Here is a 57671-nt window from a genome sequence, read left to right as displayed (position 1 = left end):
CTCGGTGGCGGTGACGTGCACCTTGGTCTGGGGCGGCGAGTAGCGCGTCGCGTTGTCGAGCAGTTCGGCGGCGGCGTGGATGATCGGCTCGACCGAGATGCCCTTGATGTTGACCTTGGCGATGGAGTGCAGCTCGATGCGGCGGTACTCCAGGATGCGGGACATGGCGCCGCGCAGCACGCTGTACAGCGGGACGGGCTGGGGCCACTGGCGCCCGGGACGGCCGCCGCCGAGGACGGCGATGGAGTCGGCGAGGCGGCCGATCAGCGCGGTGCCGTGGTCGATGCGCAACAGGTCGTCGAAGACCTCGGGGTTGCGGCCGTGGTCCTCCTCCATCTCCCTGAGTTCCTTGGCCTGCTGATGGACGATGGCCTGGACGCGGCGGGCGATGTTGACGAAGGCGCGCTGCGAGGAGTCGCGCAGCGCGATCTCGCGGTCGACGATCTGGAGCAGGGTCCGCAGAAGCTGCCGCTGCGGCTGGGGAAGGCCGCGGAACTGCGGACTGCGGTCGACGACCGTGCGGATCACCTCGGCGGGAGAGACGCCCCCGCGCAGGGTGTCGAGGGCCCGGACCAGGATCTCGCTGCGGAAGTACTCGATGTCGTCGTCCTGGGAGGCGATGCGCTGTTCTAGGTAGGCGGTGCGCTGCGCGAAGTCGGCGCGCAGGGCGCGGACGGTGCGGCCGCGGCGTGCCGCCAGCGCCGCGACGGCCGTCACCAGGACCGTGGCGACGGCTCCGCACCAGCCGACCGGGGCCCGGGCCTGATCCGGGACCACCGCGGCGGCGGCCCCCGTCGCCGCCGCCATCAGTATGGCGGGCACCAATAACTCGCGCGCGTAGGGAAGTTCACGGCCACCGGTGGGAGGCGATGGGACACTCACCATGTATGCCCTCTGAGACGAATCGGCTGGTTCGGGAGGCTTGCAGCGGGAAAGCGAGGGTATATTCCGGATCAGACGTGGGGGATGAAACGGAACTCTCGGTATATTTATCAACAGACGCTCGATTTCACCTCAACTCGGTGCGTCGCGGGCGAGCTTAGTCCGGCCGGATCATCGCCGTGTCATATTCAGCAAGCACCTGAAATGCCCTCAGGGGCGGGAGTAATCTCAGCCTATTTGCACGCTGCGGCATTATTTGAACACGCAACGTCACGGCGTACTGGTATGCGAGTCAGGCCGCTCGCCGAACGAACGCCCGCTTCGCAGGGGTGAGTTGAGGGAGTGTCAAGCCCCGGCGACGCGCAGTGCGGCGTCCGCCGTCGCCGGCTTCCTGTGCGAGCCGAGCGCCCTCGCGGACGCCGAGAACATGACGCGGTACGGGGGCTGGCGGGCCTGTCTGAACCGCCGCGCTGGCCGGCGCCCCTGAGGGGCCCTGGAGCGGCAGGCGGCTCCGCCGCGTGGGCGCGATCGACCGAACACGGTCCGCAAGCCGCAGAGCCGCCTGCCGCTCCGAAATCCCAGGCGCGGGCGACCGTCACCCCACCGAGGAGTACGCCACCACACCGCGCAGCAACGCGTCGACCGCCTTGCGCGCGTTCTTCGCCACGGTCGAGCCCTCCATGGGCGCGGCGGCCGAGATCTGGCCGAGGACGTCGATGACCTGCTTGCACCAGCGCACGAAGTCGCCGGCCGGCATCTCGGCCTCGCGCAGCACCTCGTCGAGGCCCTTGCCGCTCGCCCACATGTAGGCGGCCCAGGCGAAACCGAGGTCAGGCTCGCGCTGGCCGACACCCTCGGTCTGGTTGATCCGGAACTCCTCCTCGAGGCCGTCGAGCCGGCCCCAGATGCGCACCATCTCGCCGAGCGCGGCCTTGGCCTTGCCCGACGGCAGCTTCGGCGCCATCGCGTCGTCACCCACCCGGGCCTCGTACACCAACGCCGAGACGCACGCGGCCAGTTCGGGCGGGGCGAGGCCCTCCCAGACACCCTCGCGCAGGCATTCACTGGCGAGCAGGTCCAGTTCGCCGTACAGCCGCGCGAGGCGCTTTCCGTTCGCGGTCACCTCGTTGGCGCGCAGGTAGTCCAGTTCCGTGAGCAGGGCGACGATGCGGTCGAAGGTGCGGGCGATGGTGTTCGTCCGGCCCTCGATACGGCGCTCCAGCTGCGAGGTGTCGCGCGACAGGCGGTGGTAGCGCTCGGCCCAACGAGCGTGGTCCTCACGGTCGTTGCACCCATGGCAGGGGTGGGCGCGCAGGGCCGTGCGCAGCCGGGCGATCTCACGGTCGTCGGCGGCCGCGGACCGCTTCTTGCGGTGCCGCTCCGCCGGGATGTGGCCGGCCTTGGTGCGCAGCGCGGAGGCGAGGTCCCGACGGGACTGCGGTGAGCGGGGGTTGAACGACTTCGGGATGCGCATCCGCTCCAGCGGCTCGACCGGCACCGGGAAGTCCATGGACGCGAGCCGTTTCACCTGCCGCTCGGCGGTCAGCACCAGGGGGCGCGGGCCGTCCTGGTGCTCGAAGCCGCGATGGCCGTTGGAACGGCCGGCCGGCAGCCCGGGGTCGAGCACCAGGGCGAGGCCCGCGTACTTGCCGGTGGGGACGTGGATGACGTCGCCGGGCTTGAGCTTCTCCAGGGCGACCGCCGCCTCGGCGCGGCGCTGTGCGACGCCCTGCCGGGCCAGCTCCGTCTCACGGTCCTTCAGTTCGCGGCGCAGCCGGGCGTATTCCTCGAAGTCGCCGAGGTGGCAGGTCATGGACTCCTTGTAGCCCTCGAGCCCCTCTTCGTTGCGCTGGACCTGGCGCGAGATCCCGACGACCGACTTGTCGGCCTGGAACTGCGCGAAGGACGTCTCGAGGAGTTCGCGCGAGCGGTGCCGGCCGAACTGCTCGACCAGGTTGACGGCCATGTTGTACGACGGCCGGAAGCTGGAGCGCAGCGGATAGGTACGCGTGCCAGCGAGGCCCGCGAGGTGCTCGGGGCTCATCCCTCGCTGCCACAACACGACCGCGTGGCCCTCGACATCGATGCCGCGGCGGCCGGCGCGGCCGGTCAGCTGGGTGTACTCGCCGGGCGTGATGTCCGCGTGCTGCTCGCCGTTCCACTTGACGAGCTTCTCCAGCACCACCGAGCGGGCGGGCATGTTGATGCCGAGCGCCAGGGTCTCGGTGGCGAACACGGCCTTGACCAGGCCGCGTACGAAGAGCTCCTCGACAACCTCCTTGAACGTCGGCAGCATGCCCGCGTGGTGGGCGGCGATACCGCGCTCGAGGCCCTCCAGCCACTCGTAGTAGCCGAGGACGTGCAGGTCCTCGGGCGGGATCGAGGCGGTGCGCTCCTCGACGAGGGCGCGCACCTGCTCGCGCTCCTCCTCGCTGTTGAGCCGCAGCCCGGCGTACAGGCACTGCTCGACGGCGGCCTCGCAGGCGGCCCTGCTGAAGATGAACGTGATGGCGGGCAGCAGGCTTTCGGCGTCGAGCCGTTCGATGACCTCCGGTCTGCTGGGCGTCCACACCCGGGCGCGCTGTCTGCGCTCCCGCTCGCGGTCGGCCTCGCGCATGGCGCGACCGCGCCGGCGGTCCGTGTAGGAGGGGCGGCTCGCCTCCATCCGGGCCAGACGGGTCAGGTCGGGGTTGACGGCCTTCCGGTGGCCCTCACCCTCCTCGAACAGGTCGTACATCCGGCGCCCGGCCAGCACGTGCTGGAACAGCGGCACGGGCCGGTGCTCGGAGACGATCACCTCGGTGTCGCCGCGGACGGCGTCGAGCCAGTCGCCGAACTCCTCGGCGTTCGATACGGTCGCCGACAGTGACACCAGCGTCACCGACTCGGGCAGATGGATGATGACCTCCTCCCACACGGCGCCGCGGAAGCGGTCGGAGAGGTAGTGCACCTCGTCCATGACCACGTAGCCGAGGCCGAGGAGGCTCTGCGAACCCGCGTAGAGCATGTTCCGCAGGACCTCGGTGGTCATCACGACGATCGGGGCGTCCGAGTTGACGCTGTTGTCGCCGGTGAGGAGGCCGACCTTGTCCGCGCCGTAGCGGCGGCACAGGTCCGAGTACTTCTGGTTCGACAGCGCCTTGATGGGTGTCGTGTAGAAGCATTTCTTGCCCTGCCGCAGGGCGAGGTGGACGGCGAACTCGCCCACGATCGTCTTGCCGGAGCCGGTGGGCGCGGCCACCAGTACGCCCTTCCCCGCCTCGAGCGCCTCGCAGGCCTCGATCTGGAAGGGGTCGAGGCCGAAGTCGTACATCTCGCGGAAGGAGGCGAGCGCGGTGGCCTGCTCGGCAGCGCGCCTGCGGGCTGCCGCGTACCGCTCGGCCGGTGAGAGGTCCTGTGTCATCGTACTTTCGAGCGTACCGGCCTCACTGACAACGGGACGATCATTATCTGGATCGGGCCCGTGACCGGCGCGGGAACGACAAGGGCCCCGACCGGTACACCGGTGGGGCCCGCTGACTGCGACGGTCGCGGAACGCTCCGCGACCCTGCCGGTCAGGTCACGTCGTCGTAGCCGTTGACCCGGTCCGTGCCGGAGGCTTCGGCCGGGGCACCGCCCGCTGAGACCGACTCGACCTCGCCGATATCCTCGGGCGTGAGGTCCAGGTCGGAGGCCTCGTCGTCGCCCGGTCCTCCGGCGTCGCGGATCCGCTTGCGCCGGTCGTTGAGCAGCGAGAAGGCGACCGCGCCGAAGTAGAGCACCCAGATCGGCCCGGCCAGCGCCAGCATGGAGATCGGGTCGGTGCTCGGGGTCGCCACGGCCGCGAAGACCGTGATGCCGAGGATCATGGCCCGCCACCAGCCGAGCATCCGCCGGCCGGTGAGCACCCCGGTGAGGTTGAGCATGATCAGCAGCAGGGGCAGCTCGAAGGAGAGCCCGAAGACGACGACCATGCGCGTGACGAGCTGGAGCAGGTCGTCGAGCGGCAGCAGGTTGTCCACACCGGTCGGCGTGAAGTCGATGAGCACCTTCGCGGTGGTGGGCAGCACCCGGTAGGCGAAGAACGCGCCGCCGAGGAAGAGCGGAACGCCGGTGCCCACGAACGCGTAGGCGTACTTCCGCTCGTGCCGGTGCAGGCCCGGAGCGACGAACGCCCACAGCTGGTACAGCCAGACCGGCGAGGCGAATACGACACCGGCCATGAGAGAGACCTGCAGCGCCAGGGTGAAGGGGGCGAGCAGGCCGTTGATCGTGATCCGCGCACACTGGGTGTGGTCGGTCGACTTCGCGAGTTCCGCGAAGGTCTTCCCGCAGCCGACCGAGTCGAGGATCGGCTTGGTGAGGAAGTTGATGACGTCGTTGTAGAAGAAGGCAGCGACGATGGTGACCAGGATGATGGCCAACATCGCCTTCGCGAGCCGGTTGCGGAGCTCACGAAGGTGGTCCGCAAGGGGCATCCGCCCCTCGGGGTCCTTCTCCTTGCGGGCAGGCTTGGGCAACCCACGTCCTCATCTCATGCGGCGGGCCGATGGATCCGGCCCTGCGTCAGCGCTGGGTGGTGTCCGTGGGCTCGTTGACCGGGCGGGAGCTGGTCACGTCACCGGGGGCCGCCTGGATGGTGCGCTGCGCGGACGCCTCGTCGTTCGGCGGGCCGGCGGGGGCGGACGGCTTGCCGTCGTCCTTCATCGCCTTGGCCTCGCTCTTCAGGATGCGCGCGGACTTGCCGAGGGAGCGCGCCATGTCCGGAAGCTTCTTCGCGCCGAACAGCAGGATGATGACGACGAGGATGAGAATGATCTCGGGAGCTCCGAGCCTTCCGAACATAAGTTTTTACCTTCTCACCGAGGCGGCATGGGTGGGCGTGCTGTCCGAACAGTCGGACATGTGTCCGACGCCCGTTCAGCGATCGTAACGCCCAGGGGTGAACGCGGGGCAATCCCTGTGCGTACTCCCGGTCTGCGGTCCGAGCCTCGATCTGCGGGCCGCGATCAGAGCGTACCTGTCCACGTACGGAAGAAGACAGGCTGTGGCAATCCGTCCCCTGTCGGCGGGCGGCAAATGTGCGGCACACGGAGACCCCGTTGAACTGGGTGCGCGTCGGCGGAAACGTTCCCGCACGGGGTGTCGTCCGAACCGGTGCCCGCTGCGGACTCACACCCTGTTCATATCCGTTCCGCGGCACGGGCGGCGCCGACGGACACCCGCTCCAGGTCCTCCGCGGCGCGGTTGATCCGGCGCGTCGAGTCCGCGACCTGCCGTCCGAGGCGCTCCGCCTCCACGAACACGCGGACGGCGAGCACACCCAGAACGGCGAGCCCCAGGAACCCGAGGGCGATCGCGAGCATCGGCCAGAACATGACGTCGAGCCTAGAGGGTGGAGTGCAGCCGCAGGGTCCGCACCCCGCCCCCGGTGAGCAGTTCGACGATGCGGTCCCCCGCCGGCTTGCGGACCGAGGCGCCGCACTCGGGGCAGGTGAACGAGTAGAAGGTGGTCTTGCTGGAGGCACCGATGGCCAGCCGCAGCGCGCTCGCCCCCAGCTCGAAGCGGGCCCGGCAGTCCGGGCAGCCGGCCCTGAAGACCACGTCCGCCACCCTTCTCATACCGGCGAACGCCGTCCGCACCGACACCTCCGCGGCCTCGGCCGCCTGCGCCGCCGCATCGGCCGGAGCCTCGGGCCGCTCGGGAGTTCCAGACTTCGCCGACGTGCTCACAGCCCCTGCTCCTGCCTGTCGTACAGCCCGTCCTGAACCCCGTCCGGCCTGTCGTACGCCTCGAGCGCCTCGGCCGCCGCCCGGCGGGCGCTGTCCGTGAGGTCCTGCGGCGACACGATCCGTCCGTCGCGCCCGAGCCGCAGTGCCAGCCGGCGCAGCGACGCAGGATCCGGGGTCCGCAAGGTGATACGCAGCCCGCCGTCCGGCAACTCATCCGCGCTGTCGTGCGGGTAGTACTCGGCGACCCAGCGACCACCCGGACCGACCTCGACGACCACCTCGGGGTCCTCGGCGGCGGGCTGGACGAGTCCCTCGGAGAGGTCGCGCAGCTCGACCTCCGGAGGCGCCGAGGGTTCGTCCAGAATCCTGATCTCGGCGACCCGGTCCAGCCGGAAGGTGCGCCGCGCCTCCGAGCGGCGGCACCACGCCTCCACATAGGTGTGGCCCACACTGACCAGGCGGATCGGGTCGATCTCGCGCTCGGTGACCTCGTCCCGGGCCGGCGAGTAGTAGCGGATCCACAGGCGGCGGCGCTCGGAGATGGCCCGGTCGACGTCCGCGAAGACCCCGCCCTCGGACTCGAAGGTCACCGAGAGCCGCGAGCTGGCACCCGCCGCCTCACCGGCCGCGGTCTCCACCTTGGCGGTGGCCCGCAGCAGCGCCTGCCGGTCGCTCTCCCGCAGACCCGGCAGGGTGGCCACGGCCCGCGCGGCCACCAGCAGCGCGGTCGCCTCGTCGGCCGCCAGGCGCAGCGGCTCGGCGGCCTCCGCGCCGAGCGCGGCCGGGTTGTGCCACCAGATGCGCTCGCCGTCGGTGTCGATGTCCAGCAGATCGCCGCCCCGGAAGCTGGTGCCGCACATCGGCAGCACATCGAGGTCCGAGACCAGCTCGTCCTCGGTGATCCCGAAGGCCCGGGCGACGTCCTCGATCCGGGCGCCGGGGCGCTCGCGCAGATAGGTCACCAGGGAGAGCATCCGCCGGGTCTGGTCGATGGCGTTGGCCGGTCTGGCCGGTTTGGCTGCCACTGTCGTACCTCTCCCCCTCAGCCCTTGGCCACGGCGCGCAGCCGGTCCACGACGTCGGAACGGAGCTCCGCCGGCTCCAGGACGACGACGTCCGGCCCGAACTCGACCAGCCAGGCGTCCAGGCCGTGCCCGTACGGAATCTCCAACTCGTCCCAGCCGTCGCCGAGTTCCCGCACGGCGGTGGCCTTCGCACGAAGGGGGTACCCCGCGTCCGTGCGCAGCCGGATCCGGGCCGTGCGGTCGGCCGTCTCCCCCGCCCAGCTCGCCACGGTCTCGCGGACGGTGACCACGTCGGGCACCTGCGCGGTGAAGCCGCCGCCGCGGCTGCGCACCTTGCCGGTGATCCGGGAGAGCCGGAAGACGCGCTCGGCACCCCGGTCGCGGTCCCAGCCGGCCAGATACCAGTGGCCGCGCCAGCACTCGAGCGCCCAGGGCTCGACCTGCCGGGTCTCGGGGCGGGCGGCGTTGGCCTTGCGGTAGTCGAAGGCGACCGGGCGGCGGTCGCGGCAGGCGAGCATCAGCGGCTCGAACGCGGCCTCGTGCACCGGGATGCGCGGCTCCAGGGCCCCGTGGGCCTCGTAGGGGTCGACGTCCTCGGGAAGTCCGGCCGCGCGGAGCTTCTGCAGCGCGCCGCTCGCGGCTCCGGCGAGGCGGGCCTGCTGCCAGACCTTGGCGGCCAGACCGAGCGCGGCGGCCTCCTCGGCGTCCAGCGTGATCGGCGGGAGGCGGTTGCTGTCACGGCGGGCGAGATAGCCGACCTCGCCGTCCAGGTTCTCCACGGTCTCGATGACCAGGCCCAGCTCGCGCAGGTCGTCCTTGTCGCGCTCGAACATGCGGTTGAAGGAGTCGTCGGACCCGCCCGTGCCCTTCTCCGGCCCGAACGCCTCGACATACGCCTCGATGGACTCGCGCAGCTCCCGCTTGCTGAGCGGCCGCCGCGTCCCCAGCAGACACAGCGCCAGGTTCATCAGCCGCTCGGCCTTGGCAATGGCCATCGACGCCCTTCGCCTCCCCATGATGCTTACGATCGACGACCGTACCGCTCGCGGGTGTCCCGGCAAAAGCCGAAGGCCCATGCCCGCACAGGCATGGGCCTCAGATGATCGTTTCCGGTCGGGCACCCTGCCGCCGTCGTACGGCGACCGGCCCCGGTCCGACGACGCCCGCCCGGCCGGATCCGGGGCATCGGCCGCACCCTGACCACCGGCGCGCGGCGACCGGTCCGCGCCCGACGCGACACGTCCGACGCGGTGGCGGGCGCACCCGGCAGGGCGGCGGTCACCAGCCCCCGGATCACCGCTCAGGCGATCCGGGAGGAGAGTGACCGCAGGAAGGTGACCGGACCCCCGGATCAGACCGCGACCAGGTCGCAGACGAAGATCAGAGTCTCACCGGGCTTGATCCGGCCGCCCGCGCCACGGTCGCCGTAGGCGAGGTGTGCCGGAATGGTCAGCTGGCGGCGGCCGCCGACCTTCATGCCCTGCACGCCCTGGTCCCAGCCCTTGATGACCTGACCCACACCGAGCTGGAACTTCAGCGGCGTGCCGCGGTTCCAGGACGCGTCGAACTCCTCGCCAGTGGAGAAGGCCACGCCCACGTAGTGGACGGAGACGGTGTCGCCCGCCTTGGCCTCCGGGCCGTCACCCTCCCAGATGTCCTTGATCTCGAGGTCGGCCGGGGGCTCGCCGCCCGGGAAGTCGATCTCGGGCTTGTCGATGCTCACGTCAATAGCTCCTGCTAGTTCGTGTTGAGGCCATTGCGGCACCTCCGACACTCTCACATCCCTGAAGGCGTTACATCTTCGCCAGGATGTCGACCGAGAAGACGAGGGTGGAGTCCTTCTTGATGCTGCTGCCGGGGGGCGGGTTGTCGCCGTACCCCAGCTTCGGCGGGACGACGATGAGGACACGGCTGCCCACCTTCTTGCCGGTCAGCCCCTCGGCCCAGCCCTTGACGACCTGCTGCAGCGAGAACGACGCGAGCTGGCCGCGGCTGTACGTGGAGTCGAACTCCTTTCCGGTGTCCCACAGCACGCCCTTGTACTGCACCAGCACCGTGCTGTCCGCCGTGACCGCCGGGCCGTCGCCCTCCAGCACGTAGTTCGACACGAGGCCCGTCGGGGCCTTCGTCTTCGGCACATCGATGGAGGGGGCCTTGCCGTCGGTGTTCGTGCCCACCTTCGGCAGGTCCGCCCTGTTCTGCGGGACCGCCGTGCCCTTCGCGGAGCTCTTCCCGTTGAAGGCGTTCTCGATGTCCACCACGAAGACCAGCGTGTCGGTGCCCTTGATACCCGCCTGGGTATTGCCCTGCGCGCCGTACCCCCAGGTCGGGGGCACGGCCATCACCACCCGGCTGCCGACCTTCTTGCCCGGCAGTGCATACCGCCAGCCGTCGATGATGCCGCCCGGGGCCAGCTGGATCACCAGCGGCGTCTTGCGGTCGTAGGAGTTGTCGAAGACCTTGGCCGTGCTCCAGATCTGGCCCAGGTAGTTCGCCTGGATGTAGTCGTTCTCCGCGACCGGCTGGCCGGTGCCCGGGATCACCGTCCTGACCGCCAGGTCCTGCGGCGGGGCGCCGGGCCCCTTGGCGATGATCGGTTTCTCGCCGAACTTGGTACCCGAGGTGATGGCCGGCAGCGGCCCCTCGACGATCTTCGGCGAGGGAGCGGCGGAGGTGGCGGGCGCCGTGGGGGACGGGCTTGCGCTGGCCTTGCTCTTGCCGGACCCGCCGCCGCATCCGGCAAGCGTGACCAGTCCGGCGGGCAGGGCGGCAAGGAGGAGTGAACGTCGGCGCACGGTGGGGCCTCGTAATCGGTCGATCTTGATTGATGGCGTGCGCGCAACTCTACGGCGTGATGAGGGCGCCGCACGGCAAACGTGCGACGCCCGCGTTGCGTTCCGGCGATTTCCGGGGAACGCCTCCTCACATTCCGGCGATCAGCTTCTCCACCCGGTCGTCCACCGACCGGAACGGGTCCTTGCACAACACGGTGCGCTGTGCCTGGTCGTTGAGCTTCAGATGCACCCAGTCCACCGTGAAGTCACGGCGCTGTTCCTGCGCCCGGCGGATGAAGTCGCCGCGCAGCCGGGCCCGAGTGGTCTGCGGAGGAACCGACTTGCCCTCGAAGATCTTCAAGTCGTTGCAGATCCGGGTGGCTTGGCCCTTCTTCTCCAGCAGGTAGTACAGGCCGCGGCGACGGTGGATGTCGTGGTAGGCGAGGTCTATCTGAGCGACCCGCGGATGCGACATCGTCATGTTGTGCTTGGCCCGGTACCGCTCGATGAGCTTGTACTTCATCACCCAGTCGATCTCGGTGCCGATCCGGTCCAGGTCCTCCGCCTCGATGGCGTCCAGCGTGCGGCCCCACAGCTCCAGGACCTGCTCCACGATGCCCGTACGGATCCCGCGGCGCTCGCAGAAGTCCACGGCCTTCTCGTAGTACTCGCGCTGCACCTCCAGGGCGGAGGCCTCACGACCGCTCGCCAGGCGCACCTTGCGGCGGCCCGTGATGTCGTGGCTGACCTCGCGGATCGCCCGGATCGGGTTCTCCAGGGTGAGATCCCGCATCACCGTGCCCGCCTCGATCATGCGCAGCACCAGGTCGGTCGCGCCGACCTTGAGCAGCATGGTCGTCTCGGACATGTTCGAGTCGCCCACGATGACATGCAGGCGGCGGTAGCGCTCGGCGTCCGCGTGCGGCTCGTCACGCGTGTTGATGATGGGCCGGGAACGCGTCGTCGCCGAGCTGACGCCCTCCCAGATGTGCTCGGCGCGCTGGCTCACGCAGTACACGGCACCCCGCGGCGTCTGCAGCACCTTGCCGGCGCCGCACAGCAGCTGCCGCGTGACCAGGAACGGGATCAGGATGTCCGCCAGCCGCGAGAACTCGCCGTGCCGCGCCACCAGGTAGTTCTCGTGGCAGCCGTAGGAGTTGCCCGCCGAGTCGGTGTTGTTCTTGAAGAGATAGACGTCGCCCGCGATTCCCTCCTCGTGCAGGCGGCGTTCGGCATCGACCAGGAGCCCTTCGAGAATGCGCTCGCCGGCCTTGTCGTGAGTGACCAGTTCGATCACGTTGTCACATTCGGGTGTCGCGTATTCCGGATGTGAGCCCACGTCGAGATACAGGCGGGCACCATTCCGCAGAAACACATTGCTGCTGCGGCCCCATGACACGACACGGCGGAAGAGGTACCGCGCCACCTCGTCAGGCGACAGGCGGCGCTGTCCCCTGAACGTGCACGTGACGCCGTACTCGTTCTCCAGCCCGAAAATGCGGCGGTCCATGAGTGAACATTACGCCCGATCCCCCGAGCTGAAACGAGGTTCGACAGCACGGTTTGGATCATTTTCCGGTGAAGCTGCAACCACCGCACCCCCAGCGGGAGCTGCGAGGACCCGCCCCGTTGCCAGCAGCACCAGCAAGGACACCGCCCCGGCGGCACCCGGCAGCGCGAACCCCCACAGCGCGCCGCCCGCCTGCACGACCGGCCCCGCAAGCCCCGTACCGACCGACGCCCCCACTGTGAACGTCGTCACGAGCCACGAGAACGCCTCGGTGACCGTCCCGCTCGGCGCATGCCGGTCCACGATGATGAACGCACAGGCGATACAAGGTGCCAGGAACACCCCCGCGAGCGCCGTGAGCAGCACCATCGCCACCACACCCGGCATCAGCATCAGCGGCAGATAACACACCGCCAGAAGCCCCACGAGCACGCGCAGTCGCCGCTCCGGCGCACCCGACCACCGCCGCGCCCCGTACGCGGTGCCTCCGACCAGGGCCCCGAGCCCCAGAGCGGCCATCAGCCAGCCGTACACCCCGTCGCCGCCGTGACCGTCGGCGTACGAGACGGCCGCCACCGTGATGGAGCCCAGCGCGATCCCCACGAACAGGAACGCGCCGAGCAGCGCCAGCAGCCCCCGCGAACGCAGGGCACCGAGCCAGTGCGCCTCACGGGGCGCCGAGCGCCACCCGCGCGACGGCGGCGAGACGACGACCGACAGCGCCCCCAGGACACCGATGACATTGAGTACGACCAAAGCCACCCGGGCGGACCACACGGCCGCGCACACGGTCACCAGCAGCGGGCCGACGGTGAACATCACCTCCTGGGCGACGGCGTCCATCGCGTACGCCGTGGGCACCTGCTCCTTGCGGCGCAGCACGACCGGCCACAGAGCACGCAGACCGCCCTCCAGAGGCGGCGTGAACAGCCCGGCGACCGCCACGGCGGCATACGCCCATCCGGGTGGCTCGACGCCCGTCAGGGCGAACCCGGTCATCGCGAGGGCGGAGACCACTGCGGCCGGGAGCTGCACCCGCGGCTGCCCGCGCAGATCCACAAGACGGCCGAGCAGGGGCTGACCCACCGCGTTCGCCACCCCGTACACCGCGGCGAGCGCACCGGCGAGGCTGTAGGTGCCGCCCTCGGCCCGCACGAACAGCACCACCGCGATCGCCGCGGTCGCGTTCGGCAACCGGCCCACCAGCGTCCCGACCAGCAGGCGCGCGGCATGCCTCTCCCGGAGGATCTCGAGGTAACCCGCGGTCATGCCCGCCCCTTCTCCTGCTCCATCGCCTGCCGTCCCCGGACTTCCGCGAGCTCCGCCGTGCCGGTGACCCGAGACGTTGTACGTATAACGTCCCCCGCCATACGTACCATGTGCGCTGTCCAGGAGTCCAGACGAAAGAGCAGGCCCACGGTGGCACCAGGTAGCACGCGACCCACCAGCCGCGATGTCGCCCAGGCCGCCGGCGTCTCCCAGGCCGCCGTCTCCCTCGTCCTCGGCGACAAATGGCGCGGCCGCGTCTCCGAGACCACCGCCGAACGAGTACGCGAAGCCGCACGCGAACTCGGCTACCGCCCCAATCTCGCCGCCCGGAACCTGCGCCTCGGCCGCACCCGCACCGTCCTCCTCGTCGTCCCCGCCCTCACCACCGAATTCTTCGCCGGCGTCTACACCGGCGCCGCCCGCGTCGCCGCCGAACACGGATTCGGCGTCGTCCTCTACCCCTCGCCCGAGGGCGTCGGCCCCGCCAAAGACCCCTTCCACTCCGCACAAGCCGCACTGGACGGCGTCATCGCCTCCTCCATGGCCGCCGACGCCCTCACCGTCATCCGCGGCGACCAGCTCCCCCTCGTCATGCTCGACAGCGATCCCCGGGGCAGCCTGGGAGCCGCCACCGTCAACCTCGACATCGCCGACGGCATACGCCAGGTCGCCGACCACCTGCTCGCCCTCGGCCACCGGCGATTCCTCCACCTCGCCGCCGACATCCCCTCCTGGACCTTCGACGTACGAGCCCGCGAACTGGCCGCACGCCTCGCAAAGGTCCCCGGCACCAGCCTGGCCGCCGCCCGCGCACCCATCTCCATCGACGACGCCCTCGCCGCCGCCGAAGCCGTCCTCGCCACCCCCGGCCCCCGCCCCACCGCGCTCGTCTGCGACGACGACAAACTGGCAGCCGGCGCCTACAAGGCCGCCCGCCGCCTCGGCCTGCGCATCCCCGACGACCTCTCCGTCACCGGCCTCGACGACCTCGCCCTCGCCACCGCCCTCGACCCCGAACTCACCACCGTCCGCCTCGACGCGGAACTCTTCGGGGAACGCGGCATGCAAGCCCTCCTCGCCGTCCTCGAAGGCCGTACACCGGAACAGGGCGACATCCCCGTCCAACTCGTCGTACGGGGCTCCACCGCCCCTCCACGCCCCTGACACACAGCAGTGCGCCCCGGCCGTTCCCGGCCGGGGCGCACTGCATGGCTCACCACGCCGTGCCGCACCCTCACAGTGCGGCGCCGGCGATCACTCCTCGTCCTCGGAGGACTCCTCCTCCGCTTCGGCAGCCGTCGCCACACCGTCCGCCGCCAGCAGACGCGAGAGCTGACGGCCCACGATCCGCTTGAACTTGCGCGCCTGCGGCCGCATACGGTCCAGCACCGCGACCTCCAGGCGCTCCGCGGGAATCTCCCGCTCGCTGCCGTTCGTGTCACGGGACAGAGCCTGAACGGCCAGCTTCAACGCCTCCGCCAGCGTCATACCGTCCCGATGACGCTGATCCAAGAAGCTGCTGATCTGCTCCGCATTGCCACCGACCGCCACCGAACCGTGCTCGTCCACGATCGACCCGTCATGCGGCAGACGGTAGATCTGATCGCCCTCCGGGGTCTCCCCCACCTCGGCGACCACCAGCTCCACCTCGTACGGCTTCTCCGCCGCACTCGAGAAGATCGTGCCCAGCGTTTGGGCATACACGTTGGCGAGGCCCCGAGCGGTCACATCGTCACGGTCGTAGGTGTAGCCCCGCAGATCGGCATACCGGACACCGCCGATCCGCAGATTCTCGTACTCGTTGTACTTACCGGCCGCCGCAAAACCGATCCGGTCATAGATCTCACTGAACTTGTGCAGCGCACGGGACGGGTTCTCACCGACGAACACGATGCCGTCGGCGTACTGCATCACGACCAGACTGCGGCCCCGCGCGATGCCCTTGCGGGCGTACTCCGCCCGGTCGGCCATGGCCTGCTGGGGGGAGACATAGAACGGCGTCGACACCGGTTACCCGTCCCTTTCTGTCGAAGTCACACGATCACCTTCACCACAACCAGGGCCGGCGTCAGAGCAAGGCGGCCTTCGGGCCGTCCGGCTCCTCCAGACGACGCTGCAGAACCGCACGGGCGAGGTCACCCGCCTCGTCCTCGGTGAGCCGGCGGAAACCGTCCTCGGTGATCACGGTGATAACCGGATAGATCCGGCGGGCGACATCGGGACCACCCGTCGCCGAGTCGTCGTCCGCCGCGTCGTACAAGGCCTGGACCACCAAAGTGGCGGCCTGCTCCTCGGTCAGATCGTCACGGAAAAGCTTCTTCATGGCGCCGCGCGCGAAGATCGACCCGGAGCCCGTGGCCGCGAATCCGTGCTCCTCGGAGCGGCCGCCCGTCACGTCGTACGAGAAAATACGGCCCTTCTCCCGGTCCACGTCGTAACCGGCGAAGAGCGGCACCACGGCCAGGCCCTGCATGGCCATACCGAGGTTGGAACGGATCATGGTCGACAGGCGGTTCGCCTTGCCCTCCAGGGACAGCTGCGCACCCTCGACCTTCTCGAAGTGCTCCAGCTCCAACTGGAACAGCTTCACCATCTCCACGGCCAGACCCGCCGTGCCGGCGATCCCGACCGCCGAGTACTCGTCCGCGGGGAACACCTTTTCGATGTCGCGCTGCGCGATCACATTGCCCATGGTCGCCCTGCGGTCACCGGCGAGCACCACACCGCCGGGGAACGTCACGGAGACGATGGTCGTGCCGTGCGGGGCCTCGATCACGCCCTGAGTCGGTGGCAGCTGCCGGTTGCCGGGCAGCAGCGTGGGCTGGTGCTCGGACAGGAAGTCCATGAAGGACGACGACCCAGGCGTCAGGAAGGCAGCTGGTAGACGCCCGGTGCTACGAGGATTGGCTTCCACGCGTTTCCTTCCAGGTATGTCGCAGCCCGCCGTGTGACGTCGGGCCGACCCTTGAACTGCCCCAGTGCGGCATTGCAGCTGAAGCACAGTACGCCACGGACCCTACCCGTGTTGTGACGGTGATCCACATGCGTTGCCGGGGCCGTTGGACATGTGCAGCAGACGCCTCTGCGGGAGGCGATCAACTCGTCGCGTCCGGCTTCGGTGATGCCGTACTGACGCTTCGAACGGTCGGAGCGCCGCGTCGCGGCCCTGAACACCTGGCAGCGCATGGACAACGGCGGTTGCGTTCCGATGCCACTCGCTCCCTGGCTTGACCTCGTCACACCCCAGGCGGTGCTTGTGCCTTGCGGGAACGCCCGAACCACGCGCCGTCCTGCCCTGAGCCACACGACGGCGCCTGCACGCCGCTGCCCCGCATTCGCGGCAACGGTCCTCAAGCCCGTCGAGCTTCGACGTGTTCGCCGCGAATGCGCTGGTGGGGAGAATCCGCTTGCATGCCGGGCAGTTCTCCCCGGCATCCAAATCGGACACGTGGTGCTATTCCCCACCCTTTTGGACAAATGACCGAACGAAGTCCTCTGCGTTCTCCTCGAGCACATCATCGATTTCGTCGAGGACAGAGTCCACGTCGTCACTCAGCTTCTCGTGCCGCTCCTTGAGGTCCTCCGAGGCCTGCGCGTCCTGCGCCTGCTCCTCGACCTCCTCCGTGGAGCGCGTCGCCTTCTGCTGTCCGCCGCCGGTGTCCTTGGTCGCCATAACCGTCACCCCGCTCAGTTCGCCCGACATGGTCGGCATTCCTGCCGATCGGTGATGATCAGACCCTACAATCCCGGTCCGACATCGGCCCCGCAGTTACTCCAACGTACGGGGGCCACCTCGATGATTCCCGGCCGCCGGGATTTACACCCCGGTCGGCCGGGACGGCCCGTGCGGGCCGGTCAGCCGCCTGACAGGACCCTGACCAGGTCCTCCGCCGTGCGGCAGCGGTCGAGGAGCTCCTTGACGTGATTACGCGTTCCGCGAAGCGGTTCCAGGGTTGGCACCCGCTGCAGGGAGTCACGGCCGGGCAGGTCGAAGATGACCGAGTCCCAGGAGGCCGCCGCGACGTCGTCCGCGTACTGCTCGAGGCAGCGTCCGCGGAAGTAGGCCCGGGTGTCCTCCGGGGGCTTCGTACGGGCCCGCTCGACGTCGTCCTCGGACAGCAGCCGCTTCATCTTGCCGCGGGCCGCCAGACGGTTGTAGAGGCCCTTCTCGGGGCGTACATCGGCGTACTGGAGGTCGACCAGGTGGAGCCGGGCGGCGTCCCAGTCGAGGCCGTCACGGCGCCGGTAGCCCTCCATGAGTTCCCGTTTGGCGACCCAGTCGAGTTCGCCGGCGAGGCTCATGGGGTCCCGCTCCAGGCGGTTGAGGGTGTCCTCCCAGCGGGTGAGGACGTCCTTCGTCTGCTCGTCGGCGTCCCCGCCGAAGCGCTCCTCGACGTATTTGCGCGAGAGCTCGTAGTACTCCATCTGGAGCTGGACGGCGGTGAGCGTCCGGCCGCTGCGGAGGGTGACGAGGTGCTTGAGGGTGGGGTCGTGCGAGACCTGGTGCAGGGTGCGTACGGGCTGGTCGACGGCCAGGTCGACCGCGATGAAGCCGTCCTCGATCATGGACAGGACCAGGGCGGTGGTGCCCAGCTTCAGGTAGGTCGAGATCTCGGAGAGGTTGGCGTCTCCGATGATGACGTGCAGGCGGCGGTACTTCTCGGCGTCCGCGTGCGGTTCGTCGCGGGTGTTGATGATCGGGCGCTTGAGGGTCGTCTCGAGGCCCACTTCGACTTCGAAGTAGTCGGCGCGCTGGCTGAGCTGGAACCCGTGTTCGTGTCCGTCCTGGCCGATGCCGACGCGGCCGGCGCCGGCGAAGACCTGGCGGGAGACGAAGAACGGGGTGAGGTGGCGCACGATGTCCGAGAAGGGGGTTTCCCGCTTCATCAGGTAGTTCTCGTGCGTGCCGTAGGAGGCGCCCTTGTTGTCGGTGTTGTTCTTGTAGAGGTGGATCGGCTGGGCGCCGGGAAGCTGGGCGGCCCGTTCCGCGGCTTCGGCCATGATCCGCTCGCCGGCCTTGTCCCAGAGGACGGCGTCGCGGGGGTTGGTCACCTCGGGGGCGCTGTATTCGGGGTGCGCGTGGTCGACGTAGAGCCGTGCCCCGTTGGTGAGGATCACGTTGGCGAGGCCGATGTCCTCGTCGGTGAGCTGGCTGGCGTCGGCGGCCTCGCGTGCGAGGTCGAAGCCTCGCGCGTCCCGCAGCGGGTTCTCCTCCTCGAAGTCCCAGCGGGCCCGGCGGGCCCGGTGCATCGCCGCCGCGTAGGCGTTGACGATCTGGGACGAGGTGAGCATGGCATTGGCGTTGGGGTGCCCGGGGACGGAGATGCCGTACTCCGTCTCGATGCCCATTACTCGCCGTACGGTCATGCGGCCCTCCTTGCCCGGCGGCGCCCTCGGTCGGGGGCGGCGCTCAGATACCGCTGGTGCTCCGGTGCGCGTGCGGTGCCCGTCCCCGCACGGCGCGACGCGGCGGTACGAAGAGCCTAGAACGCCTTTGCGCTGGTGGGGAGATCATTTGCGTCATTGCCTTGCTCCAGCCGTGCCCGAAAAGCGGTCGGCTGCGGGTACCCGGTGAGGGCACCCGCAGCCGCCCCAGCTGTTACAGGTACTGACCGGTGTTGGCCACCGTGTCGATGGAGCGTCCTGTGTCTGCGCCCTGCTTTCCGGTGATGAGGGTACGGATGTAGACGATCCGTTCGCCCTTCTTTCCGGAGATCCGGGCCCAGTCGTCGGGGTTGGTGGTGTTGGGCAGGTCCTCGTTCTCCTTGAACTCGTCCACGCACGCCTGGAGGAGGTGGGAGACCCTGAGGCCCTTCTGGTTGTGTTCGAGGAAGTCCTTGATCGCCATCTTCTTGGCGCGTCCGACGATGTTCTCGATCATGGCGCCGGAGTTGAAGTCCTTGAAGTAGAGGACTTCCTTGTCGCCGTTGGCGTAGGTCACCTCGAGGAAGCGGTTCTCGTCCGATTCGGCGTACATCTGTTCCACGGCGGTCTGGATCATGCCGTGGACAGTGGCCGACTTGTCGCCTCCGTGCTCGCCGACGTCCTCGGCGTGCAGCGGGAGCCTCTCGGTGAGGTACTTCCCGAAGATGTCCTTGGCCGCTTCGGCGTCCGGACGTTCGATCTTGATCTTCACATCGAGCCGGCCGGGCCGCAGGATGGCGGGGTCGATCATGTCCTCGCGGTTGGAGGCGCCGATGACCACCACGTTCTGCAGGCCTTCCACACCGTCGATCTCGGCGAGCAGCTGGGGGACGATGGTGTTCTCCACGTCCGAGCTGACACCGGAGCCGCGGGTGCGGAAGAGGGACTCCATCTCGTCGAAGAAGACGATGACGGGGGTGCCCTCGCTGGCCTTCTCACGGGCGCGCTGGAAGACGAGGCGGATCTGCCGCTCGGTCTCACCGACGTACTTGTTCAGCAGCTCGGGGCCCTTGATGTTGAGGAAGAAGCTCTTGCCCGCGGCCTGGCCGGTCACCTCGGCGACCTTCTTGGCCAGCGAGTTCGCGACGGCCTTGGCGATGAGCGTCTTTCCGCATCCGGGGGGCCCGTACAGCAGGACGCCCTTGGGCGGCCGCAGTTCGTGCTCCTTGAACAGGTCGGGGTAGAGATACGGGAGCTCGACCGCGTCCCGGATGGCTTCGATCTGACCGGCGAGGCCGCCGATCTGCTCGTAACCGATGTCGGGCACTTCTTCGAGGACGAGTTCCTCGACCTCGCTCTTCGGAACGACCTCGTAGACGTAGCCGGAGCGGGGTTCGAGCAGGAGGGCGTCGCCGGGACGGATGGTGACGTCCAGCAGCGGCTCGGCGAGCCGTACCACCCGTTCCTCGTCGGTGTGCCCGAGCACCAGGGCGCGCTCGCCGTCCTCGAGGACTTCCTTGAGGGTGACGATGTCCCCGACCCGCTCGAACTCCATGGCCTCGACCACGTTGAGCGCTTCGTTGAGCATCACTTCCTGGCCGCGGCGGAGCTCGTCGAGCTCCACGCTGGGGCTGACGTTCACCCGGAGCTTGCGGCCGCCGGTGAAGATGTCGGCCGTGCCGTCCTCGATCGCCTGCAGGAACACACCGAAGCCGGCCGGCGGCTGTGCGAGCCGGTCGACCTCCTCCTTGAGGGCCACGATCTGGTCGCGGGCCTCACGGAGCGTGTTGGCGAGTCGTTCGTTCTGTGCGGACACGCCGGCCAGGTTGGTCTGCAGCTCGACGATCCGCTCTTCGAGAATCCTCGTGTGTCGCGGAGAGTCGGCGAGCTTGCGTCGCAGGACGGCGATCTCCTGCTCAAGGTAGGCGATCTGCCCGGCAGGGTCGTCGGACCCTCGCCCCGGGCGGATGCCGCGGTTCATGTCGTCGTCGTGGGCTGCCACGGTCCTCACCTCCTCCAAGGGGAGCTGGACGCTTCCAGACCCTACCTGGGTGGGTGTCGATTGAAACCCCTAGATCACAAAGACTGTCGAGGTGTGTCCGATCTTCACCCTTGCGCTCTCCCTCACGCCAGGGGAATACCCACCGAACATGATTGGGAAGCCGCCGCAGGTAGGCTCACGGTGTTCAACACCCGTCAGAGCTGGCCGGATTCCCGGGGACGGCTCTGCGCAGGAAATCGGCAGGGGAGATGATCGTGCAGCAGGCCGGAGTCGAGGGCGAGGCGCTGGAGGTCTGGATCGATCAGGATCTGTGCACCGGTGACGGGATCTGCGCCCAGTACGCGCCTGAGGTCTTCGAGCTGGACATCGACGGTCTGGCCTACGTGAAGGGCGCTGACGAGGAGCTTTTGCAGGCCAGGGGGGCTGCAACGCCCGTGCCGCTGCCCCTTCTCACCGACGTGGTGGACTCGGCGCGGGAGTGTCCGGGCGAGTGCATTCACGTACGTCGAATTTCGGACAAGGCGGAGATCTACGGGCCTGACGCGGAGTGATCCCATGAGGACGTAGCGTCATTCATGTCTTTCTTCTCACATCGGGTTCGCCGTCCCGTCGCGTGCCCGCCTCCTGGCGGTCACGCGACGGTGTGTGTCGGCGGCCGGGAGTGCGACGTCACACGTTGCGTGCGCCGGAGGGCGTGGAGCGGACGAACGCGCCGCCCTTCCACTGCCACTTGGCGGGGGTCTTCACGTCGGGGCAGCAACTGGGTATGTCGGCCGAGGAGTAGCCGAGGAGCGTGGCGGTGACGGCGGCGTCGCGGACGGCGAAGTCGGTGACCGTGAAGCGGTCCTTGGGGTCGACGAGAGTCGCGACGATGCGGGGGCTGGTGGCGTCGGCGGCCTGGGTGAGGACGTAGACGCCGTCGGGCGGGGTCCCCATGGCGGCGTCGCAGTGAACGACGGCGACGGTTTCCGGGCGGCCGTCGCCGTCGAGGTCGCCAGTGGCCTTCTTGTGGACGAGGAGTCTGGCGGGGCCGCAGTCGAGCGGGAAGTCGGCTTTGGCCGGGTCGGGTGCCGCGATACCGGCCGAGGCCGTCGTGCTCCCGGGGTGAGGCGGAGTCGCCGTCGCGGAGCTGGGCTGCAGCACCGGGGACAGGACGATGACACCGGATATCGCGGTGGCCGTGGCGACCCAGTGGATGGGGCGCGGCGAGGTGTGAGCGAGTTCCGGAACGACGGAGTGCTGCACGCGAGACGTGTCTCCTGTGAGAGCTGTGCCGGTGGGGGTGTCCCGCATAGTGCCACACGTCACAGTGCGGGGGAACGGCGGGGGGAGCACTTCCGTCGGGGGCTCTGGCCGGGGCGTGAGCGGCGCTGGGGCCTCAACGGACGAGCGCCGTGGCCGAGTTCCGGGGGTTTTCCGGTAACTCGGCCACGGCGCTCGTCCGTTGGCCTGGGCAAAGGCCGGGTCAGCGGCCGTCGCCTCCGTCGGCGTTGGGGCCCGCGTAGTCCTCGCCGTAGGCGCCCTTGGCGGGCCGGCGGCGGCGCATGGGCGGCTCGACGCCGTCGGCGAGGCGGCGGGCGGTGAGGAGGAAGCCGGTGTGGCCGATCATGCGGTGGTCGGGGCGGACGGCCAGGCCCTCGATGTGCCAGTTGCGGATCATCGTCTCCCATGAGGTCGGCTCGTTGAAGGAGCCGATCTCGCGGATGGACTCGACGGTCCTGGCGAGCTGGGTGGTGGTGGCCACGTAGCAGCAGAGGATGCCGCCCGGTACCAGTGCCTTGGAGACGGCCTCCAGGCATTCCCAGGGGGCGAGCATGTCGAGGATGACGCGGTCGACGTCGGTGTCGCTCAGGTTGTCCTGGAGGTCGCCGACGGTGAGCTGCCAGGCGGGGTGGGGGCCGCCGAAGTAGCGCTCGACGTTCTGCTGGGCGATCTCGGCGAAGTCCGCTCGGCGCTCGTAGCTGTGCAGCATGCCCTGGTCGCCCACGGCGCGCAGCAGGAAGCTGCTGAGCGAGCCGGAGCCGACGCCGGCCTCCACGACGCGTGCGCCGGGGAAGATGTCGGCGAAGGCGAGGATCTGCCCCGCGTCCTTCGGGTAGACGACGGCCGCCCCGCGGGGCATGGACAGGACGTAGTCGGGGAGCAGGGGGCGCAGCGCGAGGTAGGCGACGTTCCCGGTGGTGCGGACAACGCTGCCCTCGGGAGCACCGATCAGCTCGTCGTGCGGGAAGGAACCCTTGTGGGTGTGGAAGTTCTTCCCGGCTTCGAGCGTGAACGTGTAGTGGCGGCCCTTGGGGTCGGTCAGCTGTACCTGGTCCCCGACCTTGAAGGGCCCGCGACGGCGGGCGGCACCGGTCGGTTCGGACATGTGACCAGCCTACCGGTCCGTGGAGGGGCGGCCGACCACGAGCGGCTGCGCCCGGGCGGTGGGGCCGCTGGGGTGCGGTGGCCTGGAACGGGGCCCGGAATGGGGACCCTTAGTTGGGGCGGGCCATCGCCTTGACGAAGGCTCGCTCGACGTCGGCGGCGGACAGGACGCCGTAGATCTCGCCGGTCTCCTCGACGACGAGGTACTCGGTGGCGGGGGCCGCGCGCAGGGCGTCGAGGAGGTCTTCACCGGCGAGGTCCGCGGAGACGCGCATGCCGTCGGTGAGCTCCTGGGCGAGGCCGCTGACGGGGACCCAGGGGCGGCGGTGCTCGGGTACACCGACGATGGCGGCCTCCCGCACGAGGGAGAGCGGTTCGCCGTAGGCGTCCACGACGACGAGGGCGCGGGCACCGACGGCGTTGGCGCGGCGCAGGGCCTCGGACAGAGGGGTGTCGCTCTGGACGGGGACCGCGCGGCGGGTGAGGGTGCGGGCGCGCAGTTCGGGGAGGTGTTCGCGCAGGCGGGCCATGCGGAGGCTGTTGCCGGCGCCGGTCCAGATGATGGCGGCCAGGATGGCGGCGAGCAGGGCGTCGGTGACGGTGTCCATGCCGACGTTGTCCTCGGCGGTGGAGCCGAGGGCGCCGGACTGGGTGAGCAGGGGCAGTCCGATGAGGACGGAGATCGCGAGGGCACGGCCGACCCAGGCGGCCGCGACGGTGCCGCTCATCGGCCTGCCGGTGATCTTCCAGACGACGGCACGCAGCATGCGGCCACCGTCGAGAGGCAGGCCGGGAAGCAGGTTGAAGACGGCCACGATGAGGTTGGAGATCATCAGGCCGGCCAGCAGGACTCCGGGGACGGTGCCGGGCCGGACGGGCTGCATGGCGAGGTAGAAGATCCCCGCGAGGACGAGGGAGAGCAGGGGGCCGACGAAGGCGAGGACGAATTCGCGGCCGGGGCTGTCTGCCTCCTTCTCGATCTCGGAGACGCCGCCGAAGAACTGGAGCTGGATACGGCGCACCGGCAGCCGGAAGCGGAGGGCCGCGACGGTGTGGGCCAGTTCGTGGACGAGGACGGAGGCGTAGAAGGCGACGGCGAAGAAGAGGGAGACGAGGTAGCGGGCGGCGCCGAGTTCGGGCAGCACGCGGTCCAGCTGGCCGCCGAACACCCAGGTGATCAGGGCCGCGACGAGGAACCAGCTGGGGGCGACGTAGACGGGGACGCCGAAGGGCCGGCCCATGAGGATGCCGCCGCCGGGTTCCCTGGGCCGCTGTGGCGGGCGGGCCTTGCCGGGGCCGCCGGTGTGCGCCTCGCTGCGGGCCGGGAAAGGCGCGGCGGGGTTTCCGGTGGGCGGGGTCTCGGAGGAGTCGTGGGGTTGCGGTGTCGCGGAGGGCTGGTCGTCCGCCGGCGGTGTGTCGGCGTGGGCGTCGGGTGGCTCGGGGGCGGTTCGCCCCTCGGAGTGGTCCGCTGCCGGGGCCGGGCTCGCGCCGGGGTCCCGGTCCTGCTCGGGGCGTGCGGGACCGGCGGTGTGCGCCGTGGGGCTCGACTCGGGTTCGGTCGCCCTGTCGTTGCCGGGGCGCGGCTGTCCGCTCCCGCCGGTCTCGTCCACGATGTCCCCTCGATCGAATCGTCTCCCCGGCCCCGGTCGTGCCGGGTGAGAGGGTCTGTGGTCGATGGTATGCGGCCGTCGCTTCGTGTTCCGCCCCGGCACCCTCTCTGTTGTCCCCCTGGCCGCATGGTCGAACCGCCCCAGCCAAAAGGTGCCTGGGGCGATGTGGCCGGTTGCCGGCCGGAGCGGCCGGACCGCCCCGCATCGGCCAGCACGGGCTGGGTCACTGTCAGTGGCGGGCCGTATGGTCTGTGGTCATGGAAACCAGCACCGACGGCACCGCCGGGCCGTCCGCCGTGGCCGCCGTGCCCCCGGAGTCGCTGTCGCCGTCCCGTGCCAGTGATTTCATGCAGTGCCCCCTGCTCTACCGGTTCCGGGTGATCGACAAGCTGCCCGAGAAGCCGAGTGAGGCGGCCACCCGGGGAACGTTGGTGCACGCAGTGCTTGAGCGGCTGTTCGATGTGCCGGCCGCCGAGCGGACCGCCCCGCGCGCCAAGGCGCTGGTCCCCGGTCAGTGGGACCGGTTGCGGGAGAGCAGGCCGCAGCTCGAGGAGCTGTTCGTGGACGATCCGGACGGCGAGCGGCTGGCGCGCTGGCTGACCGAGGCGGAGCGGCTCGTGGACCGCTGGTTCGCGCTGGAGGACCCGACGCGGCTCGAGCCCGCCGAGCGCGAGCTGTTCGTGGAGGCGGAGCTGGAGTCGGGGCTGAAGCTGCGCGGGATCATCGACCGCGTCGATGTGGCGCCCACCGGTGAGGTGCGGATCGTCGACTACAAGACGGGCAAGGCGCCCCGGCCCGAGTATGCCGAGGGTGCGCTGTTCCAGATGAAGTTCTACGCCCTGGTGGTGTGGCGCCTGAAGCGGGTCGTCCCGCGTCGGCTTCAGCTCGTGTATCTGGGCAGCGGTGACGTGCTGACGTACGACCCGGTGCTCGCCGACCTCGAACGTGTGGAGCGCAAGCTGCTCGCGCTGTGGGAGGCGATCCGGCTCGCGACGGAGACGGGCGACTGGCGCCCGCGGCCGACCAAGTTGTGCGGCTGGTGCGACCACCAGGCCTTCTGTCCGGAGTTCGGTGGTACTCCCCCGCCCTATCCGCTGCCGGTTTCACGGGCCGGCGAGCAGCCGGCCGGGGAGCCTGCCCCCGCCGGGTCGCAGCCGCCGGTCAGGGTGGCCGAATCGGGCGAGACCGAGCAGGGCAGAATGGGGCCGGACTAGCGAAGGAGACTCACGTGGCCATCCGCGTCCTACTGGTCGACGACCAGCCGCTGCTGCGTACGGGCTTCCGGATGATCCTGGAGGCGGAGCAGGACATCGCGGTCGTCGGCGAGGCCGGAGACGGCCTCCAGGCGCTCGACCAGGTGCGTGCCCTGCAGCCCGATGTGGTTCTGATGGACATCCGGATGCCCCGGATGGACGGGGTGGAGGCGACCCGGCAGATCACCGGGCCGGGGCGGGACGGCCCGGCGAAGGTGCTGGTGCTGACCACTTTCGATCTGGACGAGTACGTGGTGGAGGCGCTGCGCGCCGGTGCCAGTGGATTCCTCCTCAAGGACGCTCCGGCCCATGAGCTGGTGCAGGCGATCCGGGTGGTGGCGGCCGGCGAGGCGATGCTGGCTCCGAGCATCACGCGCCGGCTGCTCGACAAGTACGCGGGGCATCTCCCGTCCGGCGACGAGCCGGTCCCGGACACGCTGCACACCCTCACCGAACGCGAGGTGGAGGTGCTGAAGCTGGTGGCGCGCGGGCTGTCCAATGCCGAGATCGCGGCCGATCTGTTCGTCAGCGAGACCACGGTCAAGACGCACGTGGGTCATGTGCTGACCAAGCTGGGTCTGCGGGACCGGGTGCAGGCGGCGGTGTACGCGTACGAGAGCGGACTGGTGCGCCCCGGCGCGCAGTAGCCGCCCGGACTTCCCGGAGCGGCTGCGGACGTCCGGCGACAACTGCCGGACGTCGTGCGTCGGCTGCCGGGACTTCAGCTGCACACTGAGGGCGCCCCTTGCGCGGCAAGGGGCGCCCTCAGTGCTTCCCGTCCTCCTGTGGCGGCCTCCGGACACGGCGAGGGCCTCCGGACACAGTGAAGGCCCCCGGGCAGATGCCTGGGGGCCTTCACATGAGCAGGTCAGCTGCCGGAGCCGCGGGAGAGCTCCCACAGCTGCAGGGTGGAGGAGGAGTTCATCGCGTACTCGCTGCCCGAGATGTCGTCACGGGTGGCGACGTACTGCTTGCCCTGCCACAGCGGGAGGATCGGCACGTCGTTGGCGACGATGTCCTGGATCTCGGTGAAGCTCTTCGACGCGCTCAGCCGGTCGGCCTGGCGGCGGGACGCCGGGATCAGGTTGTTGCGGATCAAGCCGTTGTCGTAGGGCAGGTTGAGGAAGTTGTCCTTGTCGAGGAACGGCGCGAGGTAGTTGTCGGCGTCCGCGAAGTCGGGGAACCAGCCCATGCCCCAGACGTCGTAGGCGAGCTTGCGCTGGGCCGGCACGAAGTGCTCCCAGTCCGCGCCCTGGACGCTGACGTCGAACAGCCCGCTGGCGTTGAGCTGCTCCTTGAGCACCTCGAACTCCTTGACGGTGGCCGGGCCGTAGTGGTCGGTCGTGTAGTGCAGCGTCAGCTTCACCGGGGTGGTGATGTTCGCCTTGGTCAGCAGGGCACGGGCATTGGCCACACTCGGGTCGCCGTACTTGTTGAAGAAGGCGTTGGAGTGGCCGGTGATGGTGGCCGGGACGAGCGAGTACAGGGGCTGCGCCTCGGTGCCGTACACCTTGGACACCAGCGCGCCGCGGTCGATGACCTGCGCCATGGCCTGGCGGACGGCCGTGCTCTTGACCGAGGGGGCATTGGTGTTGAAGGCCAGGTAGCGGATTTCCAGGCCCGGCATCTCGACCAGGTTGACGTTGCCCGCCGTGTCGTTCTGCAGCTTGCGGATCTGGTCCGGCGCCATGGTGCGGGTCATGACGTCGATGTCGCCCTTGGCAAGGGCGTTGCCCATGCTGTCGGCGTCCTTGAAGGTCTGCAGCACGACCTTGTCGTTCTTCGGGGTGAGCAGGCCCTTGTAGTTGGGGTTCTTGGTGAAGGTGGCCTTCACCATCTCGTTGTTCTGGACCTCGGACTGCAGCGTGTACGGGCCGGAGCCGTCGACGGAGAACCCGTTGCGCAGCTTGTTCTTCTCGTAGTCCTTGGGGTTGACGATGCCCGCGACCGGCGTCGACAGCTTGAACGGGAAGGTGGCGTCCGCGACCTTGAGGTGGAAGATGACGTCCCTGTCGCCCTGCGTCTCGACGGTGTCGATGGTGGACAGCAGCGCGAAGACGCCACTGTCGGCCTTGATGGCGCGGGCACGGTCGATGGAGAACTTCACATCGGCCGCGGTCACCGGGTCACCGTTGGAGAACTTCAGGTCCTTGCGCAGCTTGCAGGCGTAGCGCTCGTTCCCGGTGTCGGTGAAGCCGCAGCTCTCGGCGGCCTCGGGCTCGGGCTCACCGTCGCCGCGGGGCTGCACCATCAGCGTCTGCACGGTCTGCCGGAGAACGTTCCAGGTGCCCACGTCGTACGCGTACGCCGGGTCGATGGGCGCAGGGGCGTCGCTGGCGGCGGTGAACCGGTCGGTGGTACCGACGACGATGGCGTCACCGCTGTTGCCCCCGCTGCTGGACCCGCCGCAGGCGGCGAGGACAGGGGTGAGCAGACCAGCGACCGCCGGCAGCACCAAAGTCTTACGGTTCATGCTCGTGTTTCTCCAGAGCTGTCGAGTCCGTGTACCCGGCAAGCAAGGGTGGCGCTACGGATCACGGGGGTTGTGGCATGTTCTCGCGATGAGATTAGTCCGCACACGCACGAGCGCTGACAGCTACCGGAGTTGAGGCCTCATCACGCTGCGAAACCGGCTGTGGACGCACCGGAAAACCGGTCACGGAAGGATTAGTGCAGCGTCTCATCAATCGGGACACATGGGCGCGTCACGGGGGCGCGAATGGGATGGAACAGCATACGCCGGGCCCTCTGTCGACCCCCGCGCACGTGGTGAACGTCACACCTCCCGACTCGGGCGGTGTGCGGCCGAATTCGGGCGCGCGACCGGGTATTAATTCATTCTGCTGGACGGTCCCCGGTATTCCGTCCATTCGTGGTGCACGCTGCGTGAACGGTCAGCGCATTTCCGTCATCAAACCGCGCAGGAATGTCAGGTCGACCTCTTCGAGCGAGGTCACGACGGTGCGGCCCGCGGCAGGGGCGATGGGGGCGACCGACGGGACGGCGACGACCCGGCAGCCGGCGGCCTCGGCGGCCGCCACCCCGGTCGCCGTGTCCTCGATGACCGCGCAGCGCGCGGGCTCCGCCCCGAGGCCCTTGGCGGCCAGCAGATACGGGTCCGGGAACGGCTTGGTCCGCTCCACCTCGTCGCCCGCCACGGTCAGCGCGAAGTACTGGGGGCCGAGGGAGGCCAGGATGCGGTCGATGATGCGCCGGTGGGACGCGGAGACCAGGGCGGTGGGGATCTCGTGGGCCGCCAGTTCGGCCAACAGCCGGGCGGCCCCGGGCATCAGCGGCAGCCTGTGGTCGATGCGGTTCTCGAACCCGTCGTTGAGCAGCACGGTGAGCTCGTCGAGGGTGATGTTCGCGCCCGTGGCCTCGATCAGGAAGCCCGCGCTGCGGGTCATGGGGCCGCCCACGACGACGTGGCGCCATGCCTCGTCGAGCGTGTGTCCGAGGGTGGCGAAGACGTCGACCTCGACCTCCCACCAGAAACCCTCGGTGTCCACCAGGGTTCCGTCCATGTCGAGGAGCACGGCCTGCAGTGCGGAGCCTTCGGCCGTACGGGTTCCGAGGGCGGGGACCGTGGTGGTCATCCGGCGTACCTCCTTCAAGGGACGACCAGGCCGGTTCCCACGGAGGGAACCGGCCTGCGGTGGACCTGCCAGTCTACGACGGCCGTGAGAAAAGTGCCGATCGACATGGGAGCGGCCCCGTGTGTGGTCACACACACGGGCAAGAGGAGCGGCCCGCGCGTGCCGCGGAAGCCCGGGGACCGCGGTCCCGTACACGGGTGTGCGGGACCGCGGGGCCCCGCGGTAGTCCTGGGGCGAAGGCGCAGGCCGCGCCTGTGTCGGCCCGGACGCCGCGGGGTCCGAGGGCACGCCCTGCGGATGCGGTTCCGCGCGGGTCGTCACCGCGCGTTGAAGTACTTCGCCTCCGGGTGGTGGATCACGATCGCGTCCGTGGACTGCTCCGGGTGGAGCTGGAACTCCTCGGAGAGCTGGACGCCGATCCGCTCCGGCTCGAGCAGCTCGGCGATCTTGGCGCGGTCCTCCAGGTCGGGACAGGCTCCGTAGCCCAGCGAGAAACGGGCACCGCGGTACTTGAGGGCGAACATGTCCTCCATCTCGTCCGGGTCCTCACCCGCGAAGCCCAGCTCGGAGCGCACCCGCGCGTGCCAGTACTCCGCGAGCGCCTCCGCCAACTGCACGGACAAACCGTGCAGTTCCAGATAGTCACGGTAGGAGTTCGCCTCGAAGAGCCGCGCGGTCTCCTCGCCGATCCGGGAACCGACGGTGACGACCTGGAGCCCGACGACGTCCGTCTCGCCCGACTCCTCAGGACGGAAGAAGTCGGCCAGGCACAGCCGCCGGCCGCGACGCTGGCGCGGGAAGGTGAACCGGGTGCGCTCATTGCCCTGTTCGTCGAGGATGATCAGGTCGTCGTCCTTGGACACGCAGGGGAAGTAGCCGTAGACGACGGCCGCTTCGAGGAGGTTGTCCGTCTGCAGCCGGTCGAGCAGGCCGCGCAGCCGGGGCCGGCCCTCGGTATCGACTAGCTCCTCGTAGGTCGGTCCCTCGCCGGTGCGGGCCTGCTTCAGGCCCCACTGGCCCTTGAACAGCGCGCCCTCGTCCAGCCAGGAGGAGTACTCCTTGAGCGGGATGCCCTTGATGACGCGGGTCCCCCAGAAGGGCGGCGCGGGGACGCGGTTGTCGGTCGCGACGTCGGAGCGCACGTGGCCTTCCTCGGGCCGCTCCTCGATCTCCACCGTGGCGGCCCGCACCCGGCGCTGCCTCAGCTCGGGCAGTTTCGCCCCCGGCACGCCCCGCTTGACCCCGATCAGCGCGTCCATCAGGCGCAGGCCCTCGAACGCGTCGCGGGCGTAGCGGACCTCGCCCTCGTACAGCTCGTACAGGTCCTGCTCGACGTACGCGCGGGTGAGCGCCGCGCCGCCGAGGATGACCGGGTAGGCGGCGGCGAGCCCGCGCTGGTTGAGCTCCTCCAGGTTCTCCTTCATGATCACCGTGGACTTGACCAGGAGCCCGGACATGCCGATGACGTCGGCCCGGTGTTCTTCTGCGGCCTCCAGGATCGCGGAGACCGGCTGCTTGATGCCGAGGTTGACGACGTTGTAGCCGTTGTTGGACAGGATGATGTCGACGAGGTTCTTGCCGATGTCGTGGACGTCGCCGCGCACGGTGGCCAGCACGATGGTGCCCTTGCCGGCCTCGTCGGTCTTCTCCATGTGGGGTTCGAGGTAGGCGACCGCGGACTTCATGACCTCAGCGGACTGCAGCACGAACGGCAGCTGCATCTGGCCGGAGCCGAACAGCTCGCCCACGACCTTCATGCCGTCCAGGAGTGTCTCATTGACGATGTCGAGGGCGGACCGGCCGGTCAGGGCCTCGTCCAGGTCGGCCTCCAGACCGTTCTTGTCGCCGTCGATGATCCGCCGCTTGAGGCGCTCCTCCAGCGGCAGCGCGGCCAGTTCCTCGGCCTTGCCGGCCTTGAGCGACTTGGCGGTGGCGCCCTCGAACAGCGCCATCAGCTTCTGCAGCGGGTCGTAGCCGTCGGCGCGGCGGTCGTAGATCAGGTCGAGGGCGGTGGTGACCTGCTCCTCGTCGAAGCGCGCGATGGGCAGGATCTTCGAGGCGTGCACGATGGCCGAGTCGAGCCCCGCCTTGACGCATTCGTCGAGGAAGACGGAGTTGAGCAGGATGCGCGCGGCCGGGTTGAGGCCGAAGGAGATGTTCGACAGACCGAGCGTGGTCTGCACGTCCGGGTGGCGCTTCTTCAGCTCGCGGATGGCCTCGATGGTGGCGATGCCGTCCTTGCGGGACTCCTCCTGGCCGGTGCAGATGGTGAAGGTCAGGGTGTCGACGAGGATGTCCTCCTCACGGATGCCCCAGTTCCCGGTGAGGTCGGCGATCAGCCGTTGGGCGATCTCGACCTTCTTCTCGGGGGTACGGGCCTGGCCCTCCTCGTCGATGGTCAGGGCGATGAGCGCGGCGCCGTGTTCCCGGGCGAGCCGGGTGACCTTCGCGAAGCGCGACTCAGGCCCGTCGCCGTCCTCGTAGTTGACCGAGTTGATGACGGCGCGGCCGCCGAGCTTCTCCAGACCCGCCTCGAGGACGTCCACTTCGGTGGAGTCGAGGACGATCGGCAGGGTGGAGGCGGTGGCGAAGCGGCCGGCCAGCTCCTCCATGTCGGCGACGCCGTCGCGGCCCACGTAGTCGACGCAGAGGTCGAGCATGTGGGCGCCCTCGCGGATCTGCTCGCGGGCCATCTCGACGCAGTCGTCCCAGCGGCCGTCCAGCATGGCCTCGCGGAACTTCTTGGAGCCGTTGGCGTTCGTCCGCTCGCCGATGGCCAGATACGAGGTGTCCTGACGGAACGGCACGCTCTGGTAGAGGGAGGCGGCGCCCGGCTCGGGCTGCGGGGCGCGCTCGACCGGGGCGAGGTCGCGGACGCGTTCGACGACCTGGCGCAGGTGCTCGGGGGTGGTGCCGCAGCAGCCGCCGATCAGGGAGAGGCCGTAGTCGCGGACGAAGTTCTCCTGGGCGTCGGCCAGACCCTCGGGACCGAGCGGGAAGTGCGCGCCGTCCTTGGTGAGCACCGGCAGGCCAGCGTTCGGCATGCACAGCAGCGGGATACGGGAGTGGCGCGTCAGATAGCGCAGGTGCTCGCTCATCTCGGCGGGACCGGTCGAGCAGTTCAGGCCGATCATGTCGATGCCGAGCGGCTCGAGCGCGGTCAGCGCGGCGCCGATCTCCGAACCCAGCAGCATGGTGCCGGTGGTCTCGAACGCCATGGAGCACAGCAGGGGCACCTCGATGCCGGTCGCCTCCATCGCGCGCCGGGCGCCCAGGACCGATGCCTTGGTCTGCAGCAGGTCCTGGGTGGTCTCGACGATGAGGGCGTCCGCGCCGCCGGCGAGCAGGCCCTCCGCGTTGGCCTGGAAGCCGTCGCGGAGGGTGGTGTAGGCGACGTGGCCGAGGGTGGGCAGCTTGGTGCCGGGACCGATCGAGCCGAGGACCCAGCGGGCGCGGCCGTCGTCGGCGGCGAAGCCGTCCGCGACCTCCCGGGCGATCCGGGCGCCGGCCTCGGACAGCTCGTACACGCGGTCGGCGATCTCGTACTCGGCCATGGCGGCGTGGTTGGCCCCGAAGGTGTTCGTCTCGACGCAGTCGACGCCCACCGCGAAGTACGCCTCGTGGACGGAGCGGACGATGTCGGGGCGGGTCAGGTTGAGGATCTCGTTGCAGCCCTCGAGACCCTGGAAGTCCTCCAGGGTGGGGTCCTGGGCCTGGAGCATCGTGCCCATCGCTCCGTCGGCCACCACCACACGGGTGGCGAGGGCTTCCCGGAGGGCTTCGGTTCGGGTCCGGCTGTCGGTGGAGGCGGACGAAAGGGACGGGTTCGGCAACGAGGCCATGGAAGATGCTCCCTGGAATGCGACGGCTGTCGGCTTTGCGCTTCACATGGGACGCGCACGCCGCCAGGGTAGCCCGCGGCACGCCATACGGTCAGGGGCGTCCAGCGGGCGGACGGGCGTGCTGGACGTGACCCGTGGGGGGGATTGCGCCCGAACGGATGACGACCGCCTATTAGCGAGAGGAAGTCCCCGACCGGTAATGTTCGGCATTGCCGAACGGTGGTAAACGAATGACGGTCGGCGGTTGAAGGTGACGGAGGGCAGAACGGCGATGGCACGGAACATCCAGTCGCTCGAACGGGCGGCCGCGATGCTGCGGCTGCTCGCGGGCGGTGAACGGCGGCTCGGCCTGTCCGACATCGCCTCCTCGCTCGGCCTGGCCAAGGGCACCGCCCACGGCATACTCCGCACGCTCCAGCAGGAGGGTTTCGTCGAACAGGAAGCGGCCTCGGGCCGCTACCAGCTGGGGGCCGAGCTGCTGCGCCTCGGCACCACCTACCTCGACGTCCATGAACTGCGAGCGCGCGCCCTGGTGTGGACCGACGACCTGGCCCGCTCCAGCGGGGAGAGCGTCTATCTGGGGGTGCTGCACCAGCAGGGCGTGCTGATCGTGCACCACGTGTTCAGGCCCGACGACAGCCGGCAGGTCCTGGAGATCGGGGCCATGCAGCCGCTGCACTCCACGGCCCTCGGCAAGGTGCTGTCGGCGTACGACCCGGTCGCGCACACCGAGGCGGTGGAGGCGGACCGGAAGGCGTTCACCGACCGCACCGTGTGCGAGCTCGACGCATTCGAGCACGTCCTCGACCTCGCACGGGCGCGCGGCTACGCGGCCGACGTGGAGGAGACCTGGACCGGCGTCGCCTCGATCGCCGCACCCATCCACGACCGCAGGCGCATGCCCGTCGGCGCGGTCGGCATCACGGGCGCGGTGGAGCGTGTGTGCCCGGACGGGGAGGTGCGCCCCGAGCTGATCGCGGCGGTCCGTGACTGCAGCCGCGCGGTGTCGCGGGATCTGGGTGCCGGGAGGTTCTGAACCTCGTGTTCCCGGGCCGTCACGGCGACGCCGTGACGGCCCTTCGGCGTGCCCGCGCACCGTGGGGCACCTCCCTGGCGAGGCCCCGCGGGGGTCGTGCGCGACCACTCCACGTGCCCGTGCGTCAGCGGTGCGCAGCCACGCCGGAACTGATCACTGCAGGCGATCAATAACGATCCTGTTTTCGATTACCGAACTCTTGACGCTCGGCGAACCGGAGACAAGACTCCCGTCCACCGGTCGGCATTGTCGAACACCAAACGGCAATACGCGCTAGGGTGTGACAACGCCAAGGGCCGGCATCGCTCTCACCCCCGAGGGCGCGGACCACCGGAGGGACCCGGGGTTCGCCTTCCCCTGGACGAAGGACAAAGGAGTCGCGGGTGTCCAGCTCCGACATCTTCATCGGCGAGACCATCGGTACCGCCATACTCATCCTGCTCGGCGGTGGCGTCTGCGCCGCAGTGACGCTGAAGGCCTCCAAGGCCCGTAACGCCGGCTGGCTCGCCATCGCATTCGGGTGGGGCTTCGCCGTTCTGACGGCGGTCTACACCTCGGCACCGCTCTCGGGTGCCCACCTCAACCCGGCGGTGACGCTCGCGCTCGCCATCAAGGACGGCGACTGGAGCAACGTCCCGGTCTACTGGGCCGGCCAGCTGCTCGGCGCCATGATCGGCGCGACCCTGGTCTGGGTCGCCTACTACGGCCAGTTCCAGGTCCACCTGACCGACAGAGAGGTCGTCGGCGGCCCGGGGGCGCAGGACACCAAGGCGGTCGAGGCCCAGGAGGCCCAGGCGGGTCCGGTCCTCGGCGTCTTCTCCACCGGTCCCGAGATCCGTAACGCGGTGATGAACCTCGCCACGGAGATCATCGGCACAGTCGTGCTGGTCCTCGCCGTCCTCACGCAGGGCCTCAACGACAAGGGCAACGGCCTCGGCACCCTGGGCGCCCTGATCACTGCGTTGGTGGTCGTGTCCATCGGTCTCTCGCTCGGCGGCCCGACCGGCTACGCCATCAACCCGGCCCGCGACCTCGGTCCCCGCATCGTGCACGCTCTCCTCCCCCTGCCCAACAAGGGCGGCTCCGACTGGGGCTACGCCTGGATCCCGGTCGTCGGCCCGCTGGTCGGCGGCGCGATCGCCGCAGGCATATACAACGTCGCCTTTGCTTGAGAAAACTGAGCTTCTCCGAAACTTGCCCCTCAGTACCGCTCTCAGTACCGCGCCGTAAAGACCGCCCCACTTATCCACGGAATTCCAGGAGCACACCGTGACCGACGCACACACCGCCGGCCCCTTCATCGCCGCCATCGACCAGGGCACCACGTCCTCACGCTGCATCGTCTTCGACCGGGACGGCCGCATCGTCTCCGTCGACCAGAAGGAGCACAACCAGATCTTCCCGAAGCCGGGCTGGGTGGAGCACAACGCGACCGAGATCTGGACCAACGTCCAGGACGTCGTCGCCGGAGCCATCGAGAAGGCCGGGATCACCCGCGACGACATCAAGGCCATCGGCATCACCAACCAGCGCGAGACCACCGTGCTGTGGGACAAGAACACCGGTGAGCCCGTTCACAACGCCATCGTCTGGCAGGACACCCGCACCGACGCGCTCTGCAAGGAGCTCGGCCGCAACGTCGGCCAGGACCGCTTCCGTCGCGAGACCGGTCTGCCGCTGGCCTCCTACTTCGCCGGCCCGAAGGCCCGCTGGCTGCTCGACAACGTCGAGGGCCTGCGCGAGCGCGCCGAGGCGGGCGACATCCTCTTCGGCACCATGGACACCTGGGTCATCTGGAACCTGACCGGCGGTGTCGACGGCGGCCACCACGTCACCGACGTGACCAACGCCTCCCGCACCCTGCTGATGAACCTGCACACCATGGAGTGGGACGAGAAGATCGCGGAGTCCATCGGCGTCCCGCTGGCGATGCTGCCCGAGATCCGCTCCTCCGCCGAGGTGTACGGCGAGATCACCGGCGGACGCCTCGGCGACCTGCTCGGCGGCATCCCCGTCGCCTCCGCGCTCGGCGACCAGCAGGCGGCCCTGTTCGGCCAGACCTGCTTCTCCGAGGGCGAGACCAAGTCCACCTACGGCACCGGCACCTTCATGGTGATGAACACCGGTGACAAGATCATCAACTCCTACTCGGGCCTGCTGACCACGGTCGGCTACCAGATCGGTGACCAGAAGCCGGTCTACGCCCTGGAGGGCTCCATCGCCGTCACCGGCTCCCTGGTGCAGTGGATGCGCGACCAGATGGGCCTGATCAAGACCGCCGCCGAGATCGAGACCCTCGCGCTCACGGTCGAGGACAACGGCGGCGCCTACTTCGTGCCGGCCTTCTCCGGCCTGTTCGCGCCGTACTGGCGCTCCGACGCCCGCGGTGTGATCGCCGGCCTGACCCGGTACGTCACCAAGGCGCACCTCGCCCGCGCCGTCCTCGAGGCCACCGCCTGGCAGACCCGTGAGATCGCGGACGCCATGACCAAGGACTCGGGCGTGGAGCTGGCGACGCTGAAGGTCGACGGCGGCATGACCTCCAACAACCTGCTGATGCAGACGCTCTCGGACGTCCTGGACGCGCCGGTGGTGCGCCCGATGGTCGCCGAGACCACCTGCCTCGGCGCCGCCTACGCCGCCGGTCTCGCCGTCGGCTTCTGGACCAACACCAACGACCTGCGCGCCAACTGGCGCCGGGCCGCCGAGTGGACGCCCCACATGGACGCGGAGACCCGCGACCGTGAGTACAAGAACTGGCTCAAGGCCGTCGAGCGGACCATGGGCTGGATCGAACACGAGGAGTAAGAAGCGATGACCACCCTGCAGAGGGTCCCGGCTCTGGGGACTCACCCGGCCTACGGCTCGGGGCCGAGCCGCGCCGAAACTCGGGAGCAGTTGTCCAGGGCGACATTCGACCTCCTGGTGATCGGCGGCGGGATCCTGGGCATCTCCACGGCCTGGCATGCCGCGCAGTCGGGCCTGCGGGTGGCGCTGGTGGACGCCGGCGACTTCGCCGGCGCCACCTCCTCCGCCTCCTCCAAGCTGCTCCACGGCGGTCTGCGCTATCTGCAGACCGGCGCGGTGAAGCTGGTGGCGGAGAACCACTTCGAGCGCCGTGCGGTCTCTCGTCAGGTGGCCCCCCACCTGGCGAACCCGCTCACGTTCTACCTCCCCGTGTACAAGGGCGGGCCGCACGGCGCGGCGAAGCTCGGAGCGGGCGTCTTCGCCTACTCCGCGCTGTCGGCGTTCGGTGACGGCGTCGGTCACCTGCTGTCGCCCGCCAGGGCGCAGCAGGACGTGCCGGAGCTGCGCACCGAGAACCTCAAGGCCGTGGCCGTCTACGGCGACGACCAGATGAACGACGCCCGCATGGCGCTGATGACGGTCCGCGGCGCCGTCGACGCGGGCGCGGTCGTCCTCAACCACGCCGAGGTCACCGGACTGCGCTTCACCCGGGGCCGGGTCACCGGTGCCGAACTGAAGGACCGGCTGTCCGGCGACGAGTTCGGGGTGGACGCGCGGCTGGTGCTGAACGCCACCGGGCCGTGGGTCGACCACCTGCGCCGGCTGGAGGACCCGAAGGCGGCGCCCTCCATACGTCTGTCCAAGGGCGTGCACCTGGTGCTCAAGCGCACCTCACCCTGGCGGGCGGCGCTGGCGACGCCGATCGACAAGTACCGCATCACCTTCGCCCTCCCCTGGGAGGACATGCTGCTGCTCGGCACCACGGACGAGGAGTTCGAGGGCGACCCGGCCGAGGTCGGGGTCGCCGAGAAGGACATCGCCCAGATCCTCGACGAGGCGGCGTTCTCCGTCCGCGACCAGCAGCTGCGGCGTGAGCTGATCACCTACTCCTTCGCCGGTCTGCGGGTGCTGCCGGGCGGCCCCGGCGACACCGCCAAGGCCAAGCGCGAGACCGTCGTCACCGAGGGCAGGGGCGGCATGCTGTCCGTGGCGGGCGGCAAGTGGACCACGTTCCGGCACATCGGCCGTACGGTCATGAAGAAGCTGGAGTCGCTTCCGGGCCGCCCGCTCGGCGACGACTTCGAGCCGATCTCCACACTGCCGAAGCGGCTGCCGCTGCCCGGCATCGCCAACCCGCGCGCGGTGGCCCACCGGCTGGTGGTCGACGGCCCGGCGCCCGGGCCGCGCATGGCGCCCGACACCGCCAAGCACCTGGCGACCCATTACGGCTCGCTGGCCTTCGACATCGCGCGGCTGGCGAACGAGAACCCGGAACTGGCCGAGCGCGTCCACCCGGACGCCCCGGAGATCTGGGCGCAGGTCGTCTACGCCCGAGACCACGAGTGGGCCCAGACGGCGGACGACGTGTTGCGCCGCCGTACGACGCTGACGATCCGCGGTCTTGCCACCGACGAGGTGCGCAGCAAGGTGCAGGACCTGCTCGACAAGGAGTAGGACGTCGAACCGGTCCTGTGCACCGCGCGGGGCCCGATGACGCGGGGGCGGCTTCCGGCAGGGAGCCGCCCTTTCCGTCTGTGCTGCCGCACCGCCTGCATACGTGCGCGATGTCGATCGCGCGCCGCGAAGCGCCGGGCACGCCGTGGGCCGCCCTGCGCTCGACCACGGGCGGTGATCCGGAGCGGGCTGCGGCTGCGTACGGTAGCCGGTGTGCCCTGCGCGTCCGCCGCGCGCCGCACTCCGGATTCGCCGGCCCACTGGAGTCGCCTCATGACGCAGGACCTGTCGCCCGTCACCCGCATCCCCCGCAGCGGGCTGCCTCCCCACGCCGTCGTGGTCGGCGACCCGGCCCGCGCCGCGACCGTCGCCGCGCTGCTCGACGGGGCCGAAGAGATCTCGTACCACCGCGAGTACCGGGTGTTCCGGGGAACCTGGAAGGGCCTGCCGGTGACGGTCGCCTCGCACGGGGTGGGCGCGCCGGGCGCGATCCTGCTGTTCCAGGAGCTCGCGGACGCGGGCGTCCGCACATTCCTGCGGTTCGGTACGGCGGGCGCGATGAAGCCGGAGATCGGCGACGGCGATCTGGTGATCGCCGAGGCCGCTGTGCGCGACGACGGGGTGACCCAGCAACTGCTGCCGCCCGAGTACCCCGCTGTCTGCGCGCCCGAGGCGGTGTTCGCGCTGCAACGGGCGGCCAGCGAGGCGGATGTGCCGCACCATCGGGGGATCGTGTGGACCCGGGCCGCGTTCCAGCCGGGGCTGATCCCTTTGAACGCGTACGACGGTGCGGGGCTCGCGGCGATCGAGATGGAGCTGTCCGCTCTGCTGGTGACCGCCTCACTGCGCGGACTGGTCGCGGGCGGTGTACTCGTGGTGGACGGCGCCAACGCGGACGAACTGGTCGACAAGGACGCGACTTTCTCGACGGGCGCCTACGACCCGCACCGAGAGGTCGTCGCCCGGGGAGTCGAACGCGGCGCGCTGGTCGCGCTGGAGGCACTGCGCATGCTGGCCGAGGAGAACGCGGAATGAGGGAGCGCATCGATCTACTGGTGCACGGCGGCGAGGTGCTGACCGTCGACGACGCCGGGACCGTCGTACCCGGTGGGGCCGTCGCCGTGCGCGGCGGTGCAATCGTCGCGGTGGGCGCTGCCGAGCCGTTGCGGGACCGGTTCACGGCGGACAACGTCATCGACGCCACGGGCTGTCTCGTACTGCCGGGTTTCGTCAACACCCATACGCACCTGGCGATGACGCTGCTGCGCGGCCGCGCCGACGACGTCACCCTCCAGGGATTCCTGGAGCGCGTCCTGCGCTGGGAGGCGGAGTTGCTCTCGCCGCGGAACGTGGCGTCGGCGGTCCGGGTCGCGATCGCCGAGAGCGTACGGGCCGGGGTGACCTCGGCGCTGGACATGTACTGGTACCACGAGGAGGCGGAGCGGGTCGCGCGGGAGGCGGGCTGGCGGCTGTTCGCGGGGCCCACCTTCATGGACGTCCCGGACTCCCCCGACGGCCGGGCGTACGAGGACCGGATGGAGTGGGCGCGCCGGGACCTCGCGGCCCGGACCGCGCACCTGTCCGGGACGCGGCCCGTGGTGTTCGCGCACTCGGCCTACACGCTGACCCCCGAGCAGCTCGTCGAGATCGCCTCGCTGGCACGGGAGTTCGGGGCTCTGCTGCACATCCACGCCGCGGAGAACGCGGCGGAGGTCGCCACCGTCGAGGAGCGCTACGGCAAGCGCCCGGTGGAGCTGCTCGACTCGCTCGGGCTACTCGGCCCCGATCTGCTGCTCGCCCACGCCGTCGAGCTGACCGGCCCGGAGGTGGCCGCACTGGCCCGTACCGGCACCTCGGTGGCGCACTGTCCGGTGTCCAACCTCAAGCTGGGCTGCGGGATCGCGCCGGTGCCGCAGCTGCTGGACGCGGGGGTGACGGTCGGGCTCGGCACGGACGGGGCGGTCAGTTCGAACACGCTCGATGTGCTGGGCGCGGTGCGGCAGGCGGCGCTGGTGCACAAGGCCGCCGGCGACCCCACCGCGGTCGGCTCCGAGCAGGCGGTGCGGATGGCGACCATCGAAGGTGCCCGTGCGCTCGGCCTCGGTGACCGGCTCGGCTCACTGGAGGCGGGCAAGCGGGCCGACTTGATCGTGCTCGACCTGGACCGGCCGCATCTGCACCCCCGGCACGACGCGTGGGCGACGCTCGCCTACGCGGCGCAGTCCGCGGACGTACGGGACACCGTCGTCGACGGCCGGGTCCTGATGCGGGACCGGGTGCTGACGACTCTCGACGAGGCGGCGGCGCTGGCGGAGCTGGAAGCGCCGGCGCCCGGTGCCGCGGCGAGCCGGCCCCCGGGTGGTCCGGCGCATTGAGCGGGCCGGGGTCCGGCGGCGGTTTCCCGAGGTGACATGGGGATTATCGTCCCCGTTCAGCCGACTGGACCCCATAATGGGCTGAGACATCGGATGTCTGAGCGAACAGGGAGGCCCGCCATGGCGGTCACCGACGAGGCGATCGAGAAGATCAAGGGAATGATCGTCTCCGGCGCGCTGCGGCCCGGCGACCGGCTGCCCAAGGAGAGCGAACTCGCCGCCGATCTCGGGCTGTCCCGCAACTCCCTGCGCGAGGCGGTGCGCGCCCTGTCACTGATCCGGATCCTGGATGTACGGCAGGGCGACGGCACCTATGTGACGAGCCTGGACCCCCAGTTGCTGCTGGAGGCGCTGAGCTTCGTCGTCGACTTCCACCGCGACGACACCGTGCTGGAGTTCCTCACGGTGCGCCGCATACTGGAGCCGGCGGCGACGGCGATGGCGTCCGCACGCATCAGCGAGCAGCAACTGGACACTCTGACGGCTCAGTTGGACAAGCTGGGCTCGGACCCTTCGGTGGAGGAACTGGTCGCCTGCGACCTGGAGTTCCACCGGGGCATCGTGCAGAGCTCCGGCAACTCGGTGCTGTGCTCGCTGCTCGACGGGCTGTCCGGGCCCACCACCCGGGCCCGGATCTGGCGTGGTCTGACCCAGGAGGACGCGGTCAGCCGCACCTTGCACGAGCACCGCGCGATCCTCGGCGCCCTGCGCGACCGCGACGCGGAGGCGGCCCGCTCCTGGGCAACCGTGCACATCGCGTCCGTGGAGCAATGGCTGCGTTCGACGCTCTGATCCATCGGAGGTGTGAAACACCTCCCTTCACCAGGCCCGGGATCGGCGATCATGGTGTTCGACGGCCCCCGACGGGGCAGTCATCCGTTCACTCCCCCGTGCAAGGGGGCTGCGGGCGCCCCCGCCGAACGCCGTAAGGTTGGGACGTACGTGAGGAGACGTCGGAAGGAGGCACTGGGTGATCGAGCTCGAGGGGGTTCCCGAGCTGATCGACCCGGTCATGGTGGCCGCGTTCGAGGGCTGGAACGATGCCGGCGACGCCGCCTCCACCGCGGTCGCGCATCTGGACAGGGAATGGAAGGGCGATGTGTTCGCGGCGCTGGACGCCGAGGACTACTACGACTTCCAGGTGAACCGCCCCACAGTGTTCATGGAGGCCGGTGTTCGCAAGATCACCTGGCCCACGACCCGACTCTCGGTGGTCCGTGTGGCCGGCGAGAAGCCGCGGGACCTGGTACTGGTCCGTGGCATCGAACCGTCGATGCGCTGGCGCTCGTTCTGCAACGAGCTGCTGGGCTTCGCCCATGAGCTGGGCGTGGAGCTGGTGGTGATCCTGGGCGCGCTGCTGGGCGACACCCCGCACACGCGTCCGGTCCCGATCAGCGGGACCACCTCCGATTCGGACCTGGCCCGCCGGATGGATCTGGAGGAGACCAAGTACGAGGGGCCGACGGGGATCGTGGGCGTGCTGCAGGAAGCGTGCACGCACGCGGGCGTCCCGGCCGTCTCGCTGTGGGCGGCGGTCCCGCACTATGTGTCGCAGCCGCCGAACCCGAAAGCCACGCTGGCCCTGCTCAACCGTCTGGAAGACCTGCTCGACCTGCGTATTCCGCTCGGCGAACTGCCGGAGGACGCCCGCGCCTGGCAGCTCGGCGTGGATCAGCTGGCCGCCGAGGACAGCGAGGTCGCCGAGTATGTGCAGACGCTCGAGGAGGCCCGGGACACGGCCGAGCTGCCGGAGGCGTCGGGTGAGGCGATCGCCCGCGAGTTCGAGCGGTATCTGCGCCGACGGGACGTCAGCCCGCCGGGCGGGCACGCCACGGACAGCGGCGAAACCGGTCCGTTCCGGCTGGACAACCCGGGCGGCCGGACGCGGCCGCCGAAGCCGCCGCGGCCGGGTGGCGAGGACGAGGACACCCAGGAGGACTGACAGGGCGGTGCGCACCGGCGCACCGCCCTGGTCCGTTCCGCATGACGGGCGGCTCGCCGCCGCCGGTCCCTCTCCTTGTCACGGGCGACGCCCGGTCCGCCGGTGAACCGGCCGGACGGACGCCGAGCGGCGCCGGGCGGGTACGTCCCGTCCCGGCGCCGGTCTGCCGTTGCCTCAGGGGCTCAGAGGGCCACGCCGAGCAGCGCGTCCACGGCACGTGAGACGACACCGGGCGCACCCGTGTCCGTACCGCCGCTCTGCTCCTGGAGCGCCGCCCAGCGGTCGACCGCGGCGAGCGCGGCCGGTGCGTCCAGGTCGTTCGCGAGGGCCTCGCGGATCTCGTCCACGAGCGCGTCGGCGGGCGGGCCGTCGGGCCGGGAGACGGCGGCGCGCCAGCGCTCCAGCCGCGCCTCGGCGTCCCGCAGCACCTGGTCGGTCCACTCCCAGTCGGACCGGTAGTGGTGCGCGAGCAGCGCGAGCCGGATCGCGGCCGGGTCGACGCCGTCGCGCCGCAGCCGGGACACGAAGACCAGGTTGCCCTTGGACTTCGACATCTTCTCGCCGTCCAGCGCCACCATGCCGGCGTGGACGTACGCCTTGGCCATCGGGTATTCGCCGGTCAGCACCTGCGCGTGTGAGGCACCCATCTCGTGGTGCGGGAAGGCGAGGTCGGAGCCGCCGCCCTGCACATCGAAGCCCATGCCCAGGTGGTCGAGGGCGATGGCCACGCACTCGATGTGCCAGCCGGGCCTGCCGGGACCCAGCGAGGCGCCGTCCCAACTGGGCTCGCCCTCGCGCGCGGCCATCCAGAGCATCGGGTCGAGCGGGTTCTTCTTGCCCGAGCGGTCCGGGTCGCCGCCGCGTTCCGCGGACAGCAGGCGCATCGCGGCGGCGTCCAGGTTGGACACCTTGCCGAAGTTGGGGTCGGACTCCACGGAGAAGTAGACGTCGCCTTCGAGTTCGTAGGCCGCTCCGGCGTCCCTGAGACGCTCGACGAGCGGCACGATCCCCGGTATCGCCTCCACGGCGCCTATGTAGTGCTTCGGGGAGAGCATGCGCAGGGCGGTCATGTCCTCGCGGAAGAGCGCCGTCTCCTGCTCGGCGAGGCCGACCCAGTCGACGCCGTCGCGCTGCGCCCGCTCGAGGAGGGGATCGTCGACATCGGTCACGTTCTGGACGTAATGGACCTGGCGCTTGGTGTCCAGCCACACGCGCTGCACGAGGTCGAACGCGTTGTAGGTCGCCGCGTGACCCATATGGGTCGCGTCGTACGGGGTGATGCCGCAGACGTAGATACGGGCGACGGGACCGGGGTCGAGGGTGACGAGGCCGCCGGTCGCGGTGTCGTGGATCCTCAGGTCGCGGCCCTGACCAGGCAGGGCGGGGACCTCGGGAGCGGGCCAGGCATGCATGTCATGAGCCTAACCGGCCCGAAGTTACGTATACGAACCGGACCGGGCCGGATGGCCGGGAAGGCGTCCTTGCGCGACACCCGAGAATGTGCAAGGCGGTGATCCGCACCGCCCTCGGCTCACACCGGCGGCCACGGGATCGCCGGCCACTCCCCGCTCGGCTCGGGATGCCTGCCCGACTCCAGCAGCGCCGTCACCCGTGCGCGCGTCGCCTGCACCTCTGCCCCGGTGAGCAGTTCGGAGAGCCTCACGGCCAGTGCCGCGCCCTCGTCGAGCGCGTCCTTCAGGCCCTTGAGCACCTCGACGGCCTCCCCCGTCAGCGACTCCCCTGCCCAGCCCCACAACAGGGTGCGCAGCTTGTTCTCGGTGTTGAATGTCACCCCGTGGTCGATGCCGTACAGACGCCCCTCGGCGGCCGGCAGCAGATGGCCGCCCTTGCGGTCGGCGTTGTTGATGACCGCGTCGAGCACGGCAAGGCGCCGCAGCCGCTCGTCGTCGGCGTGCACCAGCAGGGCCGTCCTGCCGTCACCGGCGTCCGCCAGGCCGATGGCTTTCCAGCCGTCCTCCGGCTCCTCGCCGTCCATCAGGGCGAGCAACTCGGCACCCGGCTGCCCGTCGATCCACAGCTGGCACATGCCCTGGCCGTACGGCCCGTCACGGAGCACGGTGGGCGGCACGAGCCCCCAGCCGGTCGCCTCGGACACCACGTACGCGGCGACCTCGCGCTCCGCCAGCGTGCCGTCCGGGAAGTCCCACAGGGGCTGCTCGCCGGCGATCGGCTTGTAGATGCAGGCGGCTTCGCGGCCGTCGTAGGAGACCGTGCAGTACAGGGCCGCGTTGGACGCGTCGCGGATCTGCCCGACCACGGTCAGCTCGCCCTCGGCGAGGAGTTCGGGCGTGGTCACGCTCCGCGGCGGTATCCGTTCTGGCGCGGACATACGTGTCCTTCCGGGTCGAGCGGGAGGCTGCACAGCGGGCAGGGTGGCCGCCCCGCGTTGACGACATCGAGGGCGCGCTTGGCGAAGGCCCTGGCCTGCGCGCCGGTGAGCCGGACCCGGAGCATCGGCGGGCCGTTCTCCTCGTCCTGGAGCAGTCGCTCCTCGGCCTCGGCGAGGTCCTCCTCGGATTCGGCGTCCAGCTCGACCAGGGCCTGGGCCTCGACGATCATGCGCTGTTCCTCGCCGTCCCAGGCCAGGGCCATGGTGCCGACGCGGAACTCCTCCTCGATGGGGGTCTCCAGCGGTGCCGTGTCCGAGACCTCCGTGGGAGCCATGGCGGGTACGGCCGCGCTGCCGCCACTGCGGCGCACGACCTCGTCGAGAAGCTCGTCCATGCGCTCGGCGAGCGCCGCGACCTGGGTCTTCTCCAGGGCCACGCTGGTCACCCGGGGTCCGGCCGAGGCCTGCAGGAAGAAGGTACGGCGCCCGGGCAGCCCGACCGTACCGGCCACGAAACGGTCCGGGGGGTCGTAGAGGAACACCTGACGGGACACGTCCTGTCTCCATTGGATCGGGATCGGGCCGGCTGACCGCGCCGGCCCGCTTCGTTTACTGACAACTACTGCGCTGGTGCGATCGCTTCACCCTACTGCGGCGGACGATCACGGTGCGCCCGCACCGCCTCCGACCGTGGCGTCCGACCCGGAGGCCTCCTCACGGGGCACGAGGGAGGTGAAATCGCCGGTGTCCCCGAGGCGAACGAGAAATGGCCTCAGACGGGTGTAACGGATCGCGGTGATGGAACACGGTTCCACGGAGATCCGCTGGAAGAGGTCGAGATGAAGCCCGAGTGCGTCCGCGACAAGCGATTTGATGATGTCCCCGTGCGAGCACATGAGGTACACGGCGTCGGGGCCGTGATCGCGCTCCACGCGCGCGTTCCACTCCCGGACCGCCTCCGCGGCCCGGGCCTGCATGGCCCGCATCGACTCGCCGCCGGGGAACGCGGCCGCCGAGGGATGCGCCTGCACGACCTCCATCAGCGGCTCGTCCTTCAACTCGGCGAGCTTGCGGCCGGACCAGTCGCCGTAGTGGCACTCCCCGATCCGGTCCTCGGTGTGCGCGCGCAGTCCGGGGCGGGCGTCGAGCAGTGGCCGGACGGTCTCCTGGCAGCGCTGCAGGGGGCTCGTGACGACCTCCGCGACCGGAAGTTCGGCGAGCCGCCCGGGCAGGGCCGCGGCCTGCGCGGCGCCCCGCTCGTCCAGGGCGACGCCGGGTGTCCAGCCGGCGAGGAGTCCAGAGGTGTTGGCGGTGGAGCGTCCGTGCCGGACGAGGATCAACGTGGGCATGACGCCCAGCCTAAAGGGAGGCCTCACGAACCGGACCGGCCGCGGTGCCGGCCCCGGGGTGCGAGGCAGGGGCGCGTCGGGGGCACGGCACCGCCGGGTTTCCCGAGGCGGGTGGGCCAAGAGACATCGGCATGCGGCGGCAACGACCGGACGGGAGAATACGCTCTGTGATCATCGACTGCGCCATCTACCGTGACGGACGGCGGATCGGGGGCCCCGAAGACCTCTCCGACGCCCTGGCCGAGGCGCGCGCCTGTACTGACGCCTTCTTGTGGATCGGTCTGTACGAACCGACGGAGAAAGAGTTCGACCTGGTCACCGAGGAGTTCGGACTGCATCCGCTGGCGGTCGAGGACGCGTTGACGGCACACCAGCGGCCGAAGCTCGAGGTGTACGACGACTCGCTGTTCGTGGTGCTCAAGCCGGTGGCGTACGAGCCCCGCAGCGACACCGTCTCCACGGGTGAGCTGATGGTCTTCCTGGGCGACGCCTTCGTGGTGACCGTGCGCCACGGCGATCCCGTGCCGCTCGGCTCGGTGCGGCGGCACCTGGAGGAGCAGCCCGACATGCTGCGGCACGGACCGACGGGCGTCCTCTACTCGATCGCGGACTCGGTCGTCGACCACTACCTGGACGTCGCGACCGAACTGCAGACCGACCTGGAGGAGCTGGAGACGGGGGTGTTCTCACCGGTCGGCGGCGGGTCGCGGCACACGGCCTCGCGGATCTACGCCTTCAAACGGCAGATCGTGGAGTTCCGGCGGGCGACGGTCCCGCTGGCGCCGCCGCTGGCCCGGCTGGCGGGGCAGAGCACCCATGGTGCGACGGTGCCGTTCGTGCAGGAGAAGTCGCGGCCCTTCTTCCGTGACGTCCTGGACCACTTGACGCGGGTGAACGAGTCGGTGGAGGCCCTTGACCGGCTCGTCTCCGACGTCCTCGCCGCGCATCTGGCGCAGATGAGCGTCCGGCAGAACGACGACATGCGGAAGATCTCGGCGTGGGCGGCGATGGCCGCGGTCCCCACCATGATCGCGGGGATCTACGGAATGAACTTCGAACACATGCCGGAACTGCACTGGATCTGGTCGTACCCGACGGTGATCCTGGTGATGGGAGGGTTCGAGGTCCTGCTGTACCGGCTGTTCAAACGGCGGGGCTGGATGTGACGCGGGCCCGCCCCACGCGCGCGTGGCGGGCCGCTCAGGCGAACTCGGGCGCGGGGGCGGCGGGCTCGCCGAGCGGGTCCCGTCGCTCGGGCATCCGAAGGCTCACCATGCGCCTCCAGCCGCCGAGCCGCTCGTAGGCGTACATCGCCTGGACGGCGGCCGTGAGCAGCGCCGACCTGGCCGGGGACCAGCCGAGGATGCGCCCCATGTGGGCCATGACGGCGAGGCTGACGTCCCGGTGGACGCGGATCTCGGCGAGCGCGCACTCCCGCAGCGTCCGCCGGATGAAGGGGCCGTGTCCGGCGGCCTCGAAGCGCAGCAGTTCCACGTGGGAGTACGCGAGATGATTGTCCTCGTCGCGCGCGATCACGCGGACGGCTCTGCCGATGTCGGGGTCGTCCGAGAAGTGCCTGCGCAGCAACGCCATCTGTTCCGCGGCACGCTGCTCGGTGACCCTGCTGTGCGCCAGATAGGTGATGACGTCCGGGACGCCGAGCGGCTCGTCGGCCTTGAGCTTCTCGTGCGCGAGGCCGATGCCCCGCCGTTCCAGCAGCATCGTGTAGTCGGTCTCCGCGGGCACCGGCATGGGTGTCAGACCGCGCTTGCGCAGCAGCGCGCCGAAGATCCGCGCGTGCTTGTCCTCGTCCCTGCCGTGGCGGGCGATCTTGGGGGCGAGTCCCCGCTCGCTCGCCGGTACGAGTGTGGCGATGCGCCCGTTCTCCCAGCCGCCCTGTGCCTCCCCGCTGGCCGCGATGGAGCAGAACAGCCGGAAGGACTCGTCATCGTCGAGGATCTCCTGGAACAGACTCTTGGCCGAAAGCATCGCGCGCACCTCTCTGCAGGACTCCGCAAAGAACGAGTCAAATGCGGTCGTGAGGGTGCTGCAACAGCTGTGCGGGGCGACTCGGCCGAACGGAGCACGGCCCGGCTCGGGCCGGTGCCGTAACCGTGTGGGGCTCAGCGCGTTGTTCCGGGTGACGGCCGTGGCGGGGAAGACCCCCGAGCCCCCACCACGGCCGCTGAGACGTCCGCCCCGCTACGCGAGCCCGGCCCGCTCCAAGGCCTCGGACCCGGCCCGCAGCGAGGCGATCCGCTCCTCGAGGGCGAAGCCCGCGGGCGCCAGGGTGAGGGTGGTGACGCCGGCTTCGGCGTAGGCCTTCATCCGGTCGGCGATGCGGTCCACGGAGCCCAGCAGGGTGGTCCGGTCGATCAGCTCGTGCGGGACCGCGGCCGCGGCACCCTGCTTGTCGCCGGACAGGTACTTGTCCTGGATCTCGGCGGCCGCCTGCTCGTAGCCCATGCGCTGGGCGAGCTGGTTGTAGAAGTTCTGCTTGCGGCTGCCCATGCCCCCGACGTACAGGGCAGTGTAGGGACGGAAGGTGTCGGCGAGCGCGTCCACGTCCTTGTCGTCGCCGACCGCGAGCGGGAGCGTGGGGCAGATGTCGAAGCCCTCGAGGGTCTTGCCGGCCTTCTCGCGCCCGGCGCGCAGGTGCTTGACCGCGGTCTCCTCGAGGTGGTCGGCCGAGGGGAAGATGAGCAGGGCCCCGTCGGCGATCTCGCCGGTCTGCTCCAGGTTCTTCGGGCCGATGGCGGCGATGTAGAGCGGGATGTGCTCGCGCTGGGGGTGCACGGTCAGCTTGATCGGCTTGCCGGGGCCGCCGGGCAGCGGGAGGGTCCAGTGCTCGCCCTCGTACGACAGCCGCTCGCGTGTCATCGCCTTCCGTACGATCTCCACGTACTCCCGGGTGCGGGAGAGTGGCTTGTCGAACTTGACTCCGTACCAGCCCTCGGAGACCTGCGGTCCCGAGACGCCGAGGCCGAGGCGGAAGCGGCCGCCGGAGAGCGAGTCGAGGGTGGCGGCGGTCATCGCGGTCATCGCCGGCTGGCGGGCCGGGATCTGGAAGATCGCCGAACCGACGTCGATGCGCTCGGTCTGGGCGGCTACCCAGGTGAGCACGGTGGCCGCGTCGGAGCCGTAGGCCTCCGCGGCCCAGCACACCGCGTAGCCGAGCCGGTCGGCCTCCTGGGCCACGGCGAGATTGTCGGCGTCCATTCCGGCGCCCCAGTAGCCGAGGTTGATCCCGAGCTGCATGCCCGATTCCCCTTACCGATCAGTAACGTCCCTTGGGGGCAGACCTTAGCGCGGTGTCCGCCCCGGAAGGCAGACCGACTCATCACTCGCCGGGAAGCAGGGGAAATCGGTTGTCCACAGGCCCCCCACGGGCCGAGTTCAGGCCGTAATCTCGGCGTTCATGGAGCAGAGGCATCTCGGCCGTACCGGCCTTCGTGTGTCCCGGATCGGACTCGGCACCCTGACGTGGGGACGCGACACGGACGAGCACGACGCCGCGGAGCAGTTGAAGGTGTTCTGGGAGGCCGGCGGCACCCTCGTCGACACGGCGGACGTGTACGGCGACGGGGAGGCCGAGTATCTGCTCGGGCAACTCATGGACGGGCTCGTGCCACGCCGCGACCTGATCATCTCCACCAAGGCGGGCAGCGTGCCGGACCCCGACCGCCGCTTCGACGGCTCGCGCGGCCATCTGCTCGCCGCGCTGGACGCCTCGCTCGCCCGTCTGGGCACGGACTACGTCGACCTGTGGCACATCCACGCCTTCGATCCCGACACCCCGCTGGAGGAGACGCTGCAGGCGCTCGACCTGGCGGTCAGCAGCGGGCGCGCACGGTACGCGGGCGTGTCCAACTTCTGCGGCTGGCAGCTGGCGAAGGCGGCGACATGGCAGCTCACGGTGCCGGGCATACGCACCCGCATCGCCAGCACCCAGATGGAGTACTCCCTGCTGCAGCGCGGCGTGGAACGCGAGGTGCTGCCGGCCGCACTGGACCTCGGGGTCGGGCTACTGCCGTCCTCTCCCCTGGGCCGGGGTGTACTCACCGGCAAGTACCGGCAGTCGACGCCGGCCGACTCACGCGGGGCCTCCGAACACATGGCGCCCTTCGTCGCGCCCTACCTGGACGACACGGCGAGCAGCATCGTCGACGCGGTGCAGACGGCCGCCGACGGACTGTCCGCGACGCCGCTCCAGGTGGCGCTGACCTGGGTCCGCGACCGGCCGGGTGTCGTCGCGCCGATCGTGGGCGCGCGCAACGCACAGCAGCTCACGGCCGCGTTGTCAGTGGAGGCGCTTAGCCTTCCCGACGAGATCTGCCGGGCGCTGGATGATGTGTCGGCCCCGGTGCACCGCTATCCCGATCACGACTGGAGCACGCTGTGAGCACGGACCCGGAGACCACGGAGTCGGCCCCCCGGCCGCAGAAGCAGGAGGACGGGGCCGTGACCGGGGCGGACGGTGCCGAGGAGCCGGCGGCGGCCGCCGGGCAGGGCGAGGGCCGGGCCGAGGGGTCGTCCTCCGGCGCCGAGGACGACGCCACTGCGACCGGGCGGTCGGAGGCCGAGGCGGAACTGGCCGCCCAGCGGATCGAGCGGGAGCGGATCGAGCGGCGCAAGGCGGAGAAGCACGGCCCTGTCGAGGCCGGTGCAAAGCTCAGCGGGCAGGCCGCCGACCTGCTCGCGGCCGTGCGGGCGGTGGAGCGCGGAGAGCAGCCGTTGTCGAGCGCCTTCGCCGAGCCGGCCCCCTCCCCACGCCGGCCCGCCTCGGAACCCGCGCGCCCCAGCCGGCCTGTCGCACCGCCAGCCTCCCCGGCGGCCCCCGCGACGGAGACCGTCGCGGCGGCCGGCGCCGTCCTGAGCGAGGGAGGCGCCCCCGGGACACTGGCGCCCCAGGTCGCGGAGGCCCTCGGCGAGGGCGCGGACGCCCACCTGCGTGCGGACCCCTGGCAGTTGCTGCGGGTCGCCGGGGTGCGCCCCGAGCAGGCCGACGGCTTCGCCCGCGCGCTGCTCGGTGCCGAGTGCCGCCCGGACGACGAGCGACGGACCCGCGCGGTCACGGTCTGGCTGCTGGAGCAGGCGGCCCTGGCCGGGCACACCGCACTGGAGGTCGCGGCCCTCGAGATCGCGCTCGCCCAGAGCTCGGTGCCGGACCCCGACGCGGCCGTGCAGAGCACGATCGCCGAGGGCGAGGCCCTTGTGTTCCAGGACGCCCTGGAGACGTCCGCGGCCGGCGGCGCGCAGGACGGAGAAGAGGAAGAGGACGCCGAACGCCCGGTCCGTGTGCTGATCGGCCTGGAGCGGTACGCGCTCGCGGAGGAGAGCCTGGCCGACGGACTCGCCCGGCTGATCAACTCCGCGCCGAAGGAGGACGGTTCGGCCGAGGAGTGGGAGCAGGCGGCCGGGACCGCTCGCGGCTCCACGGGTGAGCTGATCCGCGCGGTGGCCGGTCATGGCCTGGTGCTGCACACCGGCGGCACGGCCTCGCACATCGAGTCGGCCACACTGTTGTCCGAGGCGCGCAGACTCGGGGTGCGGGCCTGGGGCGCCACCCACAGCCCGGCCGGTCGCGATCTGTTCGCCGCTGTGCTCGCGCGGCTCGACCAGCCGGACGCCGGCGCGCCGGAGCCGGATCCGGCGCTCGCCACGGTGGCCGGTCTGCTGTCCGGTGCCGAGGGACCGGGCCGGGACGCGGACGGCGCGCTGGACCTCGATCTGCTCATCGTGCTGGACGCACCCCAGCTGGACGTCGAGACGGCCGCGCTGCTCACCGAGTCACTGCCCGACGGGGCCCGCCTGGTGCTGAGCGGTGACCCGGGAGTGCTGTGGTCGGCCGGTCCGGGCCGGGTGTTCGCCGATCTCCTGGCCGCCCGGGTGTGCCCGCAGATCGCCTCGCGGACCCCCGACCCCGGCCCGCTCGGCGAGCTGGTGTCCGCGATCGGCATCGGCGAGCTCCCGCAGATCGACGCGCCCGGCAAGGAGGTCGTGATCGTGCCGGTGCGGGACGCCGGTGAGGCGGTGCACCGTACCGTCCAGCTGGTCGCGGACTCCGTGCCGCGGGCGATCGGCGTGCCGTCGGAGGAGACCCAGGTGATCACACCGGGCCACGGCGGGGCGGTGGGGACCCGCGCGCTCAACGCGGCACTCAAGGAGCGGTTCAATCCGGGTCCCGGCCGCTTCGGGGGCTTCGACCCCGGCGACCGGATCGCCTACTCCCCCGCACCGGGCCGTACGCTGCCGGGCCGCGTCGTGACGGCCGACGCCGAGGGACTGCACCTGGACTGCGAGGGCGTCCCCGTCGTCGTACCGAAGGAGCGGGTGGAGCAGGCGGTACGGCACGGCTGGGCGCTGACCGCACACCAGGCGGTGGGGCTGCGGTGGCCCGCGGTGGTCGTGGTGCTGCCCAAGGACGCCGTACAGGCACTCAGCCGGCCCTGGGTGTACACGGCGTTCGGGCGGGCTGTCCGCCATCTGTCCGTCGTCCACGGGGCGGAGCAGGCACTTCCCCGCGCCGTGGCCGAGGTCCCGGCCAAGCCGCGCACAACCCGCCTGACCCCACTGCTGCGGGCCCAGATCCCTACGGCGGGCTGAGCACGGGCGCTGCGGCGACGGGATCGGCGCGGGCGCTGTGGATACGGGCTGACCGCGGCTGCTGCCGCAGCGGCCCCGGCGCGGCCGTCGCGGCGTTGCCTCGCGCGACCGGCGGCTGTGCTCCGTGGCTTGGCGCGCGCCGGGGAGGGATCACGGCGGTAGGAGGCCGACGTGTGTCGTGTCGGCCTCCGGTTCTACGTGGCACGGCCGGCCAACGCCGTGCCTCCGGTCTGCCTGATACGGCTGGCCGACGTCGCGCCTCCGGGCTACCGCCGACCGCGGTGGCACCGCCGCCCGGCACCGCGCCCCCGCCGACAAGGTGCTCCTCCGACCGGCGCCGCCCCTCCGGCCCGCAAGCGCCCCCACCGGGCCGCGACGTCCCGCGGCCCGGTCGGGTCCGCGCTAGCGCTCCGCGTCCAGCGGTTCCAGGTCCTCGTCGTCGTCCAGCTCGCGGTCGAGTTCGAGCTCCTCCTCGAGGTCGTCGTCCGACTCCTCGTCGAAGACCGAGCTGACGTCGAAGCGGCAGACGACCCTCTGCGGATCGACCTGCTCGAAGGGGGTCTCCAGCCACTCCCCCGCCTCCGCGGGTTCGTCCGCGGCCAGCACCCACAGCGTGGAGTCGCCCTCCTCCAGGCCGAACTCCTTGTGCCGTGAGGCGATCTCGTCCGGTTCGTACTCGCCGAACAGGACGCCGAGGGCGCCATGGACGGTGCGGGCGGAGGACTCGGGCCCGCTCGCCGCGTCCGCGTCCTCCACGCGCTGTGCCTGGGCCAGCAGCCGCTGCGGTTCCGCCACCGAGTAGTCCCGGCGGATCAGCACGCTCAGCGCGTTCGGCTCCTCGGGGCCCGTGTACGGCGGCAGCGCGTCCTCCGCACCGGGGATCTCGAATGGCGTGACCTCGTCATAACGGTCATACAGCAGTTCGTCGTACTCCTCGGCCGCCGCGGCCAGCTCGTTGAACGCCTCGTAGACGGCCGGGTCGTCCTCACCCGTCCTGCGTTCGACCGCGGCCAGGTGGCGATCGAGCGCGGTCTTGACCGCCTCGGCGGCGGCGCGTACCTCGGCAGCGGTGGGCTGCGCAGCATCAGACATAGTGCAGACGCTATCCGTACCGGGCCCCAGCCCGCACAATAGATGCGATGCCGGAATACGAATTTGTCGACGTGTACGTACCGCGCGGGGTCTCGCGCAAGGATGCCACGCGTCTGCTGACGGACCATGCCGAGTACGGGCACTGGGAATTGGACCGCCTGAGCCTGCTGCGCGACGGCAGCCGCAGGGTAAGGCTGCGTCGGCGGATCATCCGCCAGGCGCGGGCCACGTGGTGAGCGGAGGCAGCTGAAACGGAGCGGGCCCCGCGGATGCGGGGCCCGCTGCGTTGCACGGACCGCCGGGGAGGATGGGTGCGATCCGTGGTGTGCGGCTTCGGCGGGTCGTGGCCCGCCCAGGCGGCGCGCCCGGTGTCGATCGCCCGGACCGCGCCGTGCGACGGCATCGCGGGCGTGCCCAGCACGCTCGGCACGCCCGAGATGCACGTGGCGCCGGTCTTACATGCCGGCGCACGCCCGGCGGTAGAGCAGCGCGCCGCCGAGCAGCGCGCCCGCGCCGAGGGGAGCCAGCACACCGAGCGGGAGGTCGCTACCGGTGTGGGCGAGCTGCGCGGTACCGCCGGTCTGCGTACCGGGGTGGCTGACGTGCCTGCCGCCGCCCGGCTGCTGCGGTGTGCCGGGCTGGGTGGGCGTGGCGGGAGGGGTGGTGGTGCCGCCGCCCGGAGGCGTCGTGCCGCCGCCGGGAGGAGTCGTCCCCTCACAGCCGCAGGGCGGCAGCGTGCCGTGGCCGGGCGGGGTGGCCCTGTGACCGCCGCCCGTGTGGGCGCAGCCGTTCCCGGCGGCCGGGTTGCCGAGGCCGCCCACGTTCACGGTGTTGCCGCAGACGTTCACCGGGACGTCCACCGGGGCCTGCACCGTGTTGCCGGAGCCGACACCGGGCGAGCCGCTGGTGCGCCCGCTCGCGTGGGAGCCACCGGTGTGGCCGCTGCCGCCCGTGTTGGCGCAGGCGTTGCCGGCCGCCGGGTTGAGGAGCCCGATCACGTTCACGGTGTTGCCGCAGACGTTGACCGGAATGTGCACCGGCGCCTGCACGGTGTTGCCCGACAGCAGGCCGGGCGAGTCGCTGGCCGATCCGTGCGCTCCCGAGTCGGCGTGCGCGTAACCGCCGGTGACGGCGAGGAGGCCGGTCGCCGCGGCCACGGTCATCAGGCCCTTGCGGGTGACCTGTCGCATTGCTGATTCCCTGTCTTCGACCTAGTCATGGACCTTGTGGAACGCGGCCGCGCGGCTGCAGGGCGCGGACGCGGAGGAACCGGCCGGCCCCGGAGCGCATGGCAGGCACTCCGGGGCCGACGGGCTCAGCCCCTCACGGGGTGAGACCCCTCATGGGGTGGGGCACAACGTCACTTGTTGACGCAGGTGTTGCCGAAGGCGGGGTTCAGCAGCCCGATCACCGAGATCGTGTTGCCGCAGACGTTCACCGGGACGTGCACCGGGACCTGGACGACATTGCCCGACAGAACGCCCGGGGAGTGCGCGGCGGCACCCTGGGCACCCGAGTCGGCGACGGCCAGACCCGCACCCGCGAGAACCAGACCACCGGTGGCAGCCGCAGCAGCGACGACCTTCTTGATCATTATTCCTCCTTGTTGGCAAACGCGATCCAAGCCTCGGACCACACCACGAGTAACGAGGAGGGAGTAATAGAGCTACGAGCTTATGGTCGCATTCACCCGTCCCGGTCGGCGTCCGTACGCACGGGCGAATAGTGCAGTCTCGTTTCAGCACGCAAACCGGGACGGAATCAAGGCAGTTGGGCAGTCTCCTTCAGGACGCGTCGATGAATCGGTCGAGGACCCGCACACCGAACTTCAGCGCGTCCACCGGGACCCGCTCGTCGACGCCGTGGAACATGCCCGCGAAGTCCAGCTCGGGCGGCAGCTTCAGCGGCGCGAAGCCGAAACAGCGAATGCCGAGATCGGCGAAGGACTTGGCGTCGGTGCCGGCCGAGAGCATGTACGGCACGGCGCGGGCGATGGGGTCCTCGGCCGACAGCGCGGTCTGCATGGCGTCGACCAGCGCGCCGTCGAACGTGGTCTCCAGGGCCTTGTCCGTGTGCACGTCCTCGCGCCTGACCCGCGGGCCGAGGATGCGGTCGAGGTCGGCGAGGAACTCCTCCTCGTAGCCCGGCAGATAACGCCCGTCGACATGCGCGGTGGCCTGGCCGGGGATCACGTTGACCTTGTAGCCGGCGCCCAGCTGGGTCGGGTTGGCGGTGTTCTGCAGCGAGGCGCCGATCAGCTTGGCGATCCCACCGAGCTTGGCGAGCGTGTCGTCCATGTTCTCGGGGTCGAGTTCGGTGCCGAGCGCGTCGCCGAGTTCGTCGAGGAAGTGCCGCAGCGTCTTGGTCACGCGCACCGGGAACGAGTACCGGCCGAGGCGCCCGACGGCCTCGGACAGCTCCGTGATGGCGTTGTCCTTGTGGATCATCGAACCGTGGCCGGCGGTGCCGTCCACGGTGAGCTTCATCCAGTGCATGCCCTTCTGCGCGGTCTCCACGAGGTAGAGCCGCAGCTTCTCGTTGACCGTGAAGGAGAACCCGCCGACCTCGCCGATCGCCTCGGTGACGCCCTCGAAGAGACCGGGGTGCTTGTCCACGAGGTACCGGGCGCCGTAGGTCCCGCCGGCCTCCTCGTCGGCGAGGAAGGCGAGGACGATGTCCCGCGGCGGCTTGCGCCCGCTGCGCAGCCGGTCGCGCACGACCGCCAGCGTCATGGCGTCCATGTCCTTCATGTCGACCGCGCCGCGTCCCCATACGCACCCGTCGGCGATCTCGCCGGAGAACGGATCGTGCGTCCAGTCCACCGCGTTGGCCGGTACCACGTCGGTGTGGCCGTGGATCAGCAGCGCGGGCCGCGAGCGGTCCTCTCCCTCGATGCGGGCCACCGTGGAGGCACGGCCCGGGTGTGACTCGAAGATCTGCGGTTCGAGGCCCACCTCGGCGAGCTTCTCGGCCACGTACTCCGCCGCCCTGCGCTCGCCGGGGCCGTCGTGGTCGCCGTAGTTGCTGGTGTCGATCCGGATCAGCTCACGGCAGAGGTCCACGACCTCGTCCTCGCCTGTGACGCTCCTGGCCGTGTCCGTGTCGGTCACGCTGCTTCCTCCCACTTCACAGCTGCTGGTGGTCCCCCACATCCTCTCTCCGACCCCCGCCGCACCCCAAGGCGGCGGGAGGTCCGTCACACCCCGTTCACGACGGAACGGGGTGTGATCGAACGCCCCCGAAAGCCTGGTAATGTTTCCTTCGTCGCCGCGGGCGGGGCCCGCACGACAGA

50 protein-coding genes (1 of these 50 cut by a window edge) are annotated in these 57671 nt (G+C 70.3%); 16 read left to right on the top strand and 34 right to left on the bottom strand.

What is annotated here, in order from left to right; translation table 11 throughout:
* The 12 genes from ACQEXA_RS42725 to ACQEXA_RS42670 form a co-directional block, all read right to left on the bottom strand.
* Positions 1-885, bottom strand: partial view of a sensor histidine kinase gene (locus ACQEXA_RS42725; RefSeq protein WP_432925873.1) — the 5' portion only. 732 nt of this gene lie to the left of the window's left edge; the window shows 885 of its 1617 coding nt (coding positions 1-885); its start codon is at positions 883-885; its stop codon lies off the left edge, out of view.
* A gap of 592 nt (positions 886-1477) precedes the next feature.
* Entirely contained in the window at positions 1478-4285 is a 2808-nt protein-coding gene (locus ACQEXA_RS42720) for a DEAD/DEAH box helicase (protein WP_432925875.1), read from the bottom strand.
* 152 nt (positions 4286-4437) lie between these two features.
* Entirely contained in the window at positions 4438-5382 is a 945-nt protein-coding gene (gene tatC, locus ACQEXA_RS42715; RefSeq protein ID WP_432925876.1) for a twin-arginine translocase subunit TatC, read from the bottom strand.
* Positions 5383-5428: 46 nt separating this feature from the next.
* The gene (gene tatA / locus ACQEXA_RS42710; RefSeq protein ID WP_432925878.1) at positions 5429-5707 is read right to left on the bottom strand and encodes a Sec-independent protein translocase subunit TatA; all 279 of its coding nucleotides are present in this window, start codon (positions 5705-5707) and stop codon (positions 5429-5431) included.
* 338 nt (positions 5708-6045) lie between these two features.
* Complete coding sequence (locus ACQEXA_RS42705) at positions 6046-6240, bottom strand: hypothetical protein (protein WP_361003082.1); 195 nt, start codon at positions 6238-6240, stop codon at positions 6046-6048.
* A gap of 10 nt (positions 6241-6250) precedes the next feature.
* Entirely contained in the window at positions 6251-6484 is a 234-nt protein-coding gene (locus ACQEXA_RS42700) for a hypothetical protein (RefSeq protein WP_432939016.1), read from the bottom strand.
* A gap of 107 nt (positions 6485-6591) precedes the next feature.
* On the bottom strand, positions 6592-7620 hold the full coding sequence (locus tag ACQEXA_RS42695; RefSeq protein ID WP_432925880.1) for a helix-turn-helix transcriptional regulator: 1029 nt from the start codon (positions 7618-7620) through the stop codon (positions 6592-6594).
* 17 nt (positions 7621-7637) lie between these two features.
* A complete protein-coding gene (locus ACQEXA_RS42690) occupies positions 7638-8615 on the bottom strand; it encodes a helix-turn-helix transcriptional regulator (RefSeq protein WP_359389671.1) in 978 nt (325 codons plus the stop codon).
* A 356-nt stretch (positions 8616-8971) separates the two neighbouring features.
* Positions 8972-9343, bottom strand: a complete 372-nt coding sequence (locus ACQEXA_RS42685) for an FKBP-type peptidyl-prolyl cis-trans isomerase (RefSeq protein WP_359389668.1) — start codon at positions 9341-9343, stop codon at positions 8972-8974.
* 70 nt (positions 9344-9413) lie between these two features.
* Entirely contained in the window at positions 9414-10415 is a 1002-nt protein-coding gene (locus tag ACQEXA_RS42680) for an FKBP-type peptidyl-prolyl cis-trans isomerase (RefSeq protein ID WP_432925883.1), read from the bottom strand.
* A gap of 127 nt (positions 10416-10542) precedes the next feature.
* Positions 10543-11904, bottom strand: a complete 1362-nt coding sequence (gene pafA, locus ACQEXA_RS42675) for a Pup--protein ligase (protein ID WP_359389661.1) — start codon at positions 11902-11904, stop codon at positions 10543-10545.
* Between the two features lie 9 nt (positions 11905-11913).
* A complete protein-coding gene (locus ACQEXA_RS42670) occupies positions 11914-13173 on the bottom strand; it encodes an MFS transporter (RefSeq protein ID WP_433132700.1) in 1260 nt (419 codons plus the stop codon).
* Between the two features lie 150 nt (positions 13174-13323).
* Here ACQEXA_RS42670 and ACQEXA_RS42665 point away from each other — a divergent pair, with 150 nt between their 5' ends.
* Complete coding sequence (locus tag ACQEXA_RS42665; RefSeq protein WP_432925887.1) at positions 13324-14337, top strand: LacI family DNA-binding transcriptional regulator; 1014 nt, start codon at positions 13324-13326, stop codon at positions 14335-14337.
* A 90-nt stretch (positions 14338-14427) separates the two neighbouring features.
* On the opposite strand, the gene prcA is transcribed toward ACQEXA_RS42665, so the two are convergent.
* The 6 genes from prcA to arc form a co-directional block, all read right to left on the bottom strand.
* The gene (prcA, locus tag ACQEXA_RS42660) at positions 14428-15180 is read right to left on the bottom strand and encodes a proteasome subunit alpha (protein ID WP_432925889.1); all 753 of its coding nucleotides are present in this window, start codon (positions 15178-15180) and stop codon (positions 14428-14430) included.
* 61 nt (positions 15181-15241) lie between these two features.
* On the bottom strand, positions 15242-16087 hold the full coding sequence (gene prcB, locus ACQEXA_RS42655) for a proteasome subunit beta (protein WP_432925890.1): 846 nt from the start codon (positions 16085-16087) through the stop codon (positions 15242-15244).
* The gene (locus tag ACQEXA_RS42650; RefSeq protein ID WP_433134747.1) at positions 16039-16359 is read right to left on the bottom strand and encodes an endonuclease VII domain-containing protein; all 321 of its coding nucleotides are present in this window, start codon (positions 16357-16359) and stop codon (positions 16039-16041) included. The genes prcB and ACQEXA_RS42650 overlap by 49 nt, the downstream gene beginning before the upstream one ends.
* 268 nt (positions 16360-16627) lie before the next feature.
* The gene (locus ACQEXA_RS42645; RefSeq protein ID WP_020939002.1) at positions 16628-16846 is read right to left on the bottom strand and encodes a ubiquitin-like protein Pup; all 219 of its coding nucleotides are present in this window, start codon (positions 16844-16846) and stop codon (positions 16628-16630) included.
* 182 nt (positions 16847-17028) lie between these two features.
* On the bottom strand, positions 17029-18540 hold the full coding sequence (dop, locus tag ACQEXA_RS42640) for a depupylase/deamidase Dop (RefSeq protein WP_432925892.1): 1512 nt from the start codon (positions 18538-18540) through the stop codon (positions 17029-17031).
* A gap of 232 nt (positions 18541-18772) precedes the next feature.
* On the bottom strand, positions 18773-20539 hold the full coding sequence (arc, locus tag ACQEXA_RS42635) for a proteasome ATPase (protein WP_359389642.1): 1767 nt from the start codon (positions 20537-20539) through the stop codon (positions 18773-18775).
* 248 nt (positions 20540-20787) lie between these two features.
* Here arc and ACQEXA_RS42630 point away from each other — a divergent pair, with 248 nt between their 5' ends.
* On the top strand, positions 20788-21090 hold the full coding sequence (locus tag ACQEXA_RS42630) for a ferredoxin (protein ID WP_432925894.1): 303 nt from the start codon (positions 20788-20790) through the stop codon (positions 21088-21090).
* 118 nt (positions 21091-21208) lie between these two features.
* On the opposite strand, the gene ACQEXA_RS42625 is transcribed toward ACQEXA_RS42630, so the two are convergent.
* The 3 genes from ACQEXA_RS42625 to ACQEXA_RS42615 all read right to left on the bottom strand — a co-directional run bounded on the left by ACQEXA_RS42625 (position 21209) and on the right by ACQEXA_RS42615 (position 24516).
* Positions 21209-21784: a hypothetical protein gene (locus ACQEXA_RS42625; protein WP_432925896.1), complete on the bottom strand. Its 576-nt coding sequence runs from the start codon at positions 21782-21784 to the stop codon at positions 21209-21211.
* A 220-nt stretch (positions 21785-22004) separates the two neighbouring features.
* Positions 22005-22907 (bottom strand): tRNA (adenine-N1)-methyltransferase, encoded by a 903-nt coding sequence (locus ACQEXA_RS42620; protein ID WP_359389633.1) that lies wholly within the window; start codon positions 22905-22907, stop codon positions 22005-22007.
* Between the two features lie 109 nt (positions 22908-23016).
* Positions 23017-24516: a site-2 protease family protein gene (locus ACQEXA_RS42615; protein WP_432925900.1), complete on the bottom strand. Its 1500-nt coding sequence runs from the start codon at positions 24514-24516 to the stop codon at positions 23017-23019.
* A 257-nt stretch (positions 24517-24773) separates the two neighbouring features.
* Here ACQEXA_RS42615 and ACQEXA_RS42610 point away from each other — a divergent pair, with 257 nt between their 5' ends.
* Both ACQEXA_RS42610 and ACQEXA_RS42605 read left to right on the top strand, forming a co-directional pair.
* The gene (locus tag ACQEXA_RS42610) at positions 24774-25730 is read left to right on the top strand and encodes a RecB family exonuclease (RefSeq protein ID WP_432925902.1); all 957 of its coding nucleotides are present in this window, start codon (positions 24774-24776) and stop codon (positions 25728-25730) included.
* Positions 25731-25744: 14 nt separating this feature from the next.
* Complete coding sequence (locus ACQEXA_RS42605) at positions 25745-26416, top strand: response regulator (RefSeq protein WP_220294710.1); 672 nt, start codon at positions 25745-25747, stop codon at positions 26414-26416.
* Between the two features lie 221 nt (positions 26417-26637).
* Here the strand turns inward: ACQEXA_RS42605 and ACQEXA_RS42600 are convergent, their stop codons facing one another.
* The 3 genes from ACQEXA_RS42600 to metH all read right to left on the bottom strand — a co-directional run bounded on the left by ACQEXA_RS42600 (position 26638) and on the right by metH (position 33207).
* Complete coding sequence (locus tag ACQEXA_RS42600) at positions 26638-28242, bottom strand: ABC transporter substrate-binding protein (protein ID WP_432925904.1); 1605 nt, start codon at positions 28240-28242, stop codon at positions 26638-26640.
* A 421-nt stretch (positions 28243-28663) separates the two neighbouring features.
* Complete coding sequence (locus ACQEXA_RS42595) at positions 28664-29365, bottom strand: HAD family hydrolase (RefSeq protein ID WP_432925906.1); 702 nt, start codon at positions 29363-29365, stop codon at positions 28664-28666.
* Between the two features lie 317 nt (positions 29366-29682).
* The gene (gene metH, locus ACQEXA_RS42590) at positions 29683-33207 is read right to left on the bottom strand and encodes a methionine synthase (protein ID WP_432925908.1); all 3525 of its coding nucleotides are present in this window, start codon (positions 33205-33207) and stop codon (positions 29683-29685) included.
* Positions 33208-33478: 271 nt separating this feature from the next.
* On the opposite strand from metH, the gene ACQEXA_RS42585 reads away from it, so the two are divergent.
* The 8 genes from ACQEXA_RS42585 to ACQEXA_RS42550 all read left to right on the top strand — a co-directional run bounded on the left by ACQEXA_RS42585 (position 33479) and on the right by ACQEXA_RS42550 (position 42982).
* On the top strand, positions 33479-34243 hold the full coding sequence (locus ACQEXA_RS42585; protein WP_359389614.1) for an IclR family transcriptional regulator: 765 nt from the start codon (positions 33479-33481) through the stop codon (positions 34241-34243).
* Positions 34244-34626: 383 nt separating this feature from the next.
* Entirely contained in the window at positions 34627-35415 is a 789-nt protein-coding gene (locus tag ACQEXA_RS42580; RefSeq protein ID WP_432925910.1) for an MIP/aquaporin family protein, read from the top strand.
* Between the two features lie 97 nt (positions 35416-35512).
* Complete coding sequence (gene glpK / locus ACQEXA_RS42575; RefSeq protein WP_432925912.1) at positions 35513-37051, top strand: glycerol kinase GlpK; 1539 nt, start codon at positions 35513-35515, stop codon at positions 37049-37051.
* A 6-nt stretch (positions 37052-37057) separates the two neighbouring features.
* Positions 37058-38665 (top strand): FAD-dependent oxidoreductase, encoded by a 1608-nt coding sequence (locus tag ACQEXA_RS42570; protein WP_432925914.1) that lies wholly within the window; start codon positions 37058-37060, stop codon positions 38663-38665.
* 273 nt (positions 38666-38938) lie between these two features.
* The gene (locus ACQEXA_RS42565) at positions 38939-39700 is read left to right on the top strand and encodes a nucleoside phosphorylase (RefSeq protein ID WP_432925916.1); all 762 of its coding nucleotides are present in this window, start codon (positions 38939-38941) and stop codon (positions 39698-39700) included.
* A complete protein-coding gene (locus tag ACQEXA_RS42560) occupies positions 39697-41040 on the top strand; it encodes an amidohydrolase (protein WP_432925918.1) in 1344 nt (447 codons plus the stop codon). Before ACQEXA_RS42565 ends, ACQEXA_RS42560 begins: the two co-directional genes overlap by 4 nt.
* Positions 41041-41160: 120 nt before the next feature.
* Positions 41161-41832, top strand: a complete 672-nt coding sequence (locus ACQEXA_RS42555) for a FadR/GntR family transcriptional regulator (protein ID WP_432925920.1) — start codon at positions 41161-41163, stop codon at positions 41830-41832.
* A gap of 178 nt (positions 41833-42010) precedes the next feature.
* The gene (locus ACQEXA_RS42550; protein WP_432925922.1) at positions 42011-42982 is read left to right on the top strand and encodes a PAC2 family protein; all 972 of its coding nucleotides are present in this window, start codon (positions 42011-42013) and stop codon (positions 42980-42982) included.
* Between the two features lie 182 nt (positions 42983-43164).
* On the opposite strand, the gene mshC is transcribed toward ACQEXA_RS42550, so the two are convergent.
* The 4 genes from mshC to ACQEXA_RS42530 all read right to left on the bottom strand — a co-directional run bounded on the left by mshC (position 43165) and on the right by ACQEXA_RS42530 (position 46681).
* The gene (gene mshC / locus ACQEXA_RS42545) at positions 43165-44394 is read right to left on the bottom strand and encodes a cysteine--1-D-myo-inosityl 2-amino-2-deoxy-alpha-D-glucopyranoside ligase (protein ID WP_432925924.1); all 1230 of its coding nucleotides are present in this window, start codon (positions 44392-44394) and stop codon (positions 43165-43167) included.
* A 119-nt stretch (positions 44395-44513) separates the two neighbouring features.
* A complete protein-coding gene (locus ACQEXA_RS42540) occupies positions 44514-45332 on the bottom strand; it encodes an SCO1664 family protein (RefSeq protein ID WP_359389588.1) in 819 nt (272 codons plus the stop codon).
* Positions 45296-45886: a DUF3090 domain-containing protein gene (locus ACQEXA_RS42535; RefSeq protein WP_359389585.1), complete on the bottom strand. Its 591-nt coding sequence runs from the start codon at positions 45884-45886 to the stop codon at positions 45296-45298. The genes ACQEXA_RS42540 and ACQEXA_RS42535 overlap by 37 nt, the downstream gene beginning before the upstream one ends.
* A 108-nt stretch (positions 45887-45994) precedes the next feature.
* Positions 45995-46681: a histidine phosphatase family protein gene (locus ACQEXA_RS42530; RefSeq protein WP_359389582.1), complete on the bottom strand. Its 687-nt coding sequence runs from the start codon at positions 46679-46681 to the stop codon at positions 45995-45997.
* 167 nt (positions 46682-46848) lie between these two features.
* Between ACQEXA_RS42530 and corA the strand changes: the two genes are divergently transcribed.
* Positions 46849-47847 carry a magnesium/cobalt transporter CorA gene (gene corA / locus ACQEXA_RS42525; protein WP_432925926.1) on the top strand — a complete coding sequence of 333 codons (999 nt, stop codon included), beginning with the start codon at positions 46849-46851 and terminating at the stop codon, positions 47845-47847.
* A 34-nt stretch (positions 47848-47881) separates the two neighbouring features.
* Here corA and ACQEXA_RS42520 read toward each other — a convergent pair whose 3' ends face one another.
* Together ACQEXA_RS42520 and ACQEXA_RS42515 are read right to left on the bottom strand one after the other, a co-directional pair.
* The gene (locus tag ACQEXA_RS42520; protein ID WP_432925928.1) at positions 47882-48670 is read right to left on the bottom strand and encodes a ferritin-like domain-containing protein; all 789 of its coding nucleotides are present in this window, start codon (positions 48668-48670) and stop codon (positions 47882-47884) included.
* Between the two features lie 213 nt (positions 48671-48883).
* Positions 48884-49939 carry an LLM class F420-dependent oxidoreductase gene (locus tag ACQEXA_RS42515; protein ID WP_360994363.1) on the bottom strand — a complete coding sequence of 352 codons (1056 nt, stop codon included), beginning with the start codon at positions 49937-49939 and terminating at the stop codon, positions 48884-48886.
* A 160-nt stretch (positions 49940-50099) separates the two neighbouring features.
* Between ACQEXA_RS42515 and ACQEXA_RS42510 the strand changes: the two genes are divergently transcribed.
* Both ACQEXA_RS42510 and ACQEXA_RS42505 read left to right on the top strand, forming a co-directional pair.
* Positions 50100-51083, top strand: coding sequence for an aldo/keto reductase (locus ACQEXA_RS42510; RefSeq protein WP_432925930.1), 984 nt, complete (start codon positions 50100-50102; stop codon positions 51081-51083).
* Complete coding sequence (locus ACQEXA_RS42505) at positions 51080-53287, top strand: helix-hairpin-helix domain-containing protein (RefSeq protein WP_432925932.1); 2208 nt, start codon at positions 51080-51082, stop codon at positions 53285-53287. Before ACQEXA_RS42510 ends, ACQEXA_RS42505 begins: the two co-directional genes overlap by 4 nt.
* A gap of 402 nt (positions 53288-53689) precedes the next feature.
* Here the strand turns inward: ACQEXA_RS42505 and ACQEXA_RS42500 are convergent, their stop codons facing one another.
* Complete coding sequence (locus ACQEXA_RS42500) at positions 53690-54379, bottom strand: hypothetical protein (protein WP_432925934.1); 690 nt, start codon at positions 54377-54379, stop codon at positions 53690-53692.
* Positions 54380-54426: 47 nt separating this feature from the next.
* On the opposite strand from ACQEXA_RS42500, the gene ACQEXA_RS42495 reads away from it, so the two are divergent.
* Entirely contained in the window at positions 54427-54615 is a 189-nt protein-coding gene (locus ACQEXA_RS42495; protein WP_250077660.1) for a DUF5703 family protein, read from the top strand.
* Positions 54616-54834: 219 nt separating this feature from the next.
* Here ACQEXA_RS42495 and ACQEXA_RS42490 read toward each other — a convergent pair whose 3' ends face one another.
* The 3 genes from ACQEXA_RS42490 to ACQEXA_RS42480 form a co-directional block, all read right to left on the bottom strand.
* Positions 54835-55569: a chaplin gene (locus ACQEXA_RS42490; protein WP_433132697.1), complete on the bottom strand. Its 735-nt coding sequence runs from the start codon at positions 55567-55569 to the stop codon at positions 54835-54837.
* Between the two features lie 170 nt (positions 55570-55739).
* Positions 55740-55973, bottom strand: a complete 234-nt coding sequence (gene chpH, locus ACQEXA_RS42485; RefSeq protein ID WP_432925938.1) for a chaplin ChpH — start codon at positions 55971-55973, stop codon at positions 55740-55742.
* A gap of 190 nt (positions 55974-56163) precedes the next feature.
* On the bottom strand, positions 56164-57531 hold the full coding sequence (locus ACQEXA_RS42480; RefSeq protein WP_432925939.1) for a M20/M25/M40 family metallo-hydrolase: 1368 nt from the start codon (positions 57529-57531) through the stop codon (positions 56164-56166).
* Positions 57532-57671 lie beyond the last annotated feature (140 nt).

This window comes from Streptomyces sp. CA-106110 (assembly GCF_050936285.1).
Classification (GTDB): Bacteria; Actinomycetota; Actinomycetes; order Streptomycetales; family Streptomycetaceae; genus Streptomyces.
Note: the sequence above shows the minus strand (reverse complement) of the source record. Positions and strands in the feature narration are given on the sequence as shown.

Coding starts and splice junctions, on each gene's coding strand:
- ACQEXA_RS42630 (WP_432925894.1), top strand. CDS start 20,788: ATGATCGTGCAGCAGGCCGGAGTCGAGGGCGAGGCGCTGGAGGTCTGG.
- ACQEXA_RS42600 (WP_432925904.1), bottom strand. CDS start 28,242: ATGAACCGTAAGACTTTGGTGCTGCCGGCGGTCGCTGGTCTGCTCACC.
- ACQEXA_RS42565 (WP_432925916.1), top strand. CDS start 38,939: ATGACGCAGGACCTGTCGCCCGTCACCCGCATCCCCCGCAGCGGGCTG.
- ACQEXA_RS42585 (WP_359389614.1), top strand. CDS start 33,479: ATGGCACGGAACATCCAGTCGCTCGAACGGGCGGCCGCGATGCTGCGG.
- metH (WP_432925908.1), bottom strand. CDS start 33,207: ATGGCCTCGTTGCCGAACCCGTCCCTTTCGTCCGCCTCCACCGACAGC.
- ACQEXA_RS42555 (WP_432925920.1), top strand. CDS start 41,161: ATGGCGGTCACCGACGAGGCGATCGAGAAGATCAAGGGAATGATCGTC.
- ACQEXA_RS42510 (WP_432925930.1), top strand. CDS start 50,100: ATGGAGCAGAGGCATCTCGGCCGTACCGGCCTTCGTGTGTCCCGGATC.
- ACQEXA_RS42480 (WP_432925939.1), bottom strand. CDS start 57,531: ATGTGGGGGACCACCAGCAGCTGTGAAGTGGGAGGAAGCAGCGTGACC.
- ACQEXA_RS42490 (WP_433132697.1), bottom strand. CDS start 55,569: ATGCGACAGGTCACCCGCAAGGGCCTGATGACCGTGGCCGCGGCGACC.
- dop (WP_432925892.1), bottom strand. CDS start 18,540: ATGACCGTACGGCGAGTAATGGGCATCGAGACGGAGTACGGCATCTCC.
- ACQEXA_RS42495 (WP_250077660.1), top strand. CDS start 54,427: ATGCCGGAATACGAATTTGTCGACGTGTACGTACCGCGCGGGGTCTCG.
- ACQEXA_RS42700 (WP_432939016.1), bottom strand. CDS start 6,484: ATGAGAAGGGTGGCGGACGTGGTCTTCAGGGCCGGCTGCCCGGACTGC.
- ACQEXA_RS42610 (WP_432925902.1), top strand. CDS start 24,774: ATGGAAACCAGCACCGACGGCACCGCCGGGCCGTCCGCCGTGGCCGCC.
- ACQEXA_RS42500 (WP_432925934.1), bottom strand. CDS start 54,379: ATGTCTGATGCTGCGCAGCCCACCGCTGCCGAGGTACGCGCCGCCGCC.
- pafA (WP_359389661.1), bottom strand. CDS start 11,904: ATGGACCGCCGCATTTTCGGGCTGGAGAACGAGTACGGCGTCACGTGC.
- ACQEXA_RS42540 (WP_359389588.1), bottom strand. CDS start 45,332: ATGTCCGCGCCAGAACGGATACCGCCGCGGAGCGTGACCACGCCCGAA.
- mshC (WP_432925924.1), bottom strand. CDS start 44,394: ATGCATGCCTGGCCCGCTCCCGAGGTCCCCGCCCTGCCTGGTCAGGGC.
- ACQEXA_RS42650 (WP_433134747.1), bottom strand. CDS start 16,359: ATGCGCTGCCAGGTGTTCAGGGCCGCGACGCGGCGCTCCGACCGTTCG.
- ACQEXA_RS42530 (WP_359389582.1), bottom strand. CDS start 46,681: ATGCCCACGTTGATCCTCGTCCGGCACGGACGCTCCACCGCCAACACC.
- ACQEXA_RS42520 (WP_432925928.1), bottom strand. CDS start 48,670: ATGCTTTCGGCCAAGAGTCTGTTCCAGGAGATCCTCGACGATGACGAG.
- chpH (WP_432925938.1), bottom strand. CDS start 55,973: ATGATCAAGAAGGTCGTCGCTGCTGCGGCTGCCACCGGTGGTCTGGTT.
- ACQEXA_RS42690 (WP_359389671.1), bottom strand. CDS start 8,615: ATGGCCATTGCCAAGGCCGAGCGGCTGATGAACCTGGCGCTGTGTCTG.
- ACQEXA_RS42705 (WP_361003082.1), bottom strand. CDS start 6,240: ATGTTCTGGCCGATGCTCGCGATCGCCCTCGGGTTCCTGGGGCTCGCC.
- ACQEXA_RS42595 (WP_432925906.1), bottom strand. CDS start 29,365: ATGACCACCACGGTCCCCGCCCTCGGAACCCGTACGGCCGAAGGCTCC.
- ACQEXA_RS42720 (WP_432925875.1), bottom strand. CDS start 4,285: ATGACACAGGACCTCTCACCGGCCGAGCGGTACGCGGCAGCCCGCAGG.
- ACQEXA_RS42645 (WP_020939002.1), bottom strand. CDS start 16,846: ATGGCGACCAAGGACACCGGCGGCGGACAGCAGAAGGCGACGCGCTCC.
- ACQEXA_RS42515 (WP_360994363.1), bottom strand. CDS start 49,939: ATGCAGCTCGGGATCAACCTCGGCTACTGGGGCGCCGGAATGGACGCC.
- tatA (WP_432925878.1), bottom strand. CDS start 5,707: ATGTTCGGAAGGCTCGGAGCTCCCGAGATCATTCTCATCCTCGTCGTC.
- ACQEXA_RS42560 (WP_432925918.1), top strand. CDS start 39,697: ATGAGGGAGCGCATCGATCTACTGGTGCACGGCGGCGAGGTGCTGACC.
- ACQEXA_RS42670 (WP_433132700.1), bottom strand. CDS start 13,173: ATGACCGCGGGTTACCTCGAGATCCTCCGGGAGAGGCATGCCGCGCGC.
- ACQEXA_RS42620 (WP_359389633.1), bottom strand. CDS start 22,907: ATGTCCGAACCGACCGGTGCCGCCCGCCGTCGCGGGCCCTTCAAGGTC.
- ACQEXA_RS42570 (WP_432925914.1), top strand. CDS start 37,058: ATGACCACCCTGCAGAGGGTCCCGGCTCTGGGGACTCACCCGGCCTAC.